This is a genomic window from Sulfitobacter sp. OXR-159 (assembly GCF_034377145.1).
Taxonomy (GTDB): Bacteria; Pseudomonadota; Alphaproteobacteria; order Rhodobacterales; family Rhodobacteraceae; genus Sulfitobacter.
The window spans coordinates 1-56059 of the sequence record NZ_CP139711.1 but is presented as its reverse complement, the minus strand read 5'-3'; the positions used below and the strand labels follow the sequence as shown (position 1 = coordinate 56059).

The 56059-nt window shown below is 59.6% G+C and carries 53 protein-coding genes and 3 pseudogenes; 24 read left to right on the top strand and 32 right to left on the bottom strand.

Translation table 11 applies throughout. The annotated features are described in order from the left end of the window. The 8 genes from T8A63_RS21100 to T8A63_RS21065 all read right to left on the bottom strand — a co-directional run bounded on the left by T8A63_RS21100 (position 1) and on the right by T8A63_RS21065 (position 7806). Positions 1–489, bottom strand: a complete 489-nt coding sequence (locus T8A63_RS21100) for a hypothetical protein (RefSeq protein WP_072506894.1) — start codon at positions 487–489, stop codon at positions 1–3. A gap of 3 nt (positions 490–492) precedes the next feature. After that, positions 493–1302: a type IV secretion system protein gene (locus tag T8A63_RS21095; protein WP_209273899.1), complete on the bottom strand. Its 810-nt coding sequence runs from the start codon at positions 1300–1302 to the stop codon at positions 493–495. Further along, positions 1292–2380 carry a lytic transglycosylase domain-containing protein gene (locus T8A63_RS21090; protein ID WP_209273901.1) on the bottom strand — a complete coding sequence of 363 codons (1089 nt, stop codon included), beginning with the start codon at positions 2378–2380 and terminating at the stop codon, positions 1292–1294. Before T8A63_RS21090 ends, T8A63_RS21095 begins: the two co-directional genes overlap by 11 nt. 165 nt (positions 2381–2545) lie before the next feature. Continuing rightward, on the bottom strand, positions 2546–4915 hold the full coding sequence (locus tag T8A63_RS21085) for a type IV secretion system DNA-binding domain-containing protein (RefSeq protein ID WP_209273903.1): 2370 nt from the start codon (positions 4913–4915) through the stop codon (positions 2546–2548). Then, a complete protein-coding gene (locus T8A63_RS21080) occupies positions 4905–5180 on the bottom strand; it encodes a type IV secretion system protein VirB3 (protein ID WP_068247331.1) in 276 nt (91 codons plus the stop codon). The genes T8A63_RS21085 and T8A63_RS21080 overlap by 11 nt, the downstream gene beginning before the upstream one ends. Positions 5181–5203: 23 nt before the next feature. Further along, the gene (locus T8A63_RS21075; protein ID WP_037239483.1) at positions 5204–5488 is read right to left on the bottom strand and encodes a TrbC/VirB2 family protein; all 285 of its coding nucleotides are present in this window, start codon (positions 5486–5488) and stop codon (positions 5204–5206) included. After that, on the bottom strand, positions 5485–6066 hold the full coding sequence (locus tag T8A63_RS21070; RefSeq protein WP_409135539.1) for a lytic transglycosylase domain-containing protein: 582 nt from the start codon (positions 6064–6066) through the stop codon (positions 5485–5487). Before T8A63_RS21070 ends, T8A63_RS21075 begins: the two co-directional genes overlap by 4 nt. Before the next feature lie 648 nt (positions 6067–6714). Further along, on the bottom strand, positions 6715–7806 hold the full coding sequence (locus T8A63_RS21065; protein ID WP_067931132.1) for an IS630 family transposase: 1092 nt from the start codon (positions 7804–7806) through the stop codon (positions 6715–6717). A gap of 89 nt (positions 7807–7895) precedes the next feature. Between T8A63_RS21065 and T8A63_RS21060 the strand changes: the two genes are divergently transcribed. The 6 genes and pseudogenes from T8A63_RS21060 to istB all read left to right on the top strand — a co-directional run bounded on the left by T8A63_RS21060 (position 7896) and on the right by istB (position 12408). Continuing rightward, positions 7896–8096: a hypothetical protein gene (locus T8A63_RS21060; protein ID WP_322346697.1), complete on the top strand. Its 201-nt coding sequence runs from the start codon at positions 7896–7898 to the stop codon at positions 8094–8096. 138 nt (positions 8097–8234) lie between these two features. Continuing rightward, complete coding sequence (locus tag T8A63_RS21055) at positions 8235–9245, top strand: IS30 family transposase (RefSeq protein ID WP_280322806.1); 1011 nt, start codon at positions 8235–8237, stop codon at positions 9243–9245. 52 nt (positions 9246–9297) lie between these two features. Continuing rightward, positions 9298–9951 (top strand): hypothetical protein, encoded by a 654-nt coding sequence (locus T8A63_RS21050; RefSeq protein WP_209273907.1) that lies wholly within the window; start codon positions 9298–9300, stop codon positions 9949–9951. A gap of 218 nt (positions 9952–10169) precedes the next feature. Further along, positions 10170–11327 (top strand): replication initiation protein RepC, encoded by a 1158-nt coding sequence (gene repC, locus T8A63_RS21045; RefSeq protein ID WP_322346696.1) that lies wholly within the window; start codon positions 10170–10172, stop codon positions 11325–11327. Between the two features lie 66 nt (positions 11328–11393). Beyond that, positions 11394–11627 (top strand): annotated as a pseudogene (locus tag T8A63_RS21040) (IS21 family transposase); the annotation flags it as partial. Further along, a complete protein-coding gene (istB, locus tag T8A63_RS21035; protein ID WP_322346695.1) occupies positions 11617–12408 on the top strand; it encodes an IS21-like element helper ATPase IstB in 792 nt (263 codons plus the stop codon). The pseudogene T8A63_RS21040 and the gene istB, both read left to right, overlap by 11 nt. 157 nt (positions 12409–12565) lie before the next feature. Here istB and T8A63_RS21030 read toward each other — a convergent pair whose 3' ends face one another. Continuing rightward, on the bottom strand, positions 12566–13231 hold the full coding sequence (locus T8A63_RS21030; protein ID WP_322346692.1) for a TetR/AcrR family transcriptional regulator: 666 nt from the start codon (positions 13229–13231) through the stop codon (positions 12566–12568). A 168-nt stretch (positions 13232–13399) separates the two neighbouring features. On the opposite strand from T8A63_RS21030, the gene T8A63_RS21025 reads away from it, so the two are divergent. From T8A63_RS21025 to T8A63_RS21010, 4 genes are all read left to right on the top strand, one after another. After that, entirely contained in the window at positions 13400–13828 is a 429-nt protein-coding gene (locus T8A63_RS21025; RefSeq protein WP_322346691.1) for a MaoC family dehydratase, read from the top strand. A gap of 68 nt (positions 13829–13896) precedes the next feature. Further along, on the top strand, positions 13897–14814 hold the full coding sequence (locus T8A63_RS21020; protein ID WP_322346690.1) for an SDR family NAD(P)-dependent oxidoreductase: 918 nt from the start codon (positions 13897–13899) through the stop codon (positions 14812–14814). Positions 14815–14818: 4 nt separating this feature from the next. After that, positions 14819–15295 carry a thioesterase family protein gene (locus T8A63_RS21015; RefSeq protein WP_322346689.1) on the top strand — a complete coding sequence of 159 codons (477 nt, stop codon included), beginning with the start codon at positions 14819–14821 and terminating at the stop codon, positions 15293–15295. Continuing rightward, complete coding sequence (locus T8A63_RS21010; RefSeq protein ID WP_322346687.1) at positions 15292–16494, top strand: acetyl-CoA C-acyltransferase; 1203 nt, start codon at positions 15292–15294, stop codon at positions 16492–16494. The genes T8A63_RS21015 and T8A63_RS21010 overlap by 4 nt, the downstream gene beginning before the upstream one ends. A gap of 148 nt (positions 16495–16642) precedes the next feature. On the opposite strand, the gene T8A63_RS21005 is transcribed toward T8A63_RS21010, so the two are convergent. The 7 genes from T8A63_RS21005 to T8A63_RS20975 form a co-directional block, all read right to left on the bottom strand. Continuing rightward, the gene (locus tag T8A63_RS21005) at positions 16643–17119 is read right to left on the bottom strand and encodes a thioesterase family protein (RefSeq protein WP_322346685.1); all 477 of its coding nucleotides are present in this window, start codon (positions 17117–17119) and stop codon (positions 16643–16645) included. Further along, positions 17116–18090, bottom strand: coding sequence for a branched-chain amino acid ABC transporter permease (locus T8A63_RS21000; RefSeq protein WP_322346684.1), 975 nt, complete (start codon positions 18088–18090; stop codon positions 17116–17118). Before T8A63_RS21000 ends, T8A63_RS21005 begins: the two co-directional genes overlap by 4 nt. 1 nt (position 18091) lies before the next feature. Then, positions 18092–18979, bottom strand: a complete 888-nt coding sequence (locus T8A63_RS20995) for a branched-chain amino acid ABC transporter permease (protein ID WP_322346682.1) — start codon at positions 18977–18979, stop codon at positions 18092–18094. Between the two features lies 1 nt (position 18980). Further along, entirely contained in the window at positions 18981–19724 is a 744-nt protein-coding gene (locus tag T8A63_RS20990) for an ABC transporter ATP-binding protein (protein ID WP_322346680.1), read from the bottom strand. Beyond that, positions 19717–20511 (bottom strand): ABC transporter ATP-binding protein, encoded by a 795-nt coding sequence (locus T8A63_RS20985; protein WP_322346678.1) that lies wholly within the window; start codon positions 20509–20511, stop codon positions 19717–19719. The genes T8A63_RS20990 and T8A63_RS20985 overlap by 8 nt, the downstream gene beginning before the upstream one ends. A gap of 11 nt (positions 20512–20522) precedes the next feature. Beyond that, a complete protein-coding gene (locus T8A63_RS20980; RefSeq protein WP_322346676.1) occupies positions 20523–21728 on the bottom strand; it encodes an ABC transporter substrate-binding protein in 1206 nt (401 codons plus the stop codon). 72 nt (positions 21729–21800) lie between these two features. Continuing rightward, the gene (locus T8A63_RS20975) at positions 21801–22547 is read right to left on the bottom strand and encodes an enoyl-CoA hydratase/isomerase family protein (RefSeq protein ID WP_322346674.1); all 747 of its coding nucleotides are present in this window, start codon (positions 22545–22547) and stop codon (positions 21801–21803) included. Between the two features lie 137 nt (positions 22548–22684). Between T8A63_RS20975 and T8A63_RS20970 the strand changes: the two genes are divergently transcribed. Genes T8A63_RS20970 through T8A63_RS20960 form a run of 3 tightly spaced genes read left to right on the top strand, consistent with a single transcriptional unit; the run spans position 22685 to position 27028 of the window. Further along, a complete protein-coding gene (locus tag T8A63_RS20970) occupies positions 22685–24313 on the top strand; it encodes an AMP-binding protein (protein ID WP_322346673.1) in 1629 nt (542 codons plus the stop codon). A gap of 59 nt (positions 24314–24372) precedes the next feature. Then, positions 24373–25827 carry an NAD-dependent succinate-semialdehyde dehydrogenase gene (locus T8A63_RS20965; protein ID WP_322346671.1) on the top strand — a complete coding sequence of 485 codons (1455 nt, stop codon included), beginning with the start codon at positions 24373–24375 and terminating at the stop codon, positions 25825–25827. 34 nt (positions 25828–25861) lie between these two features. Beyond that, a complete protein-coding gene (locus T8A63_RS20960) occupies positions 25862–27028 on the top strand; it encodes an iron-containing alcohol dehydrogenase (protein WP_322346670.1) in 1167 nt (388 codons plus the stop codon). On the opposite strand, the pseudogene T8A63_RS20955 reads toward T8A63_RS20960, so the two are convergent. Then, positions 27025–27156: pseudogene (locus T8A63_RS20955) on the bottom strand (IS481 family transposase); the annotation flags it as partial. The gene T8A63_RS20960 and the pseudogene T8A63_RS20955 overlap by 4 nt on opposite strands. Positions 27157–27523: 367 nt before the next feature. Here T8A63_RS20955 and T8A63_RS20950 point away from each other — a divergent pair. Next, positions 27524–29083: an ISL3 family transposase gene (locus T8A63_RS20950; protein WP_322346711.1), complete on the top strand. Its 1560-nt coding sequence runs from the start codon at positions 27524–27526 to the stop codon at positions 29081–29083. Here the strand turns inward: T8A63_RS20950 and T8A63_RS20945 are convergent. After that, complete coding sequence (locus T8A63_RS20945; RefSeq protein ID WP_322346668.1) at positions 28986–29801, bottom strand: GAF domain-containing protein; 816 nt, start codon at positions 29799–29801, stop codon at positions 28986–28988. The two genes, T8A63_RS20950 and T8A63_RS20945, sit on opposite strands and share 98 nt — an antisense overlap. A gap of 135 nt (positions 29802–29936) precedes the next feature. Between T8A63_RS20945 and T8A63_RS20940 the strand changes: the two genes are divergently transcribed. The 3 genes from T8A63_RS20940 (at position 29937) to T8A63_RS20930 (ending at position 31741) form a co-directional block, all read left to right on the top strand. After that, a complete protein-coding gene (locus tag T8A63_RS20940; RefSeq protein WP_237273951.1) occupies positions 29937–30554 on the top strand; it encodes a plasmid pRiA4b ORF-3 family protein in 618 nt (205 codons plus the stop codon). 120 nt (positions 30555–30674) lie between these two features. Continuing rightward, complete coding sequence (locus T8A63_RS20935) at positions 30675–31268, top strand: recombinase family protein (protein ID WP_322346666.1); 594 nt, start codon at positions 30675–30677, stop codon at positions 31266–31268. Continuing rightward, the gene (locus T8A63_RS20930; RefSeq protein ID WP_229709630.1) at positions 31265–31741 is read left to right on the top strand and encodes a hypothetical protein; all 477 of its coding nucleotides are present in this window, start codon (positions 31265–31267) and stop codon (positions 31739–31741) included. The genes T8A63_RS20935 and T8A63_RS20930 overlap by 4 nt, the downstream gene beginning before the upstream one ends. Before the next feature lie 63 nt (positions 31742–31804). Here T8A63_RS20930 and T8A63_RS20925 read toward each other — a convergent pair whose 3' ends face one another. Beyond that, positions 31805–32107 (bottom strand): hypothetical protein, encoded by a 303-nt coding sequence (locus tag T8A63_RS20925; protein ID WP_229709631.1) that lies wholly within the window; start codon positions 32105–32107, stop codon positions 31805–31807. Positions 32108–32277: 170 nt separating this feature from the next. On the opposite strand from T8A63_RS20925, the gene T8A63_RS20920 reads away from it, so the two are divergent. Continuing rightward, the gene (locus tag T8A63_RS20920) at positions 32278–33591 is read left to right on the top strand and encodes a dicarboxylate/amino acid:cation symporter (protein WP_073038198.1); all 1314 of its coding nucleotides are present in this window, start codon (positions 32278–32280) and stop codon (positions 33589–33591) included. Between the two features lie 16 nt (positions 33592–33607). Here the strand turns inward: T8A63_RS20920 and T8A63_RS20915 are convergent, their stop codons facing one another. The 4 genes from T8A63_RS20915 to T8A63_RS20900 all read right to left on the bottom strand — a co-directional run bounded on the left by T8A63_RS20915 (position 33608) and on the right by T8A63_RS20900 (position 37210). Beyond that, positions 33608–33787, bottom strand: coding sequence for a hypothetical protein (locus T8A63_RS20915; protein WP_322346662.1), 180 nt, complete (start codon positions 33785–33787; stop codon positions 33608–33610). A 117-nt stretch (positions 33788–33904) separates the two neighbouring features. Then, on the bottom strand, positions 33905–34696 hold the full coding sequence (locus tag T8A63_RS20910; protein WP_322346648.1) for a TniQ family protein: 792 nt from the start codon (positions 34694–34696) through the stop codon (positions 33905–33907). Further along, on the bottom strand, positions 34693–35616 hold the full coding sequence (locus T8A63_RS20905; RefSeq protein ID WP_322346646.1) for a TniB family NTP-binding protein: 924 nt from the start codon (positions 35614–35616) through the stop codon (positions 34693–34695). Before T8A63_RS20905 ends, T8A63_RS20910 begins: the two co-directional genes overlap by 4 nt. After that, the gene (locus T8A63_RS20900; protein ID WP_322346645.1) at positions 35576–37210 is read right to left on the bottom strand and encodes a Mu transposase C-terminal domain-containing protein; all 1635 of its coding nucleotides are present in this window, start codon (positions 37208–37210) and stop codon (positions 35576–35578) included. The genes T8A63_RS20905 and T8A63_RS20900 overlap by 41 nt, the downstream gene beginning before the upstream one ends. A gap of 113 nt (positions 37211–37323) precedes the next feature. On the opposite strand from T8A63_RS20900, the gene T8A63_RS20895 reads away from it, so the two are divergent. From T8A63_RS20895 to T8A63_RS20885, 3 genes are read left to right on the top strand one after another with little or no spacing between them, the layout of a single operon-like run. Further along, on the top strand, positions 37324–37896 hold the full coding sequence (locus T8A63_RS20895) for a transposase (RefSeq protein WP_322346710.1): 573 nt from the start codon (positions 37324–37326) through the stop codon (positions 37894–37896). Further along, positions 37883–40216 (top strand): relaxase/mobilization nuclease domain-containing protein, encoded by a 2334-nt coding sequence (locus T8A63_RS20890; protein WP_274594647.1) that lies wholly within the window; start codon positions 37883–37885, stop codon positions 40214–40216. Before T8A63_RS20895 ends, T8A63_RS20890 begins: the two co-directional genes overlap by 14 nt. Before the next feature lie 8 nt (positions 40217–40224). Continuing rightward, complete coding sequence (locus T8A63_RS20885) at positions 40225–42225, top strand: type IV secretory system conjugative DNA transfer family protein (RefSeq protein ID WP_274594646.1); 2001 nt, start codon at positions 40225–40227, stop codon at positions 42223–42225. 92 nt (positions 42226–42317) lie between these two features. Here T8A63_RS20885 and T8A63_RS20880 read toward each other — a convergent pair whose 3' ends face one another. The 3 genes from T8A63_RS20880 to T8A63_RS20870 form a co-directional block, all read right to left on the bottom strand. Next, positions 42318–43010 carry an adenylate/guanylate cyclase domain-containing protein gene (locus T8A63_RS20880; protein ID WP_254704042.1) on the bottom strand — a complete coding sequence of 231 codons (693 nt, stop codon included), beginning with the start codon at positions 43008–43010 and terminating at the stop codon, positions 42318–42320. Between the two features lie 273 nt (positions 43011–43283). After that, the gene (locus tag T8A63_RS20875) at positions 43284–43913 is read right to left on the bottom strand and encodes a cyclic nucleotide-binding domain-containing protein (protein WP_322346658.1); all 630 of its coding nucleotides are present in this window, start codon (positions 43911–43913) and stop codon (positions 43284–43286) included. Continuing rightward, positions 43892–44758: a WYL domain-containing protein gene (locus T8A63_RS20870; protein ID WP_274594645.1), complete on the bottom strand. Its 867-nt coding sequence runs from the start codon at positions 44756–44758 to the stop codon at positions 43892–43894. Before T8A63_RS20870 ends, T8A63_RS20875 begins: the two co-directional genes overlap by 22 nt. 135 nt (positions 44759–44893) lie before the next feature. Between T8A63_RS20870 and T8A63_RS20865 the strand changes: the two genes are divergently transcribed. The 3 genes and pseudogenes from T8A63_RS20865 to T8A63_RS20855 all read left to right on the top strand — a co-directional run. Continuing rightward, positions 44894–46495 carry an adenylate/guanylate cyclase domain-containing protein gene (locus T8A63_RS20865; RefSeq protein ID WP_274594644.1) on the top strand — a complete coding sequence of 534 codons (1602 nt, stop codon included), beginning with the start codon at positions 44894–44896 and terminating at the stop codon, positions 46493–46495. Continuing rightward, positions 46492–47292, top strand: coding sequence for an E2 domain-containing protein (locus tag T8A63_RS22470; RefSeq protein WP_368373169.1), 801 nt, complete (start codon positions 46492–46494; stop codon positions 47290–47292). The genes T8A63_RS20865 and T8A63_RS22470 overlap by 4 nt, the downstream gene beginning before the upstream one ends. A 204-nt stretch (positions 47293–47496) precedes the next feature. After that, a pseudogene (locus T8A63_RS20855) lies at positions 47497–48048 on the top strand (IS66 family transposase); the annotation flags it as partial. 281 nt (positions 48049–48329) lie between these two features. On the opposite strand, the gene T8A63_RS20850 reads toward T8A63_RS20855, so the two are convergent. The 6 genes from T8A63_RS20850 to T8A63_RS20825 form a co-directional block, all read right to left on the bottom strand. Next, positions 48330–49691 (bottom strand): IS110 family transposase, encoded by a 1362-nt coding sequence (locus T8A63_RS20850; RefSeq protein WP_322346654.1) that lies wholly within the window; start codon positions 49689–49691, stop codon positions 48330–48332. 111 nt (positions 49692–49802) lie between these two features. Beyond that, on the bottom strand, positions 49803–51338 hold the full coding sequence (locus tag T8A63_RS20845; RefSeq protein WP_306130379.1) for a tripartite tricarboxylate transporter permease: 1536 nt from the start codon (positions 51336–51338) through the stop codon (positions 49803–49805). Then, a complete protein-coding gene (locus T8A63_RS20840) occupies positions 51338–51979 on the bottom strand; it encodes a tripartite tricarboxylate transporter TctB family protein (RefSeq protein WP_274594642.1) in 642 nt (213 codons plus the stop codon). Before T8A63_RS20840 ends, T8A63_RS20845 begins: the two co-directional genes overlap by 1 nt. A 12-nt stretch (positions 51980–51991) precedes the next feature. Continuing rightward, a complete protein-coding gene (locus T8A63_RS20835; RefSeq protein WP_274594641.1) occupies positions 51992–52972 on the bottom strand; it encodes a Bug family tripartite tricarboxylate transporter substrate binding protein in 981 nt (326 codons plus the stop codon). 259 nt (positions 52973–53231) lie between these two features. After that, positions 53232–54449 (bottom strand): CaiB/BaiF CoA transferase family protein, encoded by a 1218-nt coding sequence (locus tag T8A63_RS20830; protein WP_274594640.1) that lies wholly within the window; start codon positions 54447–54449, stop codon positions 53232–53234. Beyond that, entirely contained in the window at positions 54446–56053 is a 1608-nt protein-coding gene (locus T8A63_RS20825; protein ID WP_274594639.1) for an FAD-binding oxidoreductase, read from the bottom strand. Before T8A63_RS20825 ends, T8A63_RS20830 begins: the two co-directional genes overlap by 4 nt. Positions 56054–56059: the final 6 nt, after the last annotated feature.

Sequence of the window (56059 nt, the reverse complement as noted above, 5' to 3'; positions counted from 1 at the left end):
TTAACTACCACACCGCTCCAATTGGAAGTTCTGATAGCGCTCGTTTACATCTGACCAATCGCTACGACGGTATTTGCGAAAGACGCTGAAATCGCTGGTAGTTGCATCCTGCGCCGCCTTACCAATCCGTTCCTGCGTAAACGCATCGAGCGACCCGAGATCATAGATGCAGCCGCAGAAGCCCTGCGACATTGCAAGCTCTCTCAGGTCGGTGCCGAAGCCCCATCGAACCGCTCCACGGAAAATCTCGTTGCCGAAAAACTCAGTGTCCGGATAGCTGAAGGTGCAGGTTTGCGGCTTCGGGAACATCAAGAGCCCTCTTGCCTGTACCTCGCGCATGAGATCGAGGAGGCGTTCTTCCTCCCCATTTTCGGTGGCAGTGACGACCTCCCCGAGCAACGTATCGTCGGGCAGGTCTTGCAAGTCTTCCGCCCAGGCACTGCCTGCCAGGGCGATGAAAACTGCAAGTGCTTTGAGTGATGTATTCAAGGGTCAGTCCTCGGCGCCGGAGAAATCAAAGAAGGAGCGTGTGCGGGCCTGCTCGGCCGCGAAATCAATGCCGTTTTGACCTTGCGCCAAGCCTTGGGCGGCATTCAGGCGCCACATCTGGCCCAGCATGTAATTCGTCTCTGCGGCCATACGCGTGTTGAGATCGATCGATTCCTTGAGCGTTTCCTGATCGCCAATCGCTTCCACCAGCCCATCGATACGCTCGATGCTCTGGGCGGCTTCCTCGTAGGAAATCTGGGCTTGCCCGATAACCATGGCATTGGCAGCCGCCAGATCGGCTATGGCAGCGCCTTGCGGGTTCCCGGCGTCGTTCAGCTCGGTGAGCTTTTCCGAGGTGAACCCCGCACTGGCCATTGTCTCGCGCATGGCATCGGCGGCCCGGCGCTCTCCCATGGTGACGTCGCCATCGAGCAGATCGTCCAGCAGGCTGTCAAAATCCCCGAGCGACAGACTGTCCATGAAACCCGATAGATCGGTGATCTTCTGGGCGCGGGCACGCAGGTCCTCCACATCGTTGTAGAGGGCTGCGATTTCATTCAGGCCGGTAATTGAACCCAAGACGTCATCAAGAAGGCCCTGAATATCAGTGAGGCGCTCGATCTGGGTGCGCAATTCCTCGATTTGCTGGAGCTGGTTTTCCGCATCGCGCAGCGCGGCCTGCAGCTGCTCGATGTTCTGCGCGAGGTTCGATCCATCGATCACAGGCACACCCTGAGCGAAGGCAGCGGGCGGGTGTGCCGCCATGAGCGTGCTCGCGACAATAATTGCGGCAATGCGGGTGTCAGCCCTCATCGGAATACCTCCAGAAAGTGGATTGCTCCAGGTGATCGGCGGCCTCGGTCAAACCTTGTGCCGCTTCGACTTTCACGTGGGCCGCGCGCAGACGCAGCGTCAGCGCCATGAGCCGCGCCCGTTCAGCAAGCATATAGGTGGAGCGGTCCAGCGACTCTTTTGCGTTATCGGGCGGATCTTCACGCAAAAGCGCCGCGATCCGGGTCATGGCCTGATCGATCTGGGTGCCCATGTAGGCGCCATAGCCGACCGAGGCATCCGCCCAGTTGCCCCAGGCGGCCGAGGCACCATCGAAGCCCGCCAGTGACCCCGTCATGTCGACGCCGGTGATGGTGCCAAGATAGTCGTTGTAATAGCCGTTGATGCGCCGGACGTAGGTCTGGGTTTCCTCGAAAGGAGGCACACCACCATACTCGAGAACACGGCCAGGACCTGCATTATAGGCCGCCAGAGCGTGATCGATCCGACCGAAGCGGTTCAGTTGCGTGAGAATGTAGCGTGCGCCACCGTCCAGGTTTTCCCAAGGATCATACGGGTTCACACCGAGATCCGATGCTGTGCCCGGCATCAGCTGGCAAAAACCGCGCGCACCCACGTGGGAGACGGCTGCATTGTTGAAACGACTTTCCTGCTTGATCAGTGACTGAAACAGGATACGCCATGTCAGTGGCGTCAGACCGGCGGCCGCAACACCGGGATGACCCTCATAGCGCCGCGCCACCGTGATGATCATGCGCTCCACGTCGCTTGGCTCACCGAAGAGGCGATCGGCATCAGGATGATCTTCCTGGGCTGGGTAAGTCTCTGCAGCGCTCGCCCAGCCGGGCCCACCAGCCTCGAACCCACTCAGGTCGGTGACACCGGTGGTCTCCGCAAGGAAACGTTCGTAGGCTTCAAGCTGCTCTTGATAGATGTCCGCTTGATCCTGGCGGGCGTCGCGCTTCTGGCCCTGCCGCAAGGCGTCGCGTGCGAGCTCTTCGACGCGCGACACAGCGCGGGCAAGGTTGGAGCCATCGATCACTGGCACGCCCTGCGCGGAGGCAAGCGAGCCAAGACCCAAGGCCAACGGAATCGCCATTCTAGAAGCTCTGGAAATCACAATGCGCATTCCGTGAAACAAGATCGGGAGCAGGGGCCGAGAACGCCATCGCGGGCCGTTCAAAACAGGGCGATCGCACGCCTGTTGATGCACCTTCGCAAGCGCTCAGGACCGTCATGGCGACCAACAGAAAAAATCGTGCTTTCACATCATGTCCTTCCAGAATTCTTCTTTCTTGCGCCAATTGGCAGGCGCCTTTTCCTCGCCGGTCTTGCCGCCACCAAGAACAGTAACCAGGCCGCCCAAGCCTGCGAGATCGGTATTGACGAACACGCTGTCGGCGCCGGAACGGATCAATGCCAGCCGCAACCCGGCTGTCGGGCTGGAAAGAAAATCCGCCTCGCGCGCGTTCAGGCGCAGGATGCTGTAATCCTCCGGATTTGCCCGTGGATTGGGAAACAGGATCTGGGTTGCCACACTTTCCGCGATGATCTGGCCGACCGAACTTTGGTCCAGATGGCCCGGTGTCTGGGTCAACATCATCACCACGCAGTTGCGCTTGCGCATGGTAACCAGCCAGTCATGGAGGCGCTTGACGAAGATATCGTCAGCCAACATCTTCCACGCCTCGTCGATCACAATGATTGTTGGTCTGCGATCCTCGATCACGCGCTCGATACGGCGGAAGAGATAGGCGAGCAGGGCTGAGCGTTCTGCGTCCTGGTCCAGAAGTTCGGTCATGTCGAGACCAAGGACATCCTCGCCAATGGCAATCGCCTGGGCACCGGGCCTTGAGAAAAGCCAACCGTACCGGCCGACTTCTGTCCATTCCCGCACGCGGGACACCAGGTCGCCGTCATCATCGGTGGAGGCCACGAGACTTGCCAAACCGTCGAAGGTTCTGAGGCCCGGCTCCGCGGCGGCGATCTGACGAACCGCCTCGTTCAGTGCTGCGGTCTGGACCGTCTCAAATGGACGGTGACGGGCCAGAATGTCGCCGAGCCAATCTGTCAGCCAGGCGGCCCCCCGCGCATCGGTCTCCGTGGTCATCGGGTTAAAGCCGGTGGGCTGGCCCACCTTGATTTCGCTGTAGCTGCCACCCAAAGCGCGGATCGCCATCTCCAACCCCTGATCCTTGTCGAAAACGATGACTCGCGCACCCACTCTGCGGGCCTGCGCCATGAGAAAAGCCGTACCGAGTGTCTTGCCGGACCCGGTGCGGCCTAGAACAAGCGTGTGCCCGACGCTTGGCTCATCGGTCCTGCGCCCCGCTTCGTGAAAGTTGAACCGGTAGAGGCTGGAGGTCACGGTCGGGAAGGCCGTGATCGTCTTGCCCCATGGGCTGGCCTCGGGTCCGCGCCCCGGCCTTGTCTTGTGAAACGCTGCAAGTTCCGCGAAATTGTGCGACGAAACGATCCCGTCACGGATCCGGTAGGCCCAGTTTCCCGGCGCTTGTGCGAAATAGAGTGCCTTTGCGGCCCAGGATTCCCGGACCAGAACGGCACCGGTCTCTTGCCCCGCCCGCCAGATCTCGGAAGCTGCCTGTTCCAGTTCCTCGGCGCTGTCACAGAAAACCTGCACGGAGGCGTGATGTGTCCCAAAGGTCGACCGGCCGGATGCCACGGCGTCGGCGGCTTCGATCAATTGCTCTGTCAGGCTGACACCAGCATCCTCGGAGGCACCCCGCTGGCGAAAGGTGCGTTGAATGCGCTCAACCATCTCATTGGCGCGCCGCGGCGTGAAAGAGTTGGTGATCGTGATGTCATAGGGCAGTTCCAACGCGTCAAGCATGGTTGGCCAGGTGCGACTGGGATAGGATTTTATCCCGAAAATCGCGCCGTATCGTGCGCTGTCGCCGCTTTCCAGCCGCATGGTTTTGCCTTGAAAGCTGACGTCGAAATTGCTCATCGTGTCAGCCAACAGTTGCCCGGGGGCCGCGATGATTTTGCCGTAGCTCTGTCCGTGAACCGCGGCCAACACTGCAAGCCAGTCCCCGCTCGAGACTGTCAGGCGCGCTGCACCTGCGTCGGAATACATCGCCATGAGCAGCGTCATGGCCTCTTCCAGGGCAACAATTCGCGTATCGATGTCTTTCTGGAAATCGCGGCCCCCGCCTAGGGCACCCAGAACCTTCGAGAATGCCTGCGGCATCGACGGACGCATCAATACTGTCAGCATCAAGGTGCGGGCTTTCAGGTCACGTGCGCGCAGGCTTCTCTGCCACGCCGCGTCTACCGCATTTGCAAAAGGCATACCGTCAGGCGCAGCAAGGTCCGCGACATCCGGGCGTGATACCTTGTTGATGTGGAAACCGAAACGCTCGCCCAACTGACTGACGATCCGGGCAAAGCCTTCACTGATCTCATCGATCCGGGTGTCATCGCTGGTGAAGCTGTCGATCCCGCCGAGCGTGACCGACGCCATCAGATCACCTTGGCGCGTCAGGATGACATTGTCTCGCACCGCAGCGATGTAGGGTAGGTGCCGCCCAAGACGCTCGGCTTTCAAGACCTTGTCCCCAAGTGCATCCCGAACAGCGTTGCTTGCAATCAACCCCCGAAACTCACGCGACATAGAGATCGCCCCCATCACGGGATCGCACACTCGTTCGCGGTGTGCGCGACATCACCACGTTCAAAATCTGAAACAGATTTGGATTGCGGTCTGCGACCAGCCAAAGCGGTGGGTAGCCCGCGATGAACACCAGCAGGAACCGCATGTCGTCAACCAGAATGAAAGGGATCACGGATGCGAAGACCAGCGCCACAAAATATCCGATCGGGAGACCGAATATCCGTGGCGGCTTGGTAAGCCCCAGAAAGAGTGGTGTGTCGCGCATGGAGGTCTCTGCGGTCGGTCAGATCAAGGAGCCGCAAAGCCGTCGATGATGGTCTCGGCCGAAAAGATCAGCACCACGCCGACAAACACGGCGACGAAGATCGGCCAGTTGAGGCGCCCGAAAAACATCATGACACCGGATCCCACGAGAGCGAGCACACCGAGGCCACGACCGATCGGACCCGTCACCGCGTCGATGATGTTGTCGATCATGTCAGAGACCGGGCTAAGGTCTTGTGCGAGCGCCGGGGCTGCGGCCACTATCAGCAACGCGGCCAATGCCGCCCGGGTATAGTCGATGCGTTTCATATCTGGTCTCCGATGGATTGGGCATAGACGGCCATGACCTTGCGGACATGGCCTTGGGTTTCGCGGTAGGGGGGAATCCCGCCATGGCGCGCCACGGCTTCGGGGCCGGCGTTGTAGGCCGCGAGCGCAAGCTGCGGCGTGCCGAACCGATCAAGTTGTGTCAGCAAGTAGCGGGCGGATCCATGCAGGTTTTGCTCAGGATCATGCGGATCGACGCCAAGCACGCGTGCAGTGTCCGGCATCAACTGCCCAAGCCCGATTGCGCCAACATGCGATCGCGCGCTTGGATCAAATGCGCTTTCGATAGCGATGTTGGCGCGAAAGAATGCGAGCCAATCGCGCGAGGACATCCCGGCCCTCCGCAGGGCCGGGTGGTCCACGTAGACCGACCCCACATCAAGGATCATAGTCTCGATCGCAGGGCGGCCCGATGGGACCCGCGGCGGAGAAAGGCGCGGTGAATCAAGAGGGACGACCTCAGAGCGTGCGACAACGTCGCTTTGCTCGGGTTGGAGTCTTGCAAAGTCGAGAACGCTACTGGTCAGTCGACCAACACGGTCTGGAGCATCGAGATCGATAACGGATTGTGCATGAGTGGAAGGGCCTGAAAGCCCCCAGAGAACGAGGCTAGCCGCTGGTAGGATACCTTGTCGTCTCAAACTCCCACGTGCCTCTCTCACCTTCTCGGAGAGGGCAGCTGAATACCTTTGCGTCGAGCTCCAGGCAGAAGCTCATGAGCCCTGCTGCGGTCTTGAAGACGCGTGGTTTCAGATCCCGGTTGGTCACATAGACCGACCGGTGCACACCGCCTTGACCGTCATTGGAGCAGACGAAAACCGTCCAGCCACCCCTATGCGTATTGCCGCCCTTTTCCGGGGCTTCAATGCATTCCACCTCGATCCATGCCCCACCCTCGATCGCCTCTTGCATGTGCGATGTTAGGATCACGGGGTATTTTGTTCCTGCCATTTTGCCTCCGAAGGAAAGAAGTTCCTACGGAAGTAACCTGCTTTTGCACCGCTTCAAACAGTGCATGTCACAAGATATGCGGCGACGTAGCGGAAAACCCTTTATATGGTCAATAGATATCTTTTGATTGATTAAGATATTTTTTCGGTGATAGGTCCGACACACGATTCGCCCCCAGATTGTCGGGAGACCACCAGATGTCGCGGTTGCTGGCATGTAGCACATTCATCGCCCTAGTGCTCTGAGTCTGACACTTCCTACCTGTTTCCGCGAGTTTCATCGAGCTTGTCCAGCGCGCGACGTTCCCGGGTGAGGATATCCTCTGCGGTTTTGGTCCATTTGAAGGGCCTTGGCTTCTCGTTGTGGTGGGCCAGATAGTCGTAGATCGCGGCCTCAAGATCATCGACGCTGGAATAGCTGCCGCGCCGGATGCGCCTTGATGTGATCTCGGCAAAGAAGCGCTCCACCAGGTTCAGCCATGACGCGCTGGTGGGCGTGAAGTGCAGCTTGAAGCGCGGATGCTTTTCGAGCCAGGCCTTTACCTCAGGCGTCTTGTGGGTGGCGTAGTTGTCGAGCACCAGATGCACATCGCGCCGCGTGGGCACAGCCTTGTCGATCTGTCGGAGGAATTTCAGGAACTCCTGCGCACGATGGCGTGGCATGCAATCGCCAATGACGGTGCCTGATTTCACATCCAGCGCAGCAAACAGCGTGGTCGTGCCATGGCGTTTGTAATCGTGCGTTACGGTCGCGGCACGGCCCTTCTTGAGCGGCAGTCCGGGCTGGGTGCGATCCAGCGCCTGGATCTGGGATTTCTCATCGACGCAGAGCACCACGGCACGGTCTGGCGGGTCGAGGTAGAGCCCGACGATATCGGTGACCTTCTCCTCGAACTTTGGGTCGTTCGAGACCTTGAACCCCTTCGTGAGATGCGGCTTCAAGCCAGCTTCTGCCCAGATGCGGCCGACGCTCGACGGCGAGATGCCCATGGCTTCGGCCATTAGCGCGCGGCTCCAGTGCGTTGCATTGGGCGGGGTTTCCTGCACCGTCTTGGCGATCACCTTCAGCCTTGTTTCCACGGGCAAAGGCGGCACCCGCGAGGGTCGCGTCTTGTCACGCTTGAGACCGGCCACGCCCTCATCGAGATACCGCTGCTGCCAGCGCCAGACCGTGGGTTTCGACGTGCCCGCGCGTCGCATAATCTCGAACGTGCCATGACCGTCCGCTGTGGCCAGGACGATCTCGGCCCGCCAGACAAGCTTGCGCGCAGTGTTGCGGTTGCTGATCAGGGCTTGAAGCTCAGTACGGTCGGCGGGGCCAAGGTAAAGGCAGATGTCATGGCGTCTCATGCCTCAAATATGGCACATCACGTTGCCGATGGGAATCTCCTGTCAGGTGGAGAACACTAGCGATCCCAGCAACCGCCGAGACGCTGGCGATGGACTGCGTGTTGCCGTTGCGGCCGGAGCTGGCGGCCTCGCCTGCGCTCCTGAACGAGTACGGCGACGACATCAGAGCCGCGTTCAACACCTACTTCGATGAGGCACAAACCTATCTGAATTGCCTCGCCGCAGCATCAGCTTCCGCGCAGGCCGAAGTCCGTCTTGTGCTTGACGCTTACCAGGAGATGTTCCAATGAAACGACGCGCAAAATATGTCAGCAATTATGACACAATTAACATAAGTCTTATTATACGCCAACGGGTTAGCGGCGGGTGGATTCACAAACGAAGTGCAAAATATGTACGAATACAGAGAGTTGCATGGAGTATGAAGAATGGGAACCCACTACTGTCACCTGAAGCTGGACGAACGTCGCAAGCTTGCAAAGTGGCTTGAAGCCAAAATGCCGATTTCAGAGATCGCGGATCGACTGGGTCGCGACCCGTCCACGATCTACCGAGACATTAAGCGTAATCGGTACACGGACAACGAACTGCTTGAGCTAAATGGGTATCACGCGCTCGTCGCTCAGGACAAATATGAGCAGCGCCGTGCGATCCATCGCAAGATGATCATCCACCCTGATTTGAAAGCCGCTATCGAAAACCGCCTGAAGGCTGGCTGGTCGCCCGAACAGATAGCCGGCAGGATGCGGCTCGAACGGCACCCGATCCGCGTGAGTCACGAGACGATCTATCGCTTTGCCTATTCCAAAGACGGTCGCGAGGAACAGTTCTACCGCCATCTCCCTGAGCATCGTCGCCACCGTCGGCCGCGTGGTTACCGCAGGCACAACAGAACCCACATATTTGACAGTCAAAGCCTGTCACACAGGCCTGAGCGTGTCTCAAAACGCTTAGAATTCGGCCATTGGGAGTGCGACTTGATGATGTTCCGCAAGGAGCATGGGAAGGTAAACGTGACGTCACTGGTGGAGCGCGTCAGCCGCTATGCCGTCGTGATGCGTAATGAAGATCGCCAATCCAAACCGATCATGGAGTCTCTGATCAACGGGTTGGCTCCCCTGCCCGCCGATGCGCGCCAGTCGATTACCTTCGACCGCGGCACCGAGTTCTCGGCCTGGAAATATCTCAAGGCCGGGATCGGAGCGGATGCCTGGTTCTGTGACCCGCAAGCGCCCTATCAGAAAGGCACTGTTGAGAATACGAACAACAGGCTGCGTCGATACCTTCCAAGATCAACCGCACCGACGGCGCTGACAAATCGATATTTGAGGTCGATTTGCCACCGCCTCAACGCAACGCCGCGCAAGTGCCTTGGCTACCGGACGCCCGCTGAGGTCTTTGAAAGCAACCTGATGGAAATACAGAACCGGTTGGAGTAAAACGACATATCAAGAACTGCACTTCACCGTGAGTTCACAGCGGCGCTCTGTCATGAGGCGGCTTCTGTCAACTGCCGCGATCATCGCGATCGGGCTTACACCGCTTGCTGCCAAACCTGCCGCCGCACAAGGCTACCAGATCGATTGTGCGATCCTCCTGTGCCTCGCAGGCGGTTGGCCGCCTTCGGTCCCATGTGCCCGGGCGCGCGCGGAGTTTATCCGCCGGATCACGCCCTGGCCAGTCGAACCACCGCTGCAGATCTGGCGTTGTCCAATGCGCGCAGCGCTTGAAAAGCCGGATCCGGTCGCGCAGCTCTACAGGTTGGCGGGCTTCAATCCTAATCCAGCAGTCTCCCGGCCCCCTGAACGGGAAACGCTCCATCTTGCGCAAGCTGTCGGGCGTGGTGCCGATATCGACGTGACCGATCCTGCTTTTGATTTCATCCGTTCCATAGATGTCTTTCAGGTTACGGCACGTCAGAACGAAGGCCGTGACGAATGCAACAGATATGCTTCTGTGCGGCGCGGTACGTATGATCAGGATGGGCAATTTCGTTGGGAAATCAGTTCGATGGGTGCTCTTCCTCCAGCTTTTCGGGGAGCTGAGCGGTACGGTCAGAACTGCCCCTATATCTGGGTCCGTGCTGTGTTCGTCGATTGGGCGGATTTTGAGGGCACCTATGGCTTCGAACAAGTCAACTACTGATCTCAAGTAGTCGAAGGCAAACGTTAAAAAGAAGAAACCCCCGCAAGGCGGCAACCAAGCGAGGGGCTCAAAGAACAACGGAATTGGCGTTCCGCCAGATCAAATCAAACTATGGTCCCGTTCTAGCAGTCCCGACAGTCAAGGCAATGAAAAACGTGTCTCCCGCTGGGACACGGATGCCCTGTTGCAGCCTTGTCCCAAGTCATAAGGACAAGACAGTGAACGTGATCCGAACCCATCTCACCCTGCCGGAAGGCTGGACCAAAGGTGCTGTTATGGCACTAATTTCAGAGGTTGCCCCGCATATAGGCCTGCGCCCGGCGCGCCTCGCAGTTCTGAACTACATCATCGGGCGGACCCGCGCATCCGACTGGACCTCTCCCCATCGTGAACCGGTGTTTTTTGGCACGCAAGATCTCGCAGCGGTCGAACTTGGCAAGACGTCGCGCCAGTTGCGAACGGATGAGGCCGCGCTGGCCAAGCTTGGGCTGATCGTGAAACGTGTCGCGGCGAATGGGGCCCGCTATGGTCGCGCTGGCCTAGGCTTGATACTGACTCCGCTGATCGCGCGACTGGAAGAGTTCATAGCCCTTCGCGATCGGCTCCGTGCGGAACGGAGGCATTTGCGCGCTTTGAAGGATCTTCGGTCCCTTCGTTTGCGTCACATGAAACGGTGCATCGCCGCCCTGCCCTCCTCGGCTATCAAAGATCCTGAGATCGTCAAGATTCTCGCCAGTTTCGATAAATGGCCACGCAGCGATGCTTTAAGCCGTCTCGGTCTGGAGCGGCTCAACGCCCATTTGAAGGCCAGTTCCGATCTGTGCAACAGCCTTGATGACTGGCTTGAAAAACATGGGCTTTCTTCCGACCAGCCAGCGGAAAACTTCCGGCCCTTTACACAAAACACCAGAGAAGAAACTCAAACTGTAAAGACGCCGCCCGCTGTGGATAACTCTGGAAGACATGCGGAAATCGCACAGAGTGAACCGCCATCATCAATTCCCTGCCCCGCGCCACCCGCTCTGACGCCAGAGAATCTATATCGCATTGCCGGCGACGGCTTACGCATGATGCTTGACACGAGCCGAGATCAGAACCGACCTCTCAAAGAGCGCGACATCATCGAGGCTGCCTGGGCGTTGCTGCCGATGCTCGATATCCATGCTTCAGTTTGGCATGAGGGCCAGAGCACCTTGGGCGACCACGGGTTGGCTTTCTGCCTACTATTGGTTGATGCGCAGCGAGATCACCCGAGCTACCCTGTTCGCAATCCTGGCGGTTTGATGCGCGAACTGATCCGTCGAGCCAAGGCAGGAAGGCTGGACTTCGATGCAAGCGTTGCGGCTCTGCAAAAACGGCGCAATGGGGTGAGGTAGAGTTTCCAACCCGCAACTGAACTTGCCCAAAAACGCGCTGAAAATCTCGTAATGAAGTTTATGTTTGTGCTCCACCATGACGAAGAGGCGGTCTTGTGCGCCGTCGAACTGGCTCTGGAGGCCGGCGTGCCAACCAAGACGCACATCCTGAACCTGCTCCACAGGCTGGTCGACTGCAAACAGACCGATCACCCCGAGATCGATCCGCCGGAAGCGCTGGCGCTGGAGACCGCACCGAAGGCCGATGTCGACCGCTATGACGGCCTGAGGCAAACCACGGAGAAGCGTCATGCGTCATGATCCTGCAGGGGCTTCGATTGTGATCATGCTGCGCAGCCTCAAGCTGCACGGCATGGCCCAGGCCGTCGATGATCTCGTCGCCCAAGGTGCACCTGCCTTCGAGGCCGCAACGCCGATGTTGTCCCAACTGCTCAAGGCGGAGATGGCTGAACGGGAGGTCCGATCCATCGCCTACCACATGAAGGTCGCGCGCTTCCCAGCCTACAAGGACCTCGCGGGCTTCGACTTTGCCTCCAGCGACATCAACGAGGCCACAGTCCGGCAGCTGCATCGAGGGGAGTTCATGGAAAACGTAGAGAACGTCGTTCTCATAGGCGACCCAGGCACCGGAAAAAGCCACGTTGCGACAGCCATCGGCGTCCAGGCCATCGAGCATCATCGTCGCAAGGTCCGCTTCTTCTCAACCGTGGAACTCGTGAATGCCCTCGAACAAGAGAAGGCCATGGGAAAGGCCGGGAAGATGGCTGAGATGCTGACCAAGATCGACTTGGTTATCCTCGACGAGCTCGGCTACCTTCCGTTCAGTGCGTCCGGTGGCGCCTTGCTGTTCCACCTCCTCAGCAAGCTCTATGAGCGCACCAGCGTCATCATCACAACCAACCTCAGCTTCGCGGAATGGGCCCAAGTCTTCGGGGACGCCAAGATGACAACGGCGCTCCTCGACCGCCTCACACATCGCTGTCACATCCTGGAGACCGGCAACGACAGCTATCGCTTCAAGGCCAGCTCCGAGGCTGCAAAGCAAAAGCGAAAGGAGACGCCCGCATTGACCAAAACATGACCGCTGATAAGCTGTAAGGGCGGGTCAAATCTCGGTGAACATACCGGGTCAGTTCTCAGCGGAAATTAACAGCCAGAGCCTCTGAATGTCTTTGGTCGGCGTCCGTTAACTTTACAGTGCCAGCGAAACAGTCCCTCCTGACTTGGTGACCAATAAATTAGCCGACCCCTTCGACCTGCAATGTGGCCAAGTTGCGAGCCATCGCCTGCTGGGCCTCCGGGCTTTCGTCCTGACGCGGACGATACCAGATTGCCATCCAGTTTACGGCCCCCAAGATGCCCTTCACCGCCAGGGAGGTATTGGCATCCCGGCGCACGCTGCCTTCGGCCTGGGCGGCTTCGAAGACCTCGACGAACAGCTGCTCGAAACGGTGCCGGACGTCCATCAGCTCATTCAGGATCACGCGCTGCTCGGGGGTGGTGGCGCTGAGCCGGTGCAGGTGGACCCCCTGCACGACAACGGCCTCGTAGGCGACATTCTGCATCATCGTCAGGGCATGAGCCTCGACCATGCGCTGCAGCGTTTCACGCCCGGTTCCCCCGGCGGACTTCGCTTCGATCACCGCATCCATCAGGCGCTTCATGCCCTCTCGATGTACCTCGAAGAAGAGATCGGTCTTGGAGCGAAAATAGTGATAGATACGCCCCTTGGTCGCGCCAAGGCGGCGGGCGACGTCGTCGATACTGGTGCCCTGGAAACCCGTCTCGGTGAAGCACAGTGCGGCGCAATCCAAGATTTCTACGACGCTTTCGGCAAGAGGCTCCGAACCCTCGTGGCCGCGAATCCTTGACGCCCATTCACGGTGAATGTCTTGGTTCGCCACTCGGGTCCCTCCAGCAAAGTCTTCAGATTTATGACGTCCATTCCATAAGGCGGATAACGAAATCAAACAACTATCATTCATTGCATTCCGCATCAGGTCTGGACAGTTGGATTGTTACATACTACGGCGTAGGTTGTAACCCGAAGTGACAGTTTCAAGGACCCCGAAATGCAACATGCGCCAGCCCCGTTCGTCTCAGACTGGATCCTGATCGATCAACCGATGGTCGATCGCTTCGCCGATGCCATCGACGACCACCAGTTCATCCACGTCGACCCTGAGCGGGCCCGGACCGAGACAGAATATGGCGGCACCATCGTGCATGGCTTCTATCTGCTCTCGCTGCTGACTGCCTTCACCCGCAGCGCGCTGCCTGCGGCGGCACCGGGCGTCGTCGAGGTGAACTACGGCTTCGACAAGATACGCTTACTGGCGCCGGTGTCGGTGGGGGCACGCCTGCGCGGACACTTCACGCTGGCAGCCGAAACCCCGAAGGCGAGCGGGGTGCTGCGACGCTATTCCGTCAGCGTCGAGGTCGAGGGCAGCGACCGCCCGGCGCTTGCCGCGGACTGGCTTGTGCTGATCGTCGGCGGCTGAGGCGCCGCAGGCAGGGCGCGGGCCCATCTGGAGAATTTGCAAAGATCAACGGCGCGGAGGACATCAACATGCCGGTTTCATTCAAGGATCAAGTCGCAATCGTCACTGGGGCGGGGGGCGGTCTGGGCCGCTCCCACGCCCTCATGCTGGCCCGTCACGGTGCGGCGGTCGTGGTGAACGACTTTGGCGGCGGCAGAGACGGGAGCGGCGGCAACACCGAGGCCAGTGAGGCCGTCGTGCGCGAAATCACGGCCGAGGGCGGCCGGGCCATCGCCAACGCCGGCAACGTCACCTCCGAAGCCGACATGGCCGCGATGGTGGAACAGACGCTGTCAGCCTTCGGGCGGATCGACGTTCTGATCAACAACGCTGGCATTCTGCGCGACAAGAGCTTCGCGAAGATGGAGATCGATGATTTCCGCCGCGTCGTCGATGTGCACCTCCTAGGCACTGCGGTTGCCACCAAGGCGGTCTGGGCCACGATGCGCGAGCAGGCCTATGGCCGTATCCTCGTCACCTCCTCGACCTCCGGCAGCTATGGCAACTTCGGCCAGGCGAACTACGGCGCCGCGAAGATGGGGGTGCTGGGTTTGATGAACGTGCTGCATTTAGAAGGCGCGAAATACGGGATACAACTGAACGCCATCCTTCCCACGGCGGCGACCCGCATGACCGGCGACATGATGGACCCGGCGATGCTGGACCTTCTGACGCCCGAACTGGTCTCCCCGGCGGCGGTCTGGCTGGTCAGCCGTGACGCGCCCTCGCGCACCGCATTGCTGGCCGGGGCGGGCACCGTGTCCCGGCTGGCGCTGGTCGAGAGCCAGGGCGTGTGCTTTGCAGGCACAGATTTCACGCCCGATACCGTCGGCGAGCGCTTCGAGGAGATCGCCAGTCTCGACGGGCAGATCGAGGTGATGGCCGGACTCGACCATGTCGACCGGATCATTGCCAATGCCCGCGCCGCGCTGGCGACGAAGGGGTGACGTCATGTCCGAGCGTTTCGAACCGCTGCCGCATGATGCCTATGGCTGGCATCACGCAACCGCGCCGCAATGGGCGGATTCCGATGTCTATGGCCACGTCAACAACGTCGCCTACCTCGGCTACTTCGACACGGCGATGAACGTGGCCTTGCTGGAGCACGGCGCACTCGATCTTTCGGCGACCGCCGAGGGGCCGATCGGGCTCGTCGTGCGAAACGGGGCTCAGTTCTTCCGCGAGATCACCTTTCCCGCGAAACTCAGTGTCGGGGTGCGGATCGAGGTCATCGGACGGACCAGCCTGACCTGGGGCTTCGGTCTTTTCGACCTGGCCGACGGCGCCTGTGCCGCGCGGGGGCAATTCGTCCACGTCTACGTCGACCGAGACACCCGCCGCCCGGCACCCCTGACCCCGGCGCTGCGCGCCTGTGCCGACGCCCTGTTCCGCGATCCCGCCACCGACAAAGAGGAGACCCCGAAATGAGGCAAGCCGTCGTCGTCTCGACCGCCCGCACGCCGATCGGAAAGGCCTATCGCGGAGCGTTCAACGCCACCACCGCGCCCCGTCTCATCGGTCATGCCATCGCGCACGCCGTGACCCGCGCCGAAGTCGAGGCGGGCGAGGTCGAGGATGTCATCGTCGGGGCCGCCCTGCAGCAGGGCACCACGCATATGAACATCGCGCGCACCGGCCTGCTGCGCGCGGGCCTGCCCGTTTCGGTACCCGGACAAAGTGTCGACCGGCAATGCGCTTCGGGGCTGATGGCGATCGCCATCGCAGCGAAGCAGATCATTTCGGATGGCATGACCGTGACCATCGGCGGCGGCGTCGAACAGATCTCGCTGGTGCAGACCCCCGAGATGAACACCCGCCACTGGCAAGACCCCTGGCTGTCCGAGCACCTGCCCGCGACCTACATGTCGATGGTCGAAACGGCCGAGATCGTCGCGCGTCGCAACGGCATCAGCCGCGCGGATCAGGATGCCTACGCCCTGCAGTCGCAGCAGCGCACCGCCGCCGCACAGGCCGCGGGCAAGTTCGATGACGAGATCGTGCCGATCACCACGGTGATGCAGGTCACCGACCGGGCCACGGGCGAGACCTCGATGCAGGAAGTGACGCTGTCCAGGGATGAGGGCAACCGTCCCGGCACCACGCTGGAAGGGCTTTCAGGCCTGTCGCCGGTGTTCAGGGACGGGCAGCAGATTGCTGCGGGGGCACATGTCACTGCAGGCAATGCCTCGCAGCTTTCAGACGGAGCCTCCGCTGCGGTCCTGATGGAGCGCACCGAGGCCGAGCGTCGCGGGCTGGCGCCGCTGGGGCTCTATCGGGGGATGGCCGTCGCGGGCGTCTCGCCGGACGAGATGGGCATGGGCCCGGTGCCTGCGGTCCGCAAGCTGCTGGCCACCCATGGCCTGAGCATCGAGGACATCGGCCTGTGGGAACTGAACGAGGCCTTTGCCGCGCAGGTCATCCCCTCGCGTGATGAGCTGGGCATTCCCGACGAGCGGCTCAACGTCAATGGCGGGGCGATCTCCATCGGGCATCCCTACGGCATGTCGGGTGCGCGGATGGTCGGCCATGCGCTGATCGAGGGCAGGCGGCGCGGCGCGCGCTTTGTTGTCGTCACCATGTGCGTCGGCGGTGGCATGGGGGCGGCAGGGCTTTTCGAAGTGCTCTGAAACGGCATCCGCCGAAGGATCCAGACGGCCGCCGGTTCCCCCGGCGGCCGTTTGCCTTGCGGCCCTTGGCAAAAGAAAGACCCGCCTGTGTATCCATGGGCGGAGTCTCCATGGGCGGGCCCTGATGAGCTGAAAAGGACCGCCTGCCTCAGCCGAGGCCGGTGCGCCGCTCCAGCCAGGCCGGACGCCCGGCCGCGTTGTGCCGGGCTTCCGCCGCAGCCAGCCAGTCCGCGGTGACGGGCGGGAAGGGGGCCGCGCGGGGCGTGCCGCTGTCTCGCGCCACATGCAGCAGAACCTGTTCACACCAGGCCAGCAGGGTGCCGTCCTCGGCCTGCATCTCCTGGTAGAGGTGCATCCGCTTGGCATCGGCGGCCTGCACCCGGGTCTGGACGACAAGCGAATCGCCCTCGTGGCACTCGCGCTGGTAGCCGATCCGCATTTCCAGGGTGTAGAGCGTCGCCTGGGCCGAGGCGCGGTAGCCCTCATCCAGTCCGATGTCCCCCATCAGCGCGGTCACGCTGCGCGAGAAGGCGATGCCATAGGCGAAGTCGCCCATGTGGCCATTGTAGTCGACCCAGTCCGACGGCACGCGGAACCGGCTGACGGGCAGTTCGGGTCCGCTCATTTGCGCCCCCAGGCGGGCAGCCGGTGGCGCAGCTCCCCCACGATTCCGCGGCGGAACACCAACACGCAGACCATGAAGGTCGCGCCCAGAACCGTGGTCACCGGAACACCGGTGGTGGCCAGGTAGTTCTGCAGCGTCACGACGAGACCCGCGCCGACGATCGGCCCGGCAATGCTGCCGATGCCGCCCAGCAGGGTCATCAGGATGACCTCTCCAGACATGTGCCAGTTGACGTCGGTTAGGGTGGCGAACTGGAACAGCAGCGCCTTGAGGCTGCCGGCCAAACCGGCAAAGCCCGCCGACATGACAAAGGCTCCCAGCTTGTAGCGCTGCACCGAGTAGCCGAGCGAGATCGCGCGCGGCTCGTTCTCGCGGATCGCCTGCAGGATCATCCCGTAGGGCGAATGCACGATGCGCCAGATCGCGAAGAGACTGGCCACGAAGACCACCGCGACGACGTAGTAGAGCGTCGTGCTGTCGGCGAGGTCGATGACCCCGAACAGTTTTCCGCGGGAAAAGCCCTGAATGCCGTCCTCGCCTTGGGTGAAGGGGGCCTGCAGGCAGAAGAAGTAGAACATCTGCGACAGGGCCAGCGTGACCATGGCGAAGTAGATGCCCTGACGGCGCACGGCAAGCAGCCCGATCACCAGCCCCAGCACCAGCGCCCCGCCGACACCGGCGAGGATGGCGACCTCGGGGTTGACCTCCCAGACCTTCAGGGCATGGGCCGTGAAATAGGCCGCGCCCCCGAAGAAAGCGGCGTGGCCGAAGGACAGCAGCCCTCCGTAGCCAAGCAGCAGGTTGAAGGCCGACGCGAAGAGGGCGAAACACATCAGCTTCATGAGAAGCACCGGATAGAACCAGAGCGGAAGCAGCATGAGCACGCCGATCAGCGCGAGCACGAGGATCCGCTGGGCAGGGTGTGGTCGACGGGCTTCGGCGACCGACTCGTATTCTTTGGCTACGGTCATGTCAGCTTTCCTTTCCGAAGAGACCCGCAGGACGCAGCATCAGAACCACGGCCATGATGATGAAGATCGCGATATTCGCGGCCTCGGGGTAAAAGACCTTGGTCATTCCCTCGACGATGCCGAGAAGATAGCCGGTGGCGATCGCGCCGAGGATCGACCCCATGCCGCCGACCACGACCACCGCGAAGATGATGATGATGAGGTTGGATCCCATCGTCGGGCTGACCTGGAAGACCGGCGCGGCCAGCACCCCGGCGATGCCCGCCAGGGCGCAACCGAAGGCGTAGGTCAGCGTCAGCAGCAGCGGCACGTTCACACCGAAGGCCTGGACAAGCGTTGCATCCTCGGTCGCCGCGCGAAGGTACGAGCCGATCTTGGTTTTCTCGATCAGTGCCCAGGTACCCAGGCACAGCAGAAGCGACGCGATGACGACCCAGCCGCGATAGATGGGGACGGTCACGAAATCGGTCCGCACCACGCCCTTCATCTCGGCCGGAGCGGAGAAGGGTTTGCCCGAAGCGCCGAAGAAGTGCTGGAACAGCCCTTCCAGGAGCAGGGCAAGCCCGAAGGTGAACAGCAGCCCGTAAAGATGGTCGAGTTCGTAGAGGCGCCGCAGCATTGTCCGTTCGACCACCGCGCCGACAAGGCCGACGATGAGCGGGGCCAGCAGCAATGCGCCCCAGAAACCAATGCCCAGGTACTGCCCCAGCATCCAGGCCGAGAAAGCGCCCAGCATGTAGAAGGCCCCATGGGCGAAGTTCACCACGCGCAACAGCCCGAAGATCACCGCCAGGCCAAGCGACAGCAGCGCGTAGAACGAGCCGTTGATCAGGCCGATCAGCAGCTGGCCGGTGAGAACCGGCAGCGGCATCCCAAGAATCATTATCATATCAAACCCCTAGCGCCATGTTCAGCGCGTCTCGCTTCGCGGGCAGCTCGGCCACGTCGAAGCTGTCGATCATCACGCCATGATCCATGACGTAGAAGTGGTCGGCGATCTTGGCCGCGAAACGGAAATTCTGTTCGACCAGCAGGACGCTCAGCCCATGGCTCTTCAGCGCCTTCAGCATCTCGCGGATCCGGTTCACGATCACCGGGGCCAGCCCTTCGGTCGGCTCATCGAGAAGGATCATGCTGACCCCGGTGCGCAGGACGCGGGCGATGGCCAGCATCTGCTGCTCGCCGCCGGAAAGCTTGGTACCCGGGCTGTGCCGTCGCTCCAGCAGGTTGGGGAACAGCGTGTAGATCTCGTCCAGCGACATTTCCTTTCCGCTGCTGGCCACCTTCGGCGGCAGCAGCAGGTTCTCCTCGACGGTGAGCGAGGCGAAGATGCCACGCTCCTCAGGGACGAACCCCATGCCGACATGGGCGATCCGATGCAGCGGCAGCCGCAGGATCGACCGCTGGTCGAATTCGATCTCTCCGGTGCGTTTGCGCAGGATGCCCATCAAGCTGCGCAGGGTGGTGGTCTTGCCGACGCCGTTGCGACCCAGAAGCGTGACGGTCTCCCCCGGGTAAACGTCGAGATGGACGCCGTAGAGCGCCTGGCTCTCGCCGTACCAGGCTTCGAGATCGCGCACCCTCAGTTGCGCGGGGCCGCGGGCCTCGCGGGTCGTCGCCGCTGCCTCAATCATCGTCCTCAGCTCCCATGTAGGCTTCGCGCACGCGGGGATCGGCGCTGACCTCGGCATAGCTGCCCTGGGTCAGGATCTCGCCGCGCTGAAGCACGGTGATGTCGTGACCGATGTCGGCGACGACCTTGATGTTGTGCTCTACCATCAGCAGCGCGCAGTCGCGGGCGACATCGGCGATCAGGCCGGCCATGGCCTCAACGTCTTCCTGGCCCATGCCTGCCAGCGGCTCGTCCAGAAGCAGAACCTTGGGATCCAGAGCCAGCGTCGTGGCGATCTCAAGCGCGCGCTTGCGCCCGTAAGACAGGTCCGCGGCGCGCCGATCAGCCATGTCGGCGAGCCCGACGCGCCCCAGCAGATCCATCGCCCGGGGACGCAGCCGTGACAGGCTGCCAAGTGATCGCCAGAATTGCACGGCAAGCCCGTTGGGCCGTTGCAGCGCCACGCAGACGTTGTCGACCAGCGACATGTCCCCGAAGGTCGCGGAAATCTGGAACGACCGCGCAACCCCGAGCCGTGCCACATGGGCAGGCTCCATACCGGAGATGTCGGTCTCGCCGAACATGATCTTGCCCGTGGTCGGCTGCAGGAACTTGGTCAACAGGTTGAAGACCGTGCTCTTGCCCGCGCCATTCGGACCGATCAGCGCGTGAATCCGGCCATGGTGAATGTCGATGTCGACGTTGTTCACCGCCTGGAAGTTTCCGAAGGTCTTGCTGAGACCCCGTGCCGACATTGCGGCACGGGACCCGGCCGGCGCGGGGCGCGCCGGAACGGTAGCCATCGTCATGGGATCACCCTTCAGTCGTCGAGGAGCGGACAGGCGCTCTGCTCGATCGGTCGGAAGGCCTCGTCACCCGGGATGGTGCGCAGGACCTTGTAGTAGTCCCAGGGGCCCTCCGATTCCTCGGGGGTCTTGACCTGCACGAGGTACATGTCGTGCACCACGCGGCCGTCCTTGCGCAGGTAGGCGTTCTGGTTGAAGAAATCGTCGATATCCATGCCGCGCATGGTCTCCATGACCTGCGAACCGCTGGTTGCCTGGCCGGAGGCCTCGGCCGCCTTGAGGTAGTTCATGACCGCCGAGTAGACGCCGGCGTGCACCATGGTCGGCATCTTGCCGTCCATACGGTCGGCAAAGCGTTGCGACCAGGCGCGGGTGTCATCGTTCATGTCCCAGTAGAAGGCGGTGGTCAGCTTCAGGTTCTGCGCGGTCTCAAGGCCGACACCGTGCACGTCGGTCAGGAACAGCAGCATACCCGCCATCTCCTGGCCGGTGGCGGTAATACCGAACTCTTCGGCCTGCTTCAGGGCCGTCATCGTGTCGCCCGACGAATTCGCAAGTGCGATCACATCCGCGCCCGAGGCCTGGGCCTGCAGCAGGTATGAGGAGAAGTCCGAGGTTTCGCGCGGGTGCATGATCTTGCCGACGACCGTGCCACCCGCGGCTTCCACCGCTGCCGAAGTATCGGTCTCGAGCGCATGACCAAACGTGTAGTCGACCGTCAGGAAGAACCAGTTCTTGCCCCCTTCCAGCGTCATCGCACGGCCGGTGCCGTTCGCCAGCGCATAGGTGTCCCAGGTCCATTGGGCGGTCGAGGGCGAGCAAGACGCGCCTGTCAGCTCGGAGGAGCCGCCGGTCGATATCAGCAGCGCGGTATCGCTCTGGCGGGTGATTTCCTGCACGGCAAGGGCAACCGAAGAGGTCGGCAGGTCAGCGATGGCGACGACGTTCTGTTCGTCGACCCAGCGACGGGCGAGCGTCGAGCCGACGTCCGGCTTGTTCTGGTGGTCGCCAACGATCACCTCCAAGTCCTCGCCAAGCAGCTTGCCGCCGAAATCTTCGACGGCCATGCGCGCGGCAACTTCCGAGCCCTTGCCTGAAAGGTCAAAATTCATCCCGGACATATCGGTGAGAACGCCGATCCGATAGGGTTCGGCATGCGCCCCCGCGGCAAGCGCAACCGAGAATAGCGAAGCCAGAGCGGCCCTGTTCAGTTTTGTCATTGGAATACTCCTCCCGTTTCGCACCGATGCCGGTGCATGACTGGCCGGTCGCCCCTTGCGACGGCCCTTGCATCAGGCCCTGCTGCCACCTTCGGCAAGCAGTTTGGCCAGAAGAAACTGATCTCCTTCGGCGCCCTCGGCCCAGTTTCTCCGGGCGTGGGCGTCAATGGCGGATTTGGTCATGCGCAGGGACATCGCCGGACTTTCGGCGATCGTGGCCGCCCAGGCCCGCGCAGCGTCCAAGGCGGTGCCGGCCGGGACCTTGCGATCGGCCAGCCCCAGCTCCAGCGCCTCATCGGCGCCGATCGTCTCGTCACAGCACAGGATCCGCTTGGCGCGTCCGGCGCCAACCCGCTCGGTCAGCAGCGGCAGCCCGCCCCAGCCAAGCGTCATGCCGAGACGGACCTCGGGAAAGCGCAGGTAGGCCTCTTCCGACATGACGCGGAAATCGGCACAGAGCGCGAGGATCGCACCGCCACCAATCGCGGGCCCCTCCAGCGCAGCAATGACGATCTGGGGCAGTCGCCGCCAGGCATTGCTCATCCGCACGCCCGCATTCATTGACAGGTGGCGGGCGACATCCTTGCCTTCGGGGTTCCACAGGCGGGCGTCCTTCAGGTCGACCCCGGCCGCGAAGATGCTTGATGTTCCGGCGAGCACGACAACAGAAACGTCGGGGTTGCGCGAAAGCTCGATCGCAGCGGCCTCAAGCCCGTCGATCATCGTGTAGTCCAGCGCATTCGCGTTGCCGCCCCGGTCGAATCGCACGGACGCGACCGCGTCCTGAATCTCGGCTTCAACACCTGTCATCTTGGTCATTTTCCCTTGTCGTCGCTCTGCCGTCATGCGACATACTACCAAGTATGTTGCATATCGAGTTGCAGCAATGCAATATGAAAATTAAGAGCGCAGTCACCGGCGCGCGCGCAGATTGACCTTTTCTTGAGGAGGAAGAGATGGCCCAGAGCTCCACGGATATGGCCCTGAACAGTACCATGAGCGCCGATCCCGCGCTTGATCGGAACAGGTCCGTCCTGCGCTATATCCTTGATGGCTATGCCGAGACACAGCCCGACGCGCCGTTCGTCCAGTTCTGGCCCGGGCCGCTGTGGAGCTATGGCGAGTTGCGCCGCCGTGTGCGGCTGCGGGCCAGCGCGCTGGCCCAGGCCGGTGTCAGGCGCGGCGACCATGTGCTTTGCCTGATGGGCAACAGCCCCGACCTTCTGTGCACCTGGTTTGCGATCAACTACCTCGGCGCGGTCTATGTCCCCATCAACACAGGCGCGCGCGGGCAGATGCTGGAGCACATCCTGGCCGACGCCGACGCGCCCATCCTCATTGCCCAGGCGCCGCTGGTCGAGAGGTTGGCCGAGGTGAGGCCCGGAAAGGTGACGACCGTTCTGGTGGTCGAGGGCGAGGGTGGCGCCATCGACGGCTACGACATCGCGCCGCTGGTCGATCCGCAGGAAGAAGACCCCGAGGCGCTGAAGCTGGCGCAGCCAATCGAACCCTGGGATCTGCATGCGATCATGTACACCTCCGGCACGACGGGGAACGCCAAGGGGGTGATGAGCACCTATGCCCAGCATTATACCATGGGCCCGGATGCCTTCGATGTCGCGGCAGACGACCGCTGCCTGATCTGCGGCCCGATCTTCCACTGTGGCTCGACGCTCTACGTCAATGCCATGCTGGCGCGGGGCCTTTCGATCGGGATGATGCGCGAATTCAAGACCGATACCTTCTGGCAGGCGGTGCGTGATACCGGCTCGACCTATTGCCTCCTCCTCGGGGTCATGGCCGCCTTCCTCCTGAAGGCCCCGGCTAGCCCGGATGATCGCGACCACACTCTGCGCCGCGCCTTCATCACGCCCTTCGGCGAGGATGGCCCGCTCTTTGCAGAGCGCTTCGGCGTCGAGGCCTGGACGATCTACAACATGACCGAGATTGCCAGCCCGATGAGCGCGGGTCCCGGCATCACCACCAAGGGGATAGCCGGCAAGCCACGGCCCTGGTGCGAGCTGCGGATCGTCGATGAGAACGACATGCCCCTGGGGGATGGCGAAACCGGCGAGCTGATCATCCGGTCGCATCGGCCCTGGGCCCTGATGTCGGGCTACTACAACAATCCCGGCGTCACGGTGGACGCGATGCGGAACGGCTGGTTCCACACGGGCGACAGCTTCCGCCGCGACGCGGATGGCACCTATTACTTCGTCGACCGGCTGAAGGACGTGATCCGGCGGCGCGGAGAGAACATCTCGTCCTTCGCGCTGGAAGGCGAGGTGCTGAACCTTCCCGAAATTCGCGAATGCGCCGCCGTGGCCGTGCCGTCCGAGTTCACCGAAGACGATGTTCTGATCGTCGTTTCCCCCGCCGAAGGGCAGAGGATCGACCCGGTTTCGGTCAGCGAAAGCCTGTCTGCCACGCTGCCGCGCTTCATGGTGCCGCGCTACCTCCGGGTGCTGGATGACCTGCCCAAGACCGCCTCGGGCAAGGTGCAGAAACACCTGCTTCGCAAGGCGGGTGTGACACCCGACACCTGGGACCGCGAGGCAGAGAAACCTGCCCGTGAGCGGGCCTGAGGCCCGATCCCTTCCCCCGTCGCTTGACGCGGCGACAACGGACCTTGCCAGGAAGTCACATGTCGACACATACCCGCCTGAATGACCCGACGCTTCTGCGTGAAGCCTGCCTGATCGACGGCGCCTGGTGCCAGGCCGCTTCGGGCGAAACCATCGCCGTCCTCAACCCCTCGGATGGCACGACCGTCGGTCGGGTGCCGCAGATGTCGCCGGAGGAAATCCCCACCGCCATCGAGGCCTCGCAACAGGCCCAGGCGGATTGGGCGCAACGGGCGGCGCGCGAGCGTGCGGCCGTGCTGCGTCGCTGGTTCGAGCTGATCCTTGCCCATAGCGACGACCTAGCCCTGATCATGACGCTGGAACAGGGCAAGCCCCTGGGCGAAGCGCGCGGCGAGATCGCCTATGCCGCCTCTTTCGTCGAATGGTTCGCCGAGGAGGCAAAGCGGGTCTATGGCGAGACGACCCCCGCCCCCCGCCGTGACCAGCGCTTGACGGTGATGCGCCAGCCCATCGGGGTTACCGCGGCGATCACGCCCTGGAACTTTCCGGCGGCGATGATCACCCGCAAGGCGGCCCCGGCATTGGCAGCGGGATGTTCGATGATCCTGCGACCGGCCGACCTGACCCCGCTGACCGCCACGGCCCTGGCCGAACTGGCGCAGCGTGCAGGCCTGCCTGGGGGCGTGCTGCAGGTCGTGACAGGCCCGGCCTCCAGGCTTGGCAAGGTGCTGACCGACAGCCCCGTGGTCCGCAAGCTCTCGTTCACCGGCTCGACCGAGGTGGGGCGGCTGCTGATGGCGCAATGCGCGGATACCATCAAGAAGCTCTCGCTCGAACTGGGCGGCAATGCGCCCTTCATCGTCTTCGACGACGCCGATCTCGACAAGGCGGTCGAGGGGGCCATGGCGTCCAAGTACCGCAATGCCGGGCAAACCTGCGTCTGCGCCAACCGCATCCTCGTGCAGTCGGGCATCCACGACGCCTTCGTCGAGAAACTGAGCGCGCGCGTGGCCGCGCTGAAGGTGGGCGACGGCACGGCAGAAGGCACCGAGATCGGCCCGCTGATCGAGGCCAAGGCCCTCGACAAGGTCGAGGCACATATCTCTGATGCGGTGGCCCTGGGCGCCACGCTCCGTCAGGGCGGAAAACGCCTTGGCGGCCTCTTCCTGGAACCCGCCGTTCTGACGGGTGTCACCCCGCGCATGAAAGTGGCGACTGAAGAGACCTTCGGGCCGCTCGCCCCGGTCTTCCGCTTCGAGACCGAGGAAGAGGCCATCGCCATGGCCAACGACACGATCTTCGGCCTTGCGGCCTATTTCTTCACCCGGGACCACGCGCGTCTCGTACGCGTGTCCGAGGCGCTGGAATACGGTATGGTGGGGCACAACACGGGGCTGATCTCGAACGAGGTGGCCCCTTTCGGCGGGGTCAAGCAATCGGGCCTCGGGCGCGAAGGCTCGCGCCATGGTCTCGATGAATACCTCGAACTGAAATACCTCTGCAGTGCGGTCTGATCGCCCTGCCCAATTTCAAGCCAAGGACAGACACATGACAGATGGCATTGCAACTTTCTCCTTCGACAGCCCTGGTTCGATCTGCGTGGATTGGGGCGGTGCGCGGCGGATCGGCGAAACCCTCTCGGGCTGGTTCAGCCAGCGCAACCTGCTGATCGTGACGGATCGCTTCCTGCACGAGAGCGGCGCGTTGGATCCCGCTCTGGCCTCGCTCGCGGCCAATGGCTTCTCGGTCACAGTCTTCGATCAGGTCGTCGCGGATCCACCGGAAGCCGTACTGATGGCCTGCGTGAAACAGGGCAAAACCGCCGGCGCCGATCTGGTGATGGGCCTTGGCGGCGGGTCGTCCATGGACATTGCCAAGCTGGCGGCGGTGCTGCTGGTCACTGCACAGGAGCTCTCCGATCTCTACGGGATCGGCAATATTCGGGGCGCACGCACGCCGCTGGTACAGGTCCCTACCACCGCGGGCACGGGATCGGAGATGACCAACATCACCATCCTGACCACCGGCGAGACGACCAAGATGGGCATCGTCGGGCACCAGCTTTATGCGGACCGCGTGCTGCTGGATGCCGAGCTGACCCTAGGCCTGCCCGCCGTGCAGACGGCCGCGACCGGGATTGATGCCATGGTCCATGCCATCGAGGCCTTCACCAGCAAACACCGCAAGAACCCGCTCTCGGATGTCTTCGCGCGGGAGGCGATGCGGCTCATGGCACCGAACCTCGTCACTGCCTGCACCCAGCCCGACAACCGGGCGGCGCGCGAGGCGATGCTTCTGGGCTCCGCACTGGCCGGTCAGGCCTTTGCCAACAGCCCTGTGGCGGCGGTGCATGCGCTGGCCTATCCGCTGGGCGGTCACTATCACCTGCCGCACGGGCTAACCAATGCGCTGATGCTGGGTCCGGTCCTGCGCTACAACATGCGCGCCGCCGCGCCGCTCTATGCGGAACTGGCGGATGTCGTGCTCGGCCCCTCCGACGAGGGCGTGCAAGCCCGCGCGTCGGCCTTCGTTGACTACATGGCGGACCTGATGGACCGCTCCGGCGCGCCGCGCCGCCTGCGCGATTGCCAGGTCACCGAGGAGAGCCTGCCGACGCTGGCCCGCGACGCCATGCTTCAGTCCCGGCTATTGATCAACAACCCGGTCGAGGTGACCGAGGCGGATGCTCTGGCGCTCTACCGCGAGGCCTACTAGGTGTTCAGTCCCAGCATGTGATGGGTTGGATCGACAGTGGATCTTTCTGGCTCTTTTGTCCAGATTTTGCAGATGTATTCGAATGGTGTCAGGCCCTGCAGCGTCTTGAGGCGACGCGAATAATTGTATCACCGGCATCTGCGCGACGAGTTGGGCGCCATGCCCGCGACCATCGAGCGCCAGCTTGTGACACTCAAGTCGTACTATGCCTGGCGTGAAGATCGGAACAGCGCCCTGCCCTTCCCATTTGCCGACGCCCGTATCTACGTGTAACTGTGCCTTTATTTCTTGGACGCTGATGTATTGGCAGGTGTCGCGTTGCCCTTAAATCGGTTCTGCCTCACTTTGTGTGGCGCAACTATCCTGAAACTGGAAAATTCAGGTATCCTGAAACTGGAAAATTCAGGAGGTATAGTTGTGAGTTCGAAGAAGCACTGGTCGCCCGGGAGCGATGTTGCCGTTCAAAGCGTTGAGCGAAGTGAAAGAGGCGGGTGGATTGTATCTGGCGTCTTGGCTCCCAACGGCATTTGCCCAGACTGTGGATTGCATTCACGCCGACGTCACGGCTGGCGGCGTCGGCGGCTGCAGGATTATCCCGCGCATGGAGACGAGGTAACGGTTGATCTCGCAATTTGCCGTTGGCGATGTCAGGCACCCGCTTGCCCACGCCGGACATTCTCAGACCAAATCGCCTCGATTGCGCGTCCATTTGCACGTCGTACTTCGCGTGTCGGGGAGATTGTCACCCATCTTGGGCATGCGACCGGCGGACGGCCAGCCGAGCGGTTGTTGCATCGTTTGGGCCTTGGAGTCAGCGATGACACGGTGCTTAGGCAGCTGAAGAACCGTGCCCAAGACAGTGGCGAGTCGCCGACAGTCATCGGGATCGACGACTGGAGTTGGCGGAAATCGCAAACCTACGGCACGATCATTGTGGATCTGGAGCGTCGCGTGGTGATCGACATTCTTGAGGATCGAGATGTCGTCAGCTGCACCAACTGGCTGAAGCGACACCCCGAGGTGGAAGTGATCAGCAGAGATCGCTGCGGTCTCTACGCCCAGGCAGCACGGCAAGGGGCACCGCAGGCGAAGCAGGTCGCTGACCGGTTCCATATCGTACAAAACCTGCGGCAGGCCATCGAGGAGCAAATGAACCTTCACGGCCGTGCGACCGGCAGGGCGCTGCTGTCCGACGCCGACAACATCACCGCAGCCGGCAGCCTTCTGAAGTCACGCCTGGCGCATAGGACGTCTCGGGAAGAGATTTTCGCCACCATTCATGCGCTCCGAAATCAGGGGCTTTCATGCAGCGAGATCGGGCGGCGAACAGGGTTCCCGCGTCGCAGCATCGCGAAATGGCTGCAGTTCGAGACACCACCGGACCGCAGGCGGGCCGCTTTGAAGCCGACATCGCCGTGGTACTTTGAAGAGTTCCTGAGCCAAAGCTGGAAGGAGGGCATTCGAACTGGCAGCGCCCTGTTCCGTCTGATCCGAGAGCGCGGTTACGAGGGGAGTCAGTCGCATTTGCAGCGTCTGTTGGCGGGCTGGCGAAAAGCAGAACAGCAAGGGAGCGACTCCAAGGTAGAGCACGAAATCCTTAAGCCAGTCCGGGACCCGGAAACGGGGCACGCGATTTCCCCGGTCATCGCAGCCGCGCTGTGCATCAAACCCCGCGGAAAGCTCACCCCGGATCAAGCGCGGAAAGTCGACGCGCTCAAGGCCGGTTCTCCCGCCTTCGCAACGATGCGAAGTCTCGCCATGCGGTTCAACGGTATCCTGCGCAGCCGCCAAGCAGACCCGCTCCCAGCATGGATCGACAACGCGATCGAAACCGATCTGGCGCCCATCGTGCGCTTTGCCCGCACATTGAACCGGGACTTCGATGCAGTCAAAAACGCCATCGAGATGCCATGGAGCAACGGCCAAGCAGAAGGTCAGATCAATCGCCTGAAGACGCTCAAACGCGCCATGTACGGTCGAGCCGGTCCAGAATTGTTGCGGGCGAGAATGCTCCAGTCGGCTCAAGCCCGAACATGCGGCGCGCGGTACGGGTAGCACCGATCACCAGATCATCTCCGTCCACGGCCAATAGGGCTGTTGCATCGATCCCGTCCGGGCCTGCCATGATTATCCGCGCATTGGGGAAGGACGATCTGAAATGACAGTTCTCGATGACCTGAGCGTACTGGGACACCGTGTTAGACAACAGCCGGTTGAAGCCTTCGGTCTCGTCAACGCGCGCTGATGAGACATCGAGTGCCGCAAGAATGTGTCCATCCGCCCCGAAGATTGGCGCATCCATGCAGCTGAGGGCCGTGTTCCGCGCGAAAAAATGATCCTCGCGATGGATGGTGATCCGGCGCTTTTCGGCCAGGCAGGTGCCGATCCCGTTCGTGCCCTCGTGCGCCTCGCTCCAGTCGGCACCGGGGTGAAGACCCCAGTTGCGAAAGGTTGCTGCATCCGCATCGGCGCATCTGAGGTCGAGCACGATCCCGGTTGCATCGGTCAACAGAACCCCGCAGCCCGAGGCGCCGACAAGCGCGAAAAGCTCATCCAGCTTCGGCGTCGCCATTGCGAGGAGTCTTCCGAGTTCGTCCCGGCGTCGAGCCAGTTCGCTGCATTCGATCAGATAAGGCGCTTTGTCATTGGCGGGATCAAGACCGTGATGCTCCATCGAGCGCCGCCAAGATGCCGCCAGAGGCGAACGCGCCGCGTCCGACCCGGATTCGACCACGCGGATCACCTTCTCTACATGATGCGCCTCCCGTCGCATGATGTGTCCTCCCGTATAAGGCAGGCAGCAAAGGGCGAGAGCAAAGCGCTTGGGGTTGCGCGATCCACGCCCCTCTGAAGTCTTTCTCGCGGATCATAACACATTCAACGGTGATGTCACGTTAACTGGGCGCTTATGGTAAAAAAAGAACCCCAGGTCCTACGGCTGAGAATTACTCTTGAATATGTCGACCCCGCCCCGTGGCGGGAAATCGAGATCCGCTCGGACAAGACCCTGCCACACCTGCACGATGCCATTCAGGCGGCTTTCCTATGGTACGACATGCACCTGTGGGACTTCGAGATTGGTGACCGGAAATATCAGATGAAAAGCGAGGCCTTCTGGATCGAGCCGATGTTCGGGCCACCCGTGATGGAGGTCACTACGAAAAAGCTGGACTTTTTCCTGAACGCCAAGGTGCCACCGGTGATCTACACCTATGACTTTGGCGATGATTGGGCGCATCGCATTGAGCTCGTCTCAACACGCACGGTTGTGCCAAATGAGCCATTGCCGCGTTTTGTCGGCGGCCAATGGGCAACCCCGCCCGAGGACATTGGAGGCCCGCCCATGTACGAAGTCTTCAAGGAGGCGCAGAAGAATACAAACCACCCGGAACATGACTGGGCGAAGAAAGCAGGATACGTTGACTGGGCTCATGATGAAATCCACGCCGATGCTGTCAGTGAGCAGTTCGCGAAACTGCAGAGACAAAAGACACGGCGGACATCACGTTGGGTTATGGAGGGCTAGAGGCGTCATAATGGGTACACTCATAGTGACAACGCGCATGAACAGCGAAAGCAGCCGTTTTCCTATTCACTTTGGGTCTTTTTTAGATAATGAACAGATCACGTCAGAGGCACACCCATAATGAACACTTATCAGGCCAAAATCGGATATGCGCGCACTTCGACCGTCGAACAGAACCTCGATGCGCAGATTGCTGTCTTGAAAGAGGCCGGGTGCGGCATGGTCCGCACCGAGCAAAAGAGCGGGACCAGCCTGGAGGGACGACCCGAACTCAAGACGATCCTCGACTTCATCCACCCAGGAGAAACGCTGGTCGTCACGCGCATTGACCGGCTGGCCCGCAGTCTCAGTGATCTGCAGGCTATCGTCACTCACCTGAAATCCAAGGGCGCGCACCTGGCGGCCACCGAGCAGCCTGTGGATACATCCACGGCAACCGGAAAAGCCTTTTTCGATATGCTTGGCGTTTTCGCTGAGTTCGAAACCAACCTGCGCCGGGAGCGCCAGGCCGAAGGCATTGCCTCAGCAAAGCAGCGCGGTGTCTATCGCGGGCGCAAACCCAAAATCAATCTCGAGGCCATTCAGGCGAAGCTGATCGACGGCTGCTTGCCCACCGAAATCGCGCGAGAGATGCGGATATCGCGCGGAACCGTCTATAAAGCAAAGGCCCAAATGACCTTGAACCACAATGGCAACGGGACGGCTGCGTCATGAAAAAGAACACCCGCAAGCCAAAGGCCCCCGCGAAAAAAACGTCGGTCCAGACAAGTTCCAAAGTTTCCCCGCCGCGCAATCTGACACCAGAGCTGTGCGATCGCCTACGCCGAGACATGATGAAGGCCTGCCTCGCCGTGGCTGAAACACATGGGTTGACGGTCGAAGGCGGCGAGTTGAGCGATATCGATCTGCGTCATAGCTTCAACATCGGCTTCCGCGTCGGCATTCCGATGGAAGACGGCGCGATCTACTCGCCGGACAAAGCCATGTTCGAAGTGCTCGCACCGCATTTCGGGCTGGAGCCATCTGATTATCGCCGAACGTTTAAAACCGGTGGAGACCTTCACCGGATCGTTGGGATCAACCCCAACAGACCCAAATACCCTATCAGCACTGAACGGGTCTCCGACGGTCGAGGCTTCAAGATGCCAGCCGAGAACGTCACTTTGTATCTGCAGCGGTCAGACTGATAGAGAGTACTTTCTTTGTTCTCTCAAAAGCCCAAATATGCAGCTTCGGGCCAGCTAGGCCAATCAGAGCAGATCGGCAAACTGCTCTAGGTCAGCAACAGTTGCGACCAGCCCTTGCTGTGTCAGGATCGACAAATACTCGTCAACGCTCTTGCGCGGGTTTTTGAGGCGCGCGCGAACTTTGCGCAGCGCTGAACAAACCAGGCCAGGCGTGAGAGAAAGCTGATCCCGGAAGAAGTCATCGGGGTGCTGAGTCTCGATGCCGAACGGCGCGAGTCTCTCGGGCGGGAAGTCCTTCAGGTTCTGAGTGACGATAGCGTCACAGCGCCCGACGATGGCGGCTGAGAAAACCCGCGGCCGCGACAATGACCAGAAGGTGGAGCGCGCTTTGCATGGTCTCTCCTTTAGCCCAAACCTGGATGGCTTGAAACACGGGCGGAGTTTCGTGTGTTTTCGTCATTATCCGCCAGAGAGTTAACCTTCACATCAGGCCGTGCTATGCGCGTGCCATGACGCAGCGCACACAAGACCCCCCGATGCAGATCGCCAAGCAGCGCTTCAAGTTGCGGGGCTGGATCACCTCCAGGCTTTGGGCACAGGTGATGGCCGGGATGATCCTGGGGTTTGGGCTCGGTCTGCTCCTGAGCGAGGCAACGGGACTGGTACAGCCGGACACCGCGGAAGTGATCGGGATCTGGCTGGCGCTGCCCGGCAAGATATTTCTGGCGTTGATCGCCATGGTGCTGATCCCGCTGATCTTCTCGTCTATCGTGGGGGGACTCTCGGGTGCCGGATCGGGCGAGGAGTTGCGCTCGGTCGGGTTGCGGCTGGCGGCCTTCATCCTTTCGACGACGACTGTCGCGGCGACCATCGGCGTGATGCTGGCTCAGTGGCTCAAGCCCGGCGAGGGGCTTGCCGGTTTTTCGGCGGGGCCTGCCGATCCGGCCCTAGTGGATCTGAACGGCGCGATACCGGACGTGCCGGATCAGGAGGCGCCAGCCGCCCTGCCGGACATGATCGTCAATATCCTGCCGACCAACCCCACCGCGTCGATCGTGCAGGGGGACATGCTGGCCGTCGTCGTGCTTGCGCTGCTGGTCGGCATTTCGGTAACCCAGGTTCAGGACAAGCGCGCCGCGCCGTTCCTGGCCTTGATGGATGCGGTGCTATCGATCTCGATGAACATCGTCAAATGGGCGATGTTTCTGGCGCCTTTCGCGGTCTTCGGGCTGATGGCACAGCTGGTGATGCGCATGGGGTTCGAGACGATGCTCGGCATTTCTGGATATGTCGGCAGCGTTCTGCTGGGGCTGGCCGCCCTGCTGAGCCTCTATTTCCTGATCGCGCTGCTCTTTGCGCAGGTCACGCCGGTGCGCTTAGTGAAGGCGGCGGGCAGCAACCTGTTGTTGGCCTTCTCGACCTCCAGTTCCTCAGCGGTGATGCCGGTGACAATCCAGACGGCGCGCAAGCTTGGCGTGCCGGAAAACATCGCCAACCTGGTCGTGCCGCTCGGGGCGACGATGAACATGGCCGGCACCGCGCTCTATCAGGCCGTCGCCATCCTGTTCCTCGCACAGCTTGCCGGGGTGGACCTGACCGCCGTCCAGATTTCCGTCGTCGTCGGGACGCTGGTGGCGTCCAGCATCGGCGCGCCCGGCACGCCGGGCGTCAGCATCGCGATCCTGGTCAACGTAGCGACGAACATGGGCATCCCGGTCGAGGGTATGGTGATCATTCTCGGCGTCGACCGACTGCTCGACATGTGCCGTACAGCAGTCAATGTCACCGGTGATTTGGTAGCTGCGGTGCTGCTGCGCGCCGTCGGGAGAAATCCCGTCGAAACCGCATAAGGCTAGCAATACAGTTTTAGGCAGCGGGCTCATAAAATTCGATCCACAGCCTGACCGACGCCAGTTTGATCATCGACAAGAAATTGCGTGACGTCTTCATGCCCTCGTTTTGGAGGGAAAGACTGTCGGGCGCCTGTCCGAGGCAGCAGAGCTGAAGGTGCAGGATCTGTCGCTTGCCGCCCGAAGGGGTGGCCATGATCTTGCGACCCTTCATCGCGTAACAGGCCCGAGCGTGCATATTTGATCGTTTGATGGGACATGTCGCGTTGCCCTTTAATCTGAGACGCGACGCGTTTGGCGACAATTTTTGCCCTTAATTGTGAGATACGGCTGTCATGGGGCCCCTGTTTCTCGCGCACCTTTGCGCGATGTGATCAACCGCGGCAAGCAATCGAGGCTCCTTCTCGAAGGCGCGCAAGAGAGCAACCCTTGCATAGTCGTCGATGCTTTTGCTGACGATGGCTGCCTTAGCCAAGGGATGAGATCGAGCGGCGGCGATTGCGGCGAGGCAGAACAGCCTAACTTCCGATCTGGGGTTCTGGACAGCGAACGACGGATCCCCGCGGAAGGTTTTGAGTGACATGGCAAAGGTGACTGCGCGCATTGCGCGCCGAAGTTGCTTGGAGCTGCGTAATCGCGCGGCGTATTCAAGCCGCGCGGCGCCGTTGCGCGCACGATTTATCAGCTTTTCGGGCATCTGTTCGCCACTGGGCTTGCCGAGCGTCGGCACAAGTCTCGTCCCGCAAACCTGACAGTCGAATGCCCAGGCTCGCCTCCAATGCTTAAGCGAAAGGCCCTCTCTGGAGCATTGCAGGCAATGCTGGAATGGCATCTGGGCCGTCAGCGAGGCTTCTCGTGTCGTCATTGCTGGAAAGGTCAAAGATCGCACAACATCTGGGTCAACCCGTGCGGCGTTGGCAATCTTCGCCGCCGCAGCCGCGTCGACGTTGAAGTTCAAGGCGATGCCATGCGCGGTATCGATTCTGAGATGAGCCAGTAGTTCCGCATCATCACAGTAGTTGGCCGCCGCCAGCCGAGACAACCAACCTGACAACAACTCGTCTGGCAGCGGCGCGACAGTCTTGGGCAGCGGGTGCGGCTTCACACCCGGGACTTCTCGAGCCGCCGATGGGGGTTCGCATGGCGCGACCAAACCGGCGTCCATTTTGCGATTGCGTCATCGGTGATGCATTCATCACCTGTTACAATGGCGTCGATGGAAAGATCCTTGATCAGGGCGAAAATGCGCGAGGTCACCCCACCGGTCAGTGCAAGTATCTGCTTGAGTGACTTGACCTTCAGGTTGGACTTCTTTTCCAGTGGCATGGCAGCAATAAGGGTCTGGATCATGTCCGAGAACTCGGCATCGTCGCGCCAGTTTGGCAGATGATGTTCGTCCAGCCGTCGGGCAAGCTGGATATCACCACGGATGGCATCGACGGCCTCGCTGACCCCAAGGCAGACCAGTGACACCTCGAGTTCATTGCTGAGATACCGCAGGACATTGAGAAATCGGCGCTGTTCGCGGTGGGTCCCGGCCAAGAGATTGTGGACCTCGTCGATCATGATCATCCGCAGGCCAAGGTCGCGTAAGAGCGCGATGACACGGACTTCGAGGGAAGCCACATTTTGAGCGCGGGCGCTAAGAGCCGTCGCCGGGGCGCCGACGGCGGCCAGGATGTGCAGGTAAAACCGCCGTTCATCAGGTGCGGGCGGCGCTTGCAACAGCAGAAGCGGTGTGCGGGTGATGCCCGACGCCGGATCGTATTCTGGTGCGTACTTGCGCGACAGGTTTCGGGCAATCATCGTCTTTCCGATCCCGGAGGCGCCATGCACAAGAAGCCCAGGCATACGGGTTTGTCGTGGCGCTTCGATCATGCCCTGCAAGCGGTCCAACACCTGTTCCGCCCGAGGAAAGCCGATCCAGATATCCGATTGAATGAGGGCGATCCGGCCGTCTTCTTCAGTTGTCCCTGCCCTCAATTCACCATCTCTCCACCTTGAACAATGGGCGCGATGTATCACCCGTATCGATCGGGCGCAGCCCTTCGGTTGTCGAGACGGCCGAGTTCGTGCCCTTCAATGTCCCTTTTCTTTCACGGGTTCTGCGTTCGGCCTTCGTCAGGCCCCGGCTTTCAGCTTCGATCTGGCGTTGCTGTCGGATCAGCTCAGCCAGCACCAGCTCATTAGACCCGGACTTGCCAAGGGCACGGGCCTTCCTCATCGCTTCGCGATATTCCCAGAGCGAGACGGGCGGAATTTCCAGGTTTCTGTACCGCGCCTCAACATACCGGCCATCGTCCAGTTCGACCCAGATCATTGAGATATCGCGAGGATCGTAGCGAACGACCACCTTTCCATCCCCGCGCCCAATGTGGCCTGCAAGGGCATCGGACCAGTACCTTATCTGGAACAGATGGATGCCGTCACGCCTGATCTTGCGCAGTTCACTCGGCAGGAAGCTCACCTGAAAGGCTTCCATCTCGAAGGGGATGTCGCCTGTCATTTGCTCTGAGAGCGCCTCCCATTTGGCAACGGGCGTGCAGCCAAGACTTGAATGAATGCTGTTGTTGTAACGGCAGATTTCCAGAGCAAACCAGCGATCGAATTCGCTCAACGTCATCGTGGCCTTGCTTTCGGCGTCATAGTCGCCCTTTGCCGCGATCGAGGATTGCGTTGTTCCCGGCAACAGGTGAACGGCCCCCATCATGGTGCCGATCAACCGTTCGATGTGACCACCGAAGTGAGGACTTGCTGGCGGTCGATAGACCAGATCGATCCCCCAATCCGCACAGGCCGACCGAAAGGCGCGCGACCGGAAATCGCGACCGTTATCGACGTGGATGCTGTGCGGTTTGCCCTGTGCCGGCCAAGGAACATCGCACGCCAATTCCGCAAGAAGTTCCTCCTTGAGGGCCACCGCCTGTGTCAGGCAAAGCGCCACTGACAGACGCGAAGGTGCCTCGAGAGAGGTGTAATATCCGGTCACCATCCGCGTTGCGACGTCGATCGCCAGCGTGACCCAAGGCCGCCCAATTGGTTTGCGTTCCAAGCCGTCGACAAGAATGATGTCCGCCGGTGTATGATCAATTTGGACGATCTCCAGTGGCATACTGGCCTTGTTCTCACCTGTGACCGGCGCAAATTTCTGGCGGGCCGCCTTTGCGCCCTCTCGTGCCTTCGCAACTTCGCGGGCATCCATCGCATCCAGACGACGCTGAACCGTTCGCCGTGTCGGCGGTTGCAAGCCCTCCTGCCAGCAAGCGCTGCGGATTTCTGTCACGACGCGCGACAAGCTCGAACGCTCCCGGCGCAAGAAATAGCGGCGAAGGTGCTCCTCGATTACCGCTTCGACTTTGCTGGATATTAACATCGTCCCGGTCGGGCGGCCCCGTTTCCGCGGAGCCAGAGCGCTGGTGCGCCCACCCTCTTCCGCCAACCGTTTTATCCAACGCCAGACCGTCGCCCTGCTGACACCAAGCTCCCAAACGGCGTCATTGATGCCACGTTCCAGGCTGCCAGTCCCATTGAGATATGCCTGAACAAGAGGGCGCAGCACCGCGGCCCTGCGCGCCTCTTCAGCACCAACGGCAACGGAGTCTTCGCCATCATCATTCATCGATATTTGCCGCAAATGTCTGTGAACCCTGTCTCAGGTTTAAGGGCAAAAATATCAGAATTAAAGGCAAAATCTCATATTTAAGGGCAAAGCTAAGCCGTTGATTTCGTTGGATTTCCCATCTCACAATTAAGGGCTACGCGACAGCTGCGGAAGGCGTTTCCACTTCAGTGCTGGCGGAACGGTTTGGCGTGTCGGTGCGGGCGATCCAGTACACGCTCAAAGCCGATGCGGAGCGCCAGACGGATGCCGCGATCCCGGTCTCAGCGGTCAGTGTGAAGGTCACCGCTGCGGAGCTTGAGGCGCTCGACGCGGTGTTGGCGAAGGCCGGGATCGAGAGCCGGGCCGAGGGTCTGCGGCGGCTCATCCAGGCGGCGGGTGGGGTGTTCGTCCCGGACGCGCAAATGGCGGTCGAGATGGCGCGATACAGGTCCTCTTTGCATGAGGTTGGCAATGGGGTCGCGCAGATCGCCAAGCAGATGACGAAGGCCAACCGGCAGGGGCAGGGGGCTGATGGTGGCACGCGTGCCGAGTTCTCCGAATTGCGCCTCGCGCAGATGCGCGGGCTGGCGCGGTTCATCCTCGATTCCGCCGACGAGATCGACCTGCTCCTGCGGCGCCGTCGCGATGCGATACAGCTCAAGGCCACGGCCGCGTTAAGGGAGTTTGCTCATGCGGCTGAATGATGCGGTTGACGCTGTCACAGGCGAGGTCTTCCGGGACGGCTGGAGCCGGATCCGGGGCTCGATGCAGGGGCTGCATGTCGCCAAGCAGAGCCAGCTTGCGCGCGCGGCGGCGGGGCACCGGCCAGCGGTCTTCAAGGCGATCCGGGGCGGGGGCACGCATACAAAGTCGCAGCTCACAAACCAGCTCGAGTACCTCACCACCAAGTCCACCCATATCGTGGACAGTAGCGGGTTCCTCGATGGAAAAGCGAAGCTCGAGGCGCGTGACATCAAGGATCTGACCGAGCGCTTTGCCAAGCGGTGGGATGCAGGCTTCAAACCCAAGCTGGGCCAGACCACCCACATGCTCATGTCCTTCCCCATCGGCACGCGGGGAGAGGATGTGCGCGACATCGCGACGGATGTGGCCGAGCGGTTCTTCCAGAGTGACGCGGGGCATTTCGACTACATCATCGCGGTGCATGAAGACCGCGATCACCCGCATGCGCATCTGGTGCTGAACCGCCGCTCGCAAGAAGGCGAGTTCTTTTTCCTCGGGCGCAACCATCGCTTCAACTATGAAGATTTCCGCCTCGCCATGGTCGAGGAGGCGGAGAAGTACGGCGTGCGGCTGGAAGCGACGCGCCGGGTGGATCGCGGGGTTGTGCATTACCCGGCCCCCACCCGCGAAGTTTATGCCGCAAAGGAAGAGGGTCGCGCACCCCGCGAGCGCGAACGTGTGGGGCAGGACCTGGCGCGGACGCTGGCGGAGATCGCCAATACCAGAACCGTCTACCATTCGCTTGCCGCGGAAGCCTCCCGGGAGGCCCGCGAGGATATTGCCGCGGCCCTCTTCCGCGCCGGCGAGGTGCTGGCGCGGGGCGGGCAGGTGGATCGAACAGGAGATGTGTATATGGCCGAGGATCAAAGTTTCGAGGATCTGAGAAGCCTCTATGCGGAGAAGCTCGCACGGGTGCAGGGCATGATCGCCGAGAAGCCCGATGCGGAACGTCCCGTGCTGGAAAAGCGCCTCATCGAGATCCAGGCGCAGATCCAGCACATGCAGCCTCTCGGTTTGCGATCATCCACGCTCTCCGAGGCTCCTTCGGAAGGCGGGGTCTATTCTGAGGCCAATATCGACGCCAGCCGGCTGGACCGTCTGGCCGGGCCGGACTTGCGGTCGCGCATAGACACCGCGCTGCGCGGAACCGGGATCAGCACATCTGAAGTGGTAGCCCGGATCGAGACCGGCGCCGCGAGTGCCGCGCTGGAACATCAATGGATCGCCGATGATCTCTCAAAGGTCGCCGAGGCTCGCGATCTGAACCTCGAACGCCGCGCCGATCTGGAGCAGGCGCGTGACATCCTAAATGACGTGCATGTCGAACTTGGCACGCTGTTGAAACGGGAAAACGTGCTGCGTCGGGATGGCGTTGTGGAAACGGAAGCGGTCAGCGAGCGGTTCCATTATCACGAGGGCGCGGTCCGGGCGATGGAAGGGACAATCCGTCAGGAGATGCGCGCTGACGGCCTGACAGCGCAGCAGATCGAGGACCGGGACTGGGAGGTTGTCTCAAGGGCGGAGCGCCGGATCGAGACCGAGCAGCGCGCGTATCTCGAGGCACATCCGGACCTACTGACACGGCCGGGCGATGTGATCGACCGGTCCGAGCCCTACAGGGAGGCCATCACCGATGCTTCCCGCGCCAGCGAGATCGCCCGCGATGTCGACCGGATCATGGAGGCACGCGACCTCCGCACGCCCATTGCGGATGCTGTCACGGATGACTTACGAGCGCGCTATCCGGACATGCCCTCCCACCTCGCCCGTGGGCTCGGCGCGACCTATGCCGCCGTTGTGGAGATCCGGGACACGGAGGCCATCAATCAGGTTCGCCGCGACAACGAGTTGCGCGAGGGGCTTGGGGTTGGCACGCGTGACGAACGTCTAGCCACCCGCGATGAAACGGCGCCGCAGACTGACCGTACCGACCTTCTCGCAGACGAAATCGCGCGTGTCCTGGACCATGAGCGGGCGGGGGAGTTGTCCGCGCCCTTCGAGACCGAGGCGGAGCGGGACGCTTTCCGAACCGAGATCGCGCGGGTGCTGGATGACCGTCAATTGGGCCGGCTCACATCCGGGGATGCCGATGCGCTGGACAAGGTTCTCGAGGACCGCCTCGACCGGCTCTATGTCGCCAAGGTCTACCTGCAATCCGATGCAGCGACGGCCAATACGGAGGCCTTGCGCCAGGTGGTCGATGAACTCGCCGACGCGGAATACGAAAAACACCGCGCGACAGACGTGGATGGCGAGACCGAGCGGGGACAAATCCATTGAGCGCCGCCATGGGAAAGGCGCGGATCGCGACCGGCGTTTTGCTGGTAACGCTGGTGACCGCCGCCATAGGCTACACCATCGCCTCGGCGGTGCTGAGCTACCAGGACCTCGGCTTCGGGGCCGAGATCGATTTCGCCTATATCGCGCAGAACTATCTCGCGATACTCGATCGCCGCCCCGAGGATGCCCAGCTCATCCATCTGATCATCGGCAGCTTTGCCGCCGCCGGCATGATGCTGAGCCTCGCTCTCTCGGGATCGGCCCTGACACGGTTTGGCCAGACCCATTGGCAGAGCGCGCGCGAGATGAAGGCCAATGGCTTCTTCGGGGCGCCCGGCACGGGATTTATCCTCGGCAAACTCGGCCCCCCAAAATCCCGCGCAAAATACATCTGCTCGAAGGTCTTCCCACACGCGCTGATCGTGGCGCCCACGGGTCGCGGCAAGACCACGGGCTTCGTCATTCCGAACCTGCTGACCTGGCAGGGCTCCGCAGTCACCCTCGATGTGAAGGGCGAGTGTTTCGAGGCCACGGCGCGCCACCGCGCCGCCCAGGGCGACAAGGTCTATCGCTTTGCCCCCACCGATTGGGAGGGCAAGCGCACGCATCGCTACAACCCGCTCCTGCGTATCTTTGAGCTGAAAGATCCCGCGCGCCAGCAGATGGAACTGCAGCTTCTGGCGACGCTCTTCCTGCAGAGCGACAATGACCGGGTGCAGGGCCTCCTCAAGGGCGGGATCGATCTCTTTGTGGCAGCAGGCTTGCTGGCCTTCCAGCGCAAGCGTCCCACCTTGGGCGAAATCTACCGCATCGCCGCCTCGGGCGGGAACAAGCAGAAGGAGTATTTTGCGCGGGGTCACGAGGTCGACAACCGGGCGGCCAAGCTGATCTTCACGCGGTTGGCCTCGACCAACAACGACACGCTGACCTCCTACGTTTCGCTCCTGATGACCTCGGGGCTCGATCAATGGCAGAACCCGGCGATTGATGAGGCGACGGCGGTGTCGGACTTTGATTTCCGGACGATCCGCAAGAAGCCCTTTTCGGTCTATCTGGTGGTCCAGCCTCTCATGGTGAAGCCGCTCGCGCCGCTGATCCGGCTGTTCTTCTCCGATCTCCTCTCGGCCATGCAGGAAAAGGATCCCGGGCCGGATGAGCCTTGGCCGGTGATGATCATGCTCGATGAGTTCAACCGCCTGGGCAAGATGCCCATCGTGGTCGAGAGCATCGAGACCTTGCGGACCTACCGCGGTCATCTGGCCGTGGTCACCCAGACAATCCCCGCCCTCGATGAAATCTATGGTGAGAACACGCGCCGCGCGCTGCAGGGGAACGCGGGTGTAAAGCTCTACCTGACGCCTTCGGATGAGAAAACCGTCGAAGAGTTGAGCAAGGCGGTCGGCAAGACCACGAAAACCGTGGTCACGCGCTCCCAGTCCATCGGCAAGAACCCCTTTGAAGGGCGCAGCCAATCCACACGGACCGAAGAGAGCTCCTTGCTCCCCGAAGATGAGGCCCGCCGCCTGCCGCTCGACGAGATCGTCATGGTGATCGATGCGCAAATGCCGGTCCGTGCAAAGCGGATCCAATATTTTGACGACCGGCTGTTCAAGGCGATCCACGCGGCGCAGACGGGTGAGTTGCCGTTTCCGGATCAGGGGGGAGGGGGGCCGCAGGGGAACCTGCCGCTGAGTATGCGCGCCATGCCGATGACACCGCCGTCGAGCGGGCCCCGTGGTTCTGAAGCTGATGTGGAGCGGACACGCGAGGCTGCTGGTGGCCAATCTTCAGGGCAAACCGATGTCGCCACAAAGAAGACCGCGCCCGTCGTTCAAGCCGTTATCGCCGAGGAACAACGACAGATGGAAATGGATTTGGGGGGCCAGGTTGCGGATGCCGAGACAGTGGGCGTGGATGATGAGGCGCAGATGCGCTCTGCCGTTGATGGCTTGGACGATATGGAAGCGATGCTGCGAGAGGACGGCGGTGAAAAGCTGTTTACCCGATAGGGTGGCTAGGATCGTATTTCGATCGAGCGGGCGGGAAGAGGTCTTTCGCTGCACAAGTCTTAAGTGTCTGCTTTGATGGTCGAAATAGGAGTTCATGGTCGCCAAGTCCAAGAGGATCGGTAGATTGTTCGCCCATTCCAGTCCGCGCTGGTCCACATGTTGCGCCTCGGGTTTCCGCCGAATTTCGATTTTTCGTTCAATTTCTTGTAGACGGCTGGAGTCAACCGCGTTGCGAAATCGCTCGAAAGAGAGTTCATTCGTGCAGCATTGTTGGCGGCGCTTCCGACCCATACGAGGTCATTATTGTTGCGAATACCACTCCTCACAACGAGCATCTCTGACGTATCGATTCCAACGGTATGGCGAAGAGAAAATTTGGTCGATGTGTATTGGTCTTTCAGTGCTGGATTGATAGCCTTCTTAACCAAATAGTTGATCTGAAGACCTGTTTTGGCAGCGTCAGAGTTCTTGCTGTCTCCGATAAATACGCCCATCACTCGGTCACCATCGAAGGATCTAACATCTCCCCCGTTTAGCCGGATCACCCTTGTGGCGCAGAGCAAAAACGCTTTGTAAACCTCGGCCGCGAACTTGGCGTCGTATCGATCTACAATCTGCGTTGACCCATCAATGTCTGCGTAGAGTATCGTCGCGGATATTGAACGCCCAACATTTGACAGGCCCAGGTCTTCTGACTTTGGAACAACTTGTCCTTTGGTCTCAGTCCAGGCTGATTTGAAGATGCCCCGAACGTCATCGTGTATCTTGTTCTCGAATTCACTCACTTTTGCTGGAGTTCCTTCGAAGATCTCGATCTGCCAGCCAAGACATGAACGCCAACGCGGCAAGGGAGAGATAGATTATTAAGACAACCCACCACTTCTGCTCGGGGTTCGAGTTGAAATTCCAAAGAAGCGGCAGTTGGTTCTGTGTCCCATCGACTGAAAATGAAAGGCTAAAGACGGTTTGGACTGTTTGAGCAATCATAGCTGCGCCCGAAAGCCAAAACATGTTGCGATAAATCAGGTCTGGATTCATCCGGATAGCAACGAGGGTGCTCAAGGCACCGGCACCGAGGGCCGACAAAATCGCAAACCAAAGTGGAGAGCCCCAAGCCCAAGCCAAATGCCACAAAGGAGTCCAACTACTGCGCCGAACACTATCGAAGTCCATGTCCAGGCGTTTCCCGGCGATCTACTACTGGTGCCAAGTAATCTTATGTTTTTTCGATTCATGGAATCTACCATGCTCGACAGTCGCGTAGAAAACTCGGTGTGCGTGGACATTAGAGTTCTAAAGTCGTGTGCCGAGATAACCCGTGCTTCCAATTTCTCGGACTCGACACAGACATCTGCGGAGCGAGCAGCACCTGGTTTCATTGCCGCCATTTCGCCAATGGTCTGAGGTGCCTCTCTGGTATCAATGAAGGTTGAGTTGATGGATACTCTGACGGATCCGAACAAAATGAAGTAAACATCATCAGCATCCTCGCCGTGGGTCATTAAAACCTGACCCTTGTCGAACTTAACCAGCCTCGACATGCCAATAATTTTAGCCGCGAGGTCGTCTTCATTGGCAACGAGTTCGCTTCGACAAATGATCTGTCGGTGCTTGTCTAACACTTCTGTCGACAATTGATCATTTTCCACCGGTGGCGGTGGATCGCTTATTTTCTTCTTTCCAAACAAGTCTCTATTTCTTCCAAGTTAAGTATTTTGAGACGGTAGCTGCTCTTATTTCGCATGGCCTTCCCATCCATTTCGAGAGGATCAAAGCCGTAGAATCTAAGGTAATAGAACAGCATTGCCTTGCGCACTGGGAGCTCGAGAACGCCGTCAACCATGCCGTACTCGATCTCAATCTGTTCTCTTTGCCTTGCGGTAAGGGTTGGATCTGCCTGAAGTTTTAGCGCTGCTATTTGTTGCCAAAGTGCGTCTGGGCGCGGATCCGGGCATTCCTCTTGCAATACGCTTGCGGCTTCAATTCTTGAAAGCACAAAGTCTGAGAACCGGCCCTTCTCCACATCATAGGCACGCATGTGCCATCGGTGTCCGTCGCTAGCAATGGCATGAGGGCAAAGCGTTCGTATGGTTTCTGAGTCTGAGCTGAGCGAAACATATCGAACCTCCAAACATGCTTCTGCATCAATTGCATCGAGTACTGATCGAAGAATTTTCGGATCAACCTTGCGAGACGCGATGGCAACAGCGTCAAACTCCGGCAAGTGAGTTGGCCAAATTTCCTCTTTAGTGCGATAGCCTTGATGAAACATCTCCAGATGAAGAAAGAAACCGGAAGACTCCCCGCTGGAGAACTTTGGCTTGAACTTTGAACCCACGACGTAAGATCGGCGTCGCGGGTCGTAGCTCATGTTGCGGGGTGCGATATCAAGATATGTGGTTAGGTCGTTTGTCGCTTGTTGAGGCGATATCTCGAACTGATTTTGCAAGGCCTTGCGACCGATCGAACCTGTCCATTGCAACTGAAAATCGATAAACTCAAAACGTCGCCGTACACTTGGTTTGATGTCCATAGCTTGTCCCCCCCCCTGATGTCTCCCAATTTCTACCATATTGACATTTTCTTGGAAACTCCTATTTTGTATGACCACAGAAAAAACTTTGCGACTCGCTGCCATGCTGAGCCGCTATGTTAGGAGATGAAGATCATGCCTTGGAAGCACTCGGTCGCACGTGATCGTATTCAGAAGCTCTTGGATGAAGTGCCCGAAGTGGATGTCCAGCGCTTCGACCAATATTGGTCGCGATATCAAATCGATAAGGCGCTGCAGACAGCGATGAAGCAGCCCACTACGCCACCGCTTTTCAGCCTACCAAGGGACAAGGCAGTCGTAGTCGATACTGTTCAGATCTATATCTCGATCGTAGGGTACCATGAGATGCGTTTGGACGATGGTCGTGAAACCGAGGGATCTCACGCGCGGGCGCTTAAGGGGCTGCATCTATACTACGGCGCGGCGGATCGCGTGATCGAAGAAACCAGTGCACAAAGGGTCGACTTTCACAGCGGGCGGATGCATGCAGTTTTTCTTGAGACCGGGGGCGGCGGAGTATCGCGAGAAACTATAGGTCAAGCCCTTGCCTTTGTTGAAGATTTCAAGCGCGTAGTCCAATTGGCCAATGATCGGTTGGCCAATGGGGAGTTTGGAACTGAGTTCCGGATCGGTGTTGATGTTGGGACATGCGTTGCGATCAACAACGGGACCGGGTCTGAACAAGAACCGATGTTTCTCGGTTCAGCGGCCAACCATGCAGCAAAGCTTGCAGAAGGTGATACGGCCGGTGTGTACGTTTCAGACCGAGTTAGAGCCGTGCTTGGATATCAAGAAGTTGGCGTGCTCGAAGAGTTTTTGGGGCTGAACGCAAGCCAAATCAGCACGAATTCAGCCTACACTTCTGACGATGGCAGCTTGATGTTTGGCGTAATGAACAGGCAAGCCTTTTCGGAACGAGTTGTAGACACTTGGTCGGGCGATGTTCGAAAGGGGATTGTGGACGACTTAACTTCCTCCGATTTTAGGTTTTCCTTCAAGCAGCCTCCTTTGAGCGAGATTGACTACTCGCAACTCTATCCGAGCAAATCAATCCGGATGCCTCTGGTCTCATTGTTCGCCGACATATCGGGCTACACCAATTTCATCGACGAGGCGGTGTCCGAAGGAAACATTCAGGATGCCGTGCGCGCGCTCTTTGTCATACGCCAAGAGTTTCAAAACGTGGCAGAAGCCGACTTTGGCGGTCGCAAAGTTCGGTTCATCGGTGACAGTATCCATGCTTTGGTTGCAGAAGGCAGCGGCACATCAACTGACGAAGCTAAGAGTGTCGCCACAGCCACACAGTGCGCAGCGGGATTTCATGCTTCCTTCGACCTTTGCAAATCGATGCTTGAGGAGATCGAAAGCCTAGAGCTTGCCGTAGGTCTAGAGCTCGGCCCGACTCCGATTTCGAGGATTGGTATTCGAGGCGAACGATCCGTACGAGTGGCGTCATCAAAGGCCACATCTACGTCGGAGAAAATGCAGCGAGAGTGCAACGAGGGCGGTGTAAAGATCGGACCAGACGCACTTCGTGTTGCTCCCAAGGGCCTTATTGATGTCCTCAGTGATCAGGGGTACGCGAGAGAAGTCGACTACGACGATGTCTCAGCTAGCATTCTTGCGACGCCGACTGAATTGGCTCAACCGTTGTACGCTCGAGCCCACGTCCCCTCGGAACCAAGCCAACCGCGCGCGCATCTCGCAAAGAAATGAACTCTCTTAGGCTACTGCTGAAACACACCCCTTTATGGGTCAGAGTAGAAACAGATAGACCAGCAACGGCGCAGGTAACTTGCGAACCCCAAAAGGCGAGCGGATCGATCGCGGGACACTACCTTCTGAAGCTCGCTCTATTGCACGGAGGAGGCGTTAGCGTGGCGGAGGACGTAGCGGCCAATCATTTCCCCGCTTCCTGTCCTGAGAGACACATCAATCCCGATGCCACCTTTTGTATCTCCTATGGATCAACTGAACCGCTAATCGAAGCGCATGCGGCGATAGCCTGGTGGGAATACCTACGCATGTTCCTCCTTCATCAGGAGTATGCGCGGAAGTATGGAGTGTGGCCTCTTGAAGGAGGTCTTTCTCACGGGGACGCGGCGCGGATTCAGGAAAAAATGGAAGAGCTGGCTGCTCCATTGGGTTGGAAAGAAGAGATCCTAGTCGGCATGTTCCGCGGGAAGGGCTGGTTGGCCAACTCCTTACCCAAGGCATCTCACCGCTTGGATCGATTGCTCAATTCTAGAACTCCTTGCCCGAGGGGTTGCACGCGTCAGGCCGACAGCAATCGTTCGATTGTTTGCCGTCCAGTAGACACCGACCGAGAGATGACAGGTGGGAAACCGATCCTAAGGGCAGAGTGTCCAAACAGATCTGCACTAGAGCGCATTGCTTTACTGGAGCACAGGCGTCGCAAGGCGCAGCACGACTTTATCCAGGATATTTGTAAGGATGCGCCCAAGTGTTGTGGGACGATGAAATACTGCCCTCTGGCCAAATCGAGTTCGTGACCGGTACCCGTCATCGCCGCCCCAACCTAGCCAACCGGGCCAGTTGCGCCAGCATTCGAGACCCGGCCCCCGATGATCCTGTGCCGCTTGCTTGCCCCGTCTGTCCCATGCCTTGCCGCACCGGCATCTGCTGCACGCCGAAGAACTGCCGCGCCTTGAGAGCTGCGTATTCCGCGCCACTTGCCCCGCCGATCAAGTAGCGATTGTAGGCCTGCTGCCCGCCGCAAACTGCATGATGCTGCCCAATCTGGCGCAGACCCAATTGCGCAGGAAGGTCTGGCACAAATCCAGGCACTCTATCGCATCGAAAAAGACCTGCGCGGCCTGCCTGCCGATCAACGGCTTGCTGCACGACAGGACCGCTCAAAACCCAATATCGATGCATTCGAGCTTTGGCTCGCACAAAGCCGTGCACGCGTCTCAGCCAAATCGCCCACAGGAGAGGCCCTGAAATACATCGCCAAATACTGGGACGGGCTAATCCTGTTCCTCGACGACGGTCGCATCGAACTGGATTCCAACCCCGTCGAGCGCACAATCCGTCCCATCGCCCTCAACCGCAAAAACGCGCTCTTCGCAGGTCACGATGCCGGGGCACAAAACTGGGCAGTTATCGCGTCTCTGATCGAAACCTGCAAACTCAATGGGATCGAACCGCATGGCTATCTGGCTGGTGCCATGACAGCCATCGCCGCGGGGCACAAACAGACCGACATCGACCAGCTGCTGCCCTGGAACTACGTCAGATCCGTGTGATCGGCGCACCGCTCTGATGTCTTTTTTCAAGGGGAGAGCCACACGATTGGTTACGCCCGGGCGTTCGTCGTGGTCTGGACGCCCAAGGGTGGGCACGAGGTCTGAAGACGTCGGTGAACAAGCTCTGATGCGCGGGCTGGATACCGCATGACCGATTGTGCGTCTCGGGGCTATTCCTGTCTTACAACGGGCGTCAGCACGAAGCTGGCCACAAAGCGAGTGTCGGATATTCCCCTGCCGTCGACCTCGCGCCCGCCATTGGGCGCGTCGGGGGAGCGAGTTCAGCGCGCAGGCATGGTACGGCGGGCGATGTCCCACATGAATGCGGCCATCTCTCGCGCAATCGCCGTGGTGACGACGGTCGGCTTCTTGCCGCGCCGGATGAGCTGGCGATATCGGGCGGTCAGGCGAGATTGCGCCTTCCAGGCAATGTCTTGGACCTCCGGCGACTGCTCTCTGAGGATGTAGAGCTTCCGCTCTCCCGGTCGTGCCTGCAGGCGGTAAGTCCAGGCCCCCTCGATCAGCTTGTGTCGCACGCGGGCGTTGCCCGCACGGGTGATGCCACCGCGCCTGGTCGTTTTGCCGGTCGAGTATTCGCTCGGCACCAGCCCGAGATAGGCCATCAGTTTCACAGGTGTCTCGAACCGCCGCACATCGCCGATCTCGGCCATGAAGGTGACGGCGCTGATCAGCGCCACGCCCCGCAGCGCTTGAAGCGCGTTCACTGCTGGCGCGAGCGTCCAGTCCGGCACAAGGACCTCGATGTGCCCGGTCAGCCGCTCCAGCCGCTCCGAGGCATTTCTTTCCGCCTGCAACATCTCCTGCAGCGCGATCTGGTGCGCCGGGTGATCGAACGTCAGGGTCTGCAGCCAGCGCCGATAACGCATCGTCCACGGCTTGGAGCGTTGATAGACCCGCCCATGACGCAGAAGGAAGGCCGAGACGAGCTGACGCTTGTGGCGTTGATCCTCTGCGGCACTTTCCCGGGCCCGGACCAGATCGCGCATCGCCTCGTGCGTCTCGTCGGGGACCCAGACTGGGGTCAATTCTCCGGCACGTAGAAGGCGTGCAAGACGCAGGGCGTCAAGTCGATCGGTCTTGACCCGCTCTCCGGCCCTGACCGGAATCAGGGATGGCGCGACCACGCAGCATTCGCAGCCGGCCGCACGTATCTGCCGGTAGAGGCCGTAGCCCGTCGGTCCGGCCTCGTAGCAGGTCGAGATGTCTCCTCGCCCGGCAAGCTTCTTCAGCAACTTGCTGATGCTGGCGGGTGTGTTCTCGAACGTGCCAAGGCTGAGAACCTCGTCCCCACGCTCTCCACCCGCGATCGCGACCGCAAGTTTGTCCTTGGACACATCAATTCCGACGTAGATCGTTCCTTGGGTGTTCCGCATGTCTTCCTCCATCGCAAACCGACGGCACCCGCCGCCCCGCGACCAGCATACAGGCGGATCAGGCAGGGCCGGGTCGGGCCGGTGGAAAAGACATGCGGTCTTACAAAGGAGCGGCACAATCCCGCGACAGGTCCAGTAGGTCACCTGGCTGATGCCTGCCTTACGGCAGATCTCAGACACCGGCGTGCCTTCTTCGCCCTGCTTGATGATGAACGCTTTCTGCGCGTCCGAAAACTTCGATGCCTTCATGTGATTCCGCTCCTCTCCCAGCCGGGAAATCGTAGCGGAAAACTCCAGCTTCAGGCGGTCCAGTTTGCAGGGATCAGATCACCATCGATGCCCAATTTGGCGGCCTTTGATTTACTTATCCGGTGACAGGTGTTTTCGCCTCGAAGAAATCCACGGACGGACGATCATGAAGAAGAAAAACACTGCAATTAGTCCAAGAAAGAAAAGACTATCCGGTCTAGTGAAGAAAATGGAGGGGCTCCCGTCAGTAATGGCAAGGCTACGCCTCATGTATACCTCGAGGTCTGGCCCGAGAATAAAACCCAGCAGAAAGGAGACCATTGGATACCCACCGCGCTGCATGAAATAGGCACCAACCCCGATGGCAAGCGCGGCTCCCATCTGAAACACAGAAAAAGTTGATACATATGCACCTACCATGGCAACAACTGCAATGCTCGAAAAAAGCACCGCCTTGTTGATTGAAACAAGCCGCATGTACCAGGGACCCAAGAACAGAAGAGTGATCGGGATCAGTAGTGCCGCGATGAGCAAAGCTGCCATCATTGGTGTTATTACTGCGAATTGCTCAGTCATCATCTGTGGACCCGGTTGCAGGCCGTTAATGATAAGGACGCCGAGTATCACCGCGGATGTAGTATCTCCCGGTATGCCAAAAGTTAACATCGGAACGAGAGAACCACCGCACATCGCGTTGTTAGCGCTTTCGGAGGCAGAAATTCCTTCTACGGAACCATTGTTGTATTCCTCAGGACGCGAGGAACTGCGTTTCGCCTCTGCATATGAAACAAACGCTGCACTGCTTCCCCCTGCTCCCGGCAGGACGCCAACGAAGTAGCCAATCATCGCGAACTTTATGTAGCGGTAGGTGCCGATGAAGCTGTAGTCGGAACCGCGTGGCAGGAAGTCACGCCAACTCCACTTCACTGACTCGGTTGGGTTGTAATTCAAAGTATTCTTATTCCGAGAGCTTGCCGTAACCTGAACCAATAACTCGCTAATTGCAAAAGCCCCGATGATGACAGCCATCAAATCGATACCCTCAACTAAAGAGGGCAGTCCGAAGGTTTGACGTGCCTTGGAACTTGCCACATCAATTCCAATCGTGGCGACCATGAGGCCAAGCAGCGTAGCGACGATGCCCTTCGCAATGGACTGATCGTTCGAAATAATGATTACGAAAAAGGCGAATAGGATCAGAGAGAACTTCCCGGGAGTTTGTACATACAATGCCGCTTGAGCTATTATAGGTGCTAGTGTCATTAGTAGTACGGCACCAACCACGCCCCCCATCATCGACGCTAGGCCCGCACTGCGCAACGCGCGAGCACCCTCCCCCCGACGCATTAATATGTTGCCTTCATATGCAGTCATAACAGCGCAAGGTGCGCCAGGAATGTTTACTGTTATAGCGGTGATGCTGCCGCCATACTGAGCTCCCATGAAAATAGCGGCGCACATGACAAGCGACGGGGTAATGTCCATCGAATAGGTAATCGGCAAGATCAATGCTATCGCCAATGTGCCTGTCAACCCAGGGATCGCCGCAAAGAGAGTCCCGATCAGGAAGCCGGCTACCAAATACCCGAACACCGCCGGTTCCGCGATTGTTTCGAAGCCCCCAAGAACGTGCAGCAACTGTTCCATCATGTCAGCAATTCCATTTTTGGGAGTTGAATGCCGAAAAGAACGGCAAAGAACAAATATGCGAATAGACTTATTGCCGCGGCCACTACGATATTCAGTGCAATCCCGAGAAAGCCTTTCGACCATCCGAACCGGAAAGTAGACAGCAGTCCCAGTGAGAAAAAGAAGGTGGCCACTGCAAACCCAAGCTTTCGAAACAACAATACATACAAGAGGGAAATCAATATAACGGCGGCCAGCGAAACATATGCGCTGCTACCACTGGGACGAACGGAAGGCTCCAGATCATGCATCTCTTCTAAGGATCTAGGGGCGGACTCTATGTCGTGTCTGACCTTGTGCCGCCTAATTTGCCCCACAATAACCGCCAATAGTGAGAGGTACATTGCAACACTAAGAACGATTGGCATGAAGCCCGCACTAGGTAGCCCGTAACGAAAAAAGGAACCGTTCTGCAAAGCCTCAACAAGATAGGCTGTAGTAGAGATGAAAATAATTATTGGCAGGATCCAGTCACCAGACCGGAAATACGAGAGCTTTTCAGGCATTAAAGTTCCCTCATCGCGAAGTTGAGTAATTCGGGCAACGGTGTTACCGTCGCCCGCCTCCAATTTATAAAAACTGGGGTGAGTTTCAGGCATTGAGGAATGCCGCTATTCGAGGATACCACGTTCCGTCAGGTCTTCGAGAATTTCGAAAACCTTAGCCTGAAAGTTAGTAGCGAATTCCGTAACCTCATCACTCCCCATCCAGGTGGCCGTCACACCGACCTTTTCCGCCCAATCCTGAAACTCGTCGCTGTCCCAAGCGGTCTTGATCGCCTCTTCCAGAATCCGTTTCGCCTCATCAGGCGTTCCGGCCGGAGTAGCAAACAACAAGAAACTCCCCGTCTGAAGGTTAAGCCCTACCTCTTCGCTTGTAGGTACATCAGGAAACCCCGGATTTTCGGTCGCGCTGAACTCGACAAGTCCACGCGCGTCCCCGGATGCCAGCAAGGGTGCAAAATCCCCAAGACTGGTGACCGCCGCGTCGACCTCGCCGGATAGGACGCCTTCTTTCTGACCTGCGCTACCGTCGGGAAATGAAACCACGCGAAATCTAGTATTGGTCATTTCCTGAAGCTGCAAAAGTGTCAGATGCGTCATGGACCCTAGGCCCATAATGCCGACGTTGATTTCTCCTTCCGCTTCCTTTGCCGCTGCAACAAGTTCGTCGAAGGAAGTATAATCTGTATCGCTACCAACGATCATCGCATTAGGTTCGGTGGTGACCAAAGCTATCATATCAAGCTTGTCGAGACTGTAGCCGGGTAGAATTTTTTCCCATGGCACAGTCACGATGCTATCGTAGGTTAAAGCACCAATGGTGTAACCGTCAGCAGACGAGTTCATGAGTCGATTTATTCCGATAGAGGTGACGCCCCCATCCAGATTCTCGACAAAGATGGATTCTGGTAAATCACGTTCAGCGATGCTCATGATTTTCCGAACAACACCGTCGGCACCGCCCCCCGCTCCCCAGGGGACAATAGCTTGAATGGCGCGTTCTGGGTATTCTGCAACAGCTCCAGTGGCAGTTGCTAAAGTAAAAGCACTCACCATGAATGCCGCACTCAGCTTCAGCTTCGATCTCATCAGTCTTCCTCCCTTTTGGCTAGCAAAATACTAGCTCTCTCTCTTCGACCCTTTCCGTGGCAAGCAGCTGCGTAGACTTCACCGAATTGCGTTGAAACCTTTCGTCAACCGATCACAAAGCGTTCCACAGGGACAAAAGAACCTCGTGTGCCATTGAATCATTTGCCAATCTTAGTTGCTTTCCCGACCCTCTTGTTTGGGTTAGCCGCTCCCTCGGCGTGTCTTTCCAGAAGCTTCAGGTAGAGTAAGATTGCCGCATTTATATCGCCCCATTCTCCCGTAGCTTTGCAATTCTAGTGGGATCATACTCGAGCATCTCGGATAAGATTTCATTAGTGTGCTCGCCCAACATAGGAGGTGGCAGACGAACATCGAGTTCGTGACCCTCCATCCGAATGGGGGTACGCATTATCTTGGCCTTCACATCTGGTGCGGCGCTATGTTCGACCTCTTGAACGATGCCGCGTGCCTGAATGTGAGGATCGTCAAAAACTTGGGCAAGGGTGTTGATTGGCCCGCAAGGTATTCCAGCCGTTTGCAGATCGGCCAGCCACTTGGTCGAAGAACGCTTAGTAAACTCTGAGCGGATTTCGATTAGTATCGCTTTGCGATTGACAAGTCGTTGGGTGTTTGTTGCTGACCTTGAATTGTCCACCAGATCAGGTCGCTCGATAGCCTGACAAAGGCGCTCAAACTGATTGTCGTTTCCGACGGCAAGGTTGATGTGTCCATCAGCTGTCGCAAACGTTTCATACGGAACGATGTTCGGATGGGCATTGCCCAACCGTTGTGGCTCCGTACCCCCGATCAAGTAGTTTGAGGCCTGATTGTACAACCATCCGACCTGACAATCGAGCAGCGATATATCTATGTGCCGCCCGGAACCTGTTTGATCACGCTCCCTCAGAGCCGCTAAGATAGACACTGTCGCATACATTCCCGCCATGATGTCGGAAATCGGCACCCCCACCTTCATCGGCATCCCTTCAGTCTCGCCGGTGATGCTCATTAGCCCGCCCATACCCTGAACGACGAAGTCGTAGCCGGGCCGTGTGGCATAAGGTCCTGACTGCCCGAACCCTGTGATGGAGCAATAGACAAGATTTGGGTTGCGGGCGTGGACCGTATCCCAGTCCAGGCCGCGGCGCTTAAGATCACCTACCTTAAAATTCTCGATCAGAACGTCGCTCTTGTCGATGAGGTCATTAATGATCTCTAGACCTTCCTGAGAAGAAATGTCGATGGTCAGGGACCGCTTGTTGCGATTGGTCGACATGAAATAGGCGCTTTCGAGCGTGTCGTTACCGTCACGATCTTTTAGAAAGGGCGGGCCCCAGCCGCGAATATCATCACCCTTATCCGGTCTTTCGATTTTGATGACATCAGCTCCCAGATCTCCCAATGTCTGGGCGCAGCTTGGCCCCGCAAGAATGCGCGATAGATCGAGGACGCGCAAACCTTCAAGTGGCGAATTCATCTAATCCCCACCTGTTCAGAAATGATCACACCAGGGTTCATGATCGACTTGGGATCAAGCGCTTGTTTTGCCGCCGAGAATGCTGCGCTAATCGGTGCAGGACGCTGTTCTTCGTACCATGGCATGTGCAGTCTACCGACAGCGTGGTGGTGGGTTATCGTTCCCCCGGCCTTCATCACGGCATCATAGGCTGCAATCTTGATCTCCATGCATTGCTCACCCATCCGTTCACGATCCGGCAGGCAATGGAAGGTGAAATACGGTGCGGGACCATTGGGGTAGACATGAGTAAAGCGACAGGTAACAGTGCCTGCCCGACCGGTCACACGCTTGATCGCTGCATTCACTGTTTCGATGACTGTGCTATGCAGCTCTTTGAAATCTTTCCAGCACACAGCCGTTTCAAAGGTCTCACGACATATACCGCGCGCGGTCATGTGCTCGCGATAGTATGGCCCTCGAATAAAGGCGTTACGCCATTGACCAGCTACGCTGTTGCGTCCCTGTTCTGTCTCATTAACTGGCGTGCCTCCGAACTCGCGACACAAATCAACGGTTAGATCCAGAATTTGATCGACGGGATAATGTGAGCTTTCATATCCAAGAACCAGAATGGGGCGGGTTCCATCAAATGATCCGGTCAGCTTAGCTTCAAGCGCATCGATCAGCCGGCAGTTATCTGGATAAAGTCCAGATTGCGAGATCGCACGTACCGCTTCAACTCCCTGATCATATTCAGCAAAAGTCACTGTCTTGGTCGCTTTGTGCTTGATCCGGGAAAGAACCCTAATCCAAGCTTCGGTGATAATGCCCACTGATCCTTCGGTACCCATCACGTATCGGTCGGGCGACGGACCCGCACCAGAAGCAGGCAAACGGCGGCTTTCGCTAATTCCACTTGGCGATACCATCCGAATATTTTCGACGTAGTCATCAATATAAGTGCCGTGTGTCGCGTAGTGCCCGGCAGCCCGCGTCGCAATCCAGCCACCAAGCGTCGAAAGCTCAAAGCTTTGAGGATAATGACGCAGTGTGGCATTGTGATCTTTCAATTGTGTTTCCAGGTCGGGCCCATACACCCCAGCCTGCACACGCGCCGAACGGGACACGGGGTCGAATTCCAAAACTTTATTTAAATACCACATGTCGATGGTCACTACACCGGCATAGTTTCCCTCGATTTCAGGATTCACTCCGCCGACTACACTCGACCCGCCGCCAAATGGAATAACCGCAGCACCAATGTCACCAGCCCAGTCTATGATTGCGCGGACGTCATCTTCGGTGCGCGGATAAGCAACCACGTCGGGGGCGTTTCTAAAATCACCACGGAACATCTTAGCGCTGTCCAGGAATGATCGGCCATAGCTATGCAAGGCGCGTTCGTACCGATCAGTGCGACAGATAGTCTTAATTGCCTCCGGGAAAACATTTATTCTGCTTTCAGGCATGTCGATGCTGTCGAGGGTTGGTGCAGCCATTACATCGAAAGAGTCGACGCCAAAGGTACGATGCCAAGTATCTAGAACCGGGGCCATCTCTTCGGCCGTTGCGCTCTGATCCTCAAATCCCCACGCATAAAATTTTCTACGTCTCTCGCTCACAACAAG

What these genes read in the sequence shown, in the direction of transcription:
- T8A63_RS21095 (WP_209273899.1), bottom strand. Translation starts at nt 1,302, where the DNA reads ATGAGGGCTGACACCCGCATTGCCGCAATTATTGTCGCGAGCACGCTC.
- T8A63_RS21090 (WP_209273901.1), bottom strand. Translation starts at nt 2,380, where the DNA reads ATGGCGATTCCGTTGGCCTTGGGTCTTGGCTCGCTTGCCTCCGCGCAG.
- T8A63_RS21085 (WP_209273903.1), bottom strand. Translation starts at nt 4,915, where the DNA reads ATGTCGCGTGAGTTTCGGGGGTTGATTGCAAGCAACGCTGTTCGGGAT.
- T8A63_RS21080 (WP_068247331.1), bottom strand. Translation starts at nt 5,180, where the DNA reads ATGCGCGACACACCACTCTTTCTGGGGCTTACCAAGCCGCCACGGATA.
- T8A63_RS21075 (WP_037239483.1), bottom strand. Translation starts at nt 5,488, where the DNA reads ATGAAACGCATCGACTATACCCGGGCGGCATTGGCCGCGTTGCTGATA.
- T8A63_RS21065 (WP_067931132.1), bottom strand. Translation starts at nt 7,806, where the DNA reads ATGAGACGCCATGACATCTGCCTTTACCTTGGCCCCGCCGACCGTACT.
- T8A63_RS21060 (WP_322346697.1), top strand. Translation starts at nt 7,896, where the DNA reads ATGGACTGCGTGTTGCCGTTGCGGCCGGAGCTGGCGGCCTCGCCTGCG.
- T8A63_RS21055 (WP_280322806.1), top strand. Translation starts at nt 8,235, where the DNA reads ATGGGAACCCACTACTGTCACCTGAAGCTGGACGAACGTCGCAAGCTT.
- T8A63_RS21050 (WP_209273907.1), top strand. Translation starts at nt 9,298, where the DNA reads ATGAGGCGGCTTCTGTCAACTGCCGCGATCATCGCGATCGGGCTTACA.
- istB (WP_322346695.1), top strand. Translation starts at nt 11,617, where the DNA reads ATGCGTCATGATCCTGCAGGGGCTTCGATTGTGATCATGCTGCGCAGC.
- T8A63_RS21025 (WP_322346691.1), top strand. Translation starts at nt 13,400, where the DNA reads ATGCAACATGCGCCAGCCCCGTTCGTCTCAGACTGGATCCTGATCGAT.
- T8A63_RS21020 (WP_322346690.1), top strand. Translation starts at nt 13,897, where the DNA reads ATGCCGGTTTCATTCAAGGATCAAGTCGCAATCGTCACTGGGGCGGGG.
- T8A63_RS21015 (WP_322346689.1), top strand. Translation starts at nt 14,819, where the DNA reads ATGTCCGAGCGTTTCGAACCGCTGCCGCATGATGCCTATGGCTGGCAT.
- T8A63_RS21010 (WP_322346687.1), top strand. Translation starts at nt 15,292, where the DNA reads ATGAGGCAAGCCGTCGTCGTCTCGACCGCCCGCACGCCGATCGGAAAG.
- T8A63_RS21005 (WP_322346685.1), bottom strand. Translation starts at nt 17,119, where the DNA reads ATGAGCGGACCCGAACTGCCCGTCAGCCGGTTCCGCGTGCCGTCGGAC.
- T8A63_RS21000 (WP_322346684.1), bottom strand. Translation starts at nt 18,090, where the DNA reads ATGACCGTAGCCAAAGAATACGAGTCGGTCGCCGAAGCCCGTCGACCA.
- T8A63_RS20995 (WP_322346682.1), bottom strand. Translation starts at nt 18,979, where the DNA reads ATGATAATGATTCTTGGGATGCCGCTGCCGGTTCTCACCGGCCAGCTG.
- T8A63_RS20990 (WP_322346680.1), bottom strand. Translation starts at nt 19,724, where the DNA reads ATGATTGAGGCAGCGGCGACGACCCGCGAGGCCCGCGGCCCCGCGCAA.
- T8A63_RS20985 (WP_322346678.1), bottom strand. Translation starts at nt 20,511, where the DNA reads ATGACGATGGCTACCGTTCCGGCGCGCCCCGCGCCGGCCGGGTCCCGT.
- T8A63_RS20980 (WP_322346676.1), bottom strand. Translation starts at nt 21,728, where the DNA reads ATGACAAAACTGAACAGGGCCGCTCTGGCTTCGCTATTCTCGGTTGCG.
- T8A63_RS20975 (WP_322346674.1), bottom strand. Translation starts at nt 22,547, where the DNA reads ATGACCAAGATGACAGGTGTTGAAGCCGAGATTCAGGACGCGGTCGCG.
- T8A63_RS20970 (WP_322346673.1), top strand. Translation starts at nt 22,685, where the DNA reads ATGGCCCAGAGCTCCACGGATATGGCCCTGAACAGTACCATGAGCGCC.
- T8A63_RS20965 (WP_322346671.1), top strand. Translation starts at nt 24,373, where the DNA reads ATGTCGACACATACCCGCCTGAATGACCCGACGCTTCTGCGTGAAGCC.
- T8A63_RS20960 (WP_322346670.1), top strand. Translation starts at nt 25,862, where the DNA reads ATGACAGATGGCATTGCAACTTTCTCCTTCGACAGCCCTGGTTCGATC.
- T8A63_RS20945 (WP_322346668.1), bottom strand. Translation starts at nt 29,801, where the DNA reads ATGCGACGGGAGGCGCATCATGTAGAGAAGGTGATCCGCGTGGTCGAA.
- T8A63_RS20940 (WP_237273951.1), top strand. Translation starts at nt 29,937, where the DNA reads ATGGTAAAAAAAGAACCCCAGGTCCTACGGCTGAGAATTACTCTTGAA.
- T8A63_RS20935 (WP_322346666.1), top strand. Translation starts at nt 30,675, where the DNA reads ATGAACACTTATCAGGCCAAAATCGGATATGCGCGCACTTCGACCGTC.
- T8A63_RS20930 (WP_229709630.1), top strand. Translation starts at nt 31,265, where the DNA reads ATGAAAAAGAACACCCGCAAGCCAAAGGCCCCCGCGAAAAAAACGTCG.
- T8A63_RS20920 (WP_073038198.1), top strand. Translation starts at nt 32,278, where the DNA reads ATGCAGATCGCCAAGCAGCGCTTCAAGTTGCGGGGCTGGATCACCTCC.
- T8A63_RS20915 (WP_322346662.1), bottom strand. Translation starts at nt 33,787, where the DNA reads ATGGCCACCCCTTCGGGCGGCAAGCGACAGATCCTGCACCTTCAGCTC.
- T8A63_RS20900 (WP_322346645.1), bottom strand. Translation starts at nt 37,210, where the DNA reads ATGAATGATGATGGCGAAGACTCCGTTGCCGTTGGTGCTGAAGAGGCG.
- T8A63_RS20890 (WP_274594647.1), top strand. Translation starts at nt 37,883, where the DNA reads ATGCGGCTGAATGATGCGGTTGACGCTGTCACAGGCGAGGTCTTCCGG.
- T8A63_RS20885 (WP_274594646.1), top strand. Translation starts at nt 40,225, where the DNA reads ATGGGAAAGGCGCGGATCGCGACCGGCGTTTTGCTGGTAACGCTGGTG.
- T8A63_RS20870 (WP_274594645.1), bottom strand. Translation starts at nt 44,758, where the DNA reads ATGGACATCAAACCAAGTGTACGGCGACGTTTTGAGTTTATCGATTTT.
- T8A63_RS20865 (WP_274594644.1), top strand. Translation starts at nt 44,894, where the DNA reads ATGCCTTGGAAGCACTCGGTCGCACGTGATCGTATTCAGAAGCTCTTG.
- T8A63_RS22470 (WP_368373169.1), top strand. Translation starts at nt 46,492, where the DNA reads ATGAACTCTCTTAGGCTACTGCTGAAACACACCCCTTTATGGGTCAGA.
- T8A63_RS20850 (WP_322346654.1), bottom strand. Translation starts at nt 49,691, where the DNA reads ATGAAGGCATCGAAGTTTTCGGACGCGCAGAAAGCGTTCATCATCAAG.
- T8A63_RS20845 (WP_306130379.1), bottom strand. Translation starts at nt 51,338, where the DNA reads ATGGAACAGTTGCTGCACGTTCTTGGGGGCTTCGAAACAATCGCGGAA.
- T8A63_RS20840 (WP_274594642.1), bottom strand. Translation starts at nt 51,979, where the DNA reads ATGCCTGAAACTCACCCCAGTTTTTATAAATTGGAGGCGGGCGACGGT.
- T8A63_RS20835 (WP_274594641.1), bottom strand. Translation starts at nt 52,972, where the DNA reads ATGAGATCGAAGCTGAAGCTGAGTGCGGCATTCATGGTGAGTGCTTTT.
- T8A63_RS20830 (WP_274594640.1), bottom strand. Translation starts at nt 54,449, where the DNA reads ATGAATTCGCCACTTGAAGGTTTGCGCGTCCTCGATCTATCGCGCATT.